50 protein-coding genes (1 of these 50 only partly in view) are annotated in these 57,671 nt (G+C 45.9%); 19 read left to right on the forward strand and 31 right to left on the reverse strand.

What is annotated here, in order from left to right; all coding sequences use genetic code 11:
- The 4 genes from IXB50_RS08555 to IXB50_RS08570 form a co-directional block, all read right to left on the reverse strand.
- A protein-coding gene (locus tag IXB50_RS08555; RefSeq protein WP_215608537.1) for a serine/threonine protein kinase crosses the window boundary here: on the reverse strand, nucleotides 1-853 show its 5' portion. Its footprint begins 569 nt before the window's first position; only the first 853 of its 1,422 coding nucleotides appear in the window; the start codon lies at nucleotides 851-853; the stop codon falls past the left edge of the window.
- A 173-nt stretch (nucleotides 854-1,026) separates the two neighbouring features.
- A complete protein-coding gene (locus IXB50_RS08560; protein WP_215608538.1) occupies nucleotides 1,027-1,473 on the reverse strand; it encodes a hypothetical protein in 447 nt (148 codons plus the stop codon).
- Nucleotides 1,474-1,652: 179 nt separating this feature from the next.
- Nucleotides 1,653-2,807 carry an anhydro-N-acetylmuramic acid kinase gene (locus IXB50_RS08565; protein WP_215608539.1) on the reverse strand — a complete coding sequence of 385 codons (1,155 nt, stop codon included), beginning with the start codon at nucleotides 2,805-2,807 and terminating at the stop codon, nucleotides 1,653-1,655.
- 59 nt (nucleotides 2,808-2,866) lie between these two features.
- The gene (locus IXB50_RS08570; RefSeq protein WP_215608540.1) at nucleotides 2,867-3,571 is read right to left on the reverse strand and encodes a potassium channel family protein; all 705 of its coding nucleotides are present in this window, start codon (nucleotides 3,569-3,571) and stop codon (nucleotides 2,867-2,869) included.
- Nucleotides 3,572-3,911: 340 nt separating this feature from the next.
- Between IXB50_RS08570 and IXB50_RS08575 the strand changes: the two genes are divergently transcribed.
- The 3 genes from IXB50_RS08575 to IXB50_RS08585 all read left to right on the forward strand — a co-directional run bounded on the left by IXB50_RS08575 (nucleotide 3,912) and on the right by IXB50_RS08585 (nucleotide 7,513).
- Complete coding sequence (locus tag IXB50_RS08575) at nucleotides 3,912-5,075, forward strand: GuaB3 family IMP dehydrogenase-related protein (protein WP_215608541.1); 1,164 nt, start codon at nucleotides 3,912-3,914, stop codon at nucleotides 5,073-5,075.
- 649 nt (nucleotides 5,076-5,724) lie between these two features.
- Nucleotides 5,725-6,045, forward strand: a complete 321-nt coding sequence (trxA, locus tag IXB50_RS08580) for a thioredoxin (RefSeq protein WP_215608542.1) — start codon at nucleotides 5,725-5,727, stop codon at nucleotides 6,043-6,045.
- A gap of 403 nt (nucleotides 6,046-6,448) precedes the next feature.
- Nucleotides 6,449-7,513, forward strand: coding sequence for an LOG family protein (locus IXB50_RS08585; RefSeq protein ID WP_215608543.1), 1,065 nt, complete (start codon nucleotides 6,449-6,451; stop codon nucleotides 7,511-7,513).
- An 82-nt stretch (nucleotides 7,514-7,595) separates the two neighbouring features.
- Here the strand turns inward: IXB50_RS08585 and IXB50_RS08590 are convergent, their stop codons facing one another.
- The 8 genes from IXB50_RS08590 to prfB all read right to left on the reverse strand — a co-directional run bounded on the left by IXB50_RS08590 (nucleotide 7,596) and on the right by prfB (nucleotide 15,006).
- Nucleotides 7,596-9,116, reverse strand: coding sequence for an N-acetylmuramoyl-L-alanine amidase (locus tag IXB50_RS08590; protein ID WP_246564278.1), 1,521 nt, complete (start codon nucleotides 9,114-9,116; stop codon nucleotides 7,596-7,598).
- A gap of 342 nt (nucleotides 9,117-9,458) precedes the next feature.
- Nucleotides 9,459-10,793 carry an aminopeptidase P N-terminal domain-containing protein gene (locus IXB50_RS08595; protein WP_215608587.1) on the reverse strand — a complete coding sequence of 445 codons (1,335 nt, stop codon included), beginning with the start codon at nucleotides 10,791-10,793 and terminating at the stop codon, nucleotides 9,459-9,461.
- A 35-nt stretch (nucleotides 10,794-10,828) separates the two neighbouring features.
- On the reverse strand, nucleotides 10,829-11,587 hold the full coding sequence (locus IXB50_RS08600) for an MBL fold metallo-hydrolase (protein WP_215608545.1): 759 nt from the start codon (nucleotides 11,585-11,587) through the stop codon (nucleotides 10,829-10,831).
- Nucleotides 11,588-11,714: 127 nt separating this feature from the next.
- Entirely contained in the window at nucleotides 11,715-12,332 is a 618-nt protein-coding gene (locus tag IXB50_RS08605) for an anthranilate synthase component II (protein WP_215608546.1), read from the reverse strand.
- A 28-nt stretch (nucleotides 12,333-12,360) separates the two neighbouring features.
- Nucleotides 12,361-12,804, reverse strand: coding sequence for a diacylglycerol kinase family protein (locus tag IXB50_RS08610; protein WP_215608547.1), 444 nt, complete (start codon nucleotides 12,802-12,804; stop codon nucleotides 12,361-12,363).
- A gap of 263 nt (nucleotides 12,805-13,067) precedes the next feature.
- A complete protein-coding gene (gene ybeY, locus IXB50_RS08615; protein ID WP_215608548.1) occupies nucleotides 13,068-13,586 on the reverse strand; it encodes an rRNA maturation RNase YbeY in 519 nt (172 codons plus the stop codon).
- Complete coding sequence (locus tag IXB50_RS08620; protein WP_215608549.1) at nucleotides 13,583-13,759, reverse strand: DUF3285 domain-containing protein; 177 nt, start codon at nucleotides 13,757-13,759, stop codon at nucleotides 13,583-13,585. The genes ybeY and IXB50_RS08620 overlap by 4 nt, the downstream gene beginning before the upstream one ends.
- A 121-nt stretch (nucleotides 13,760-13,880) precedes the next feature.
- A protein-coding gene (gene prfB / locus IXB50_RS08625) for a peptide chain release factor 2 (protein ID WP_215608550.1) occupies nucleotides 13,881-15,006 on the reverse strand; the annotation gives its coding sequence in 2 pieces (ribosomal slippage) (nucleotides 13,881-14,930 and nucleotides 14,932-15,006; 1,125 coding nt in all).
- An 88-nt stretch (nucleotides 15,007-15,094) separates the two neighbouring features.
- Here prfB and IXB50_RS08630 point away from each other — a divergent pair.
- From IXB50_RS08630 to smpB, 3 genes are all read left to right on the forward strand, one after another.
- The gene (locus IXB50_RS08630) at nucleotides 15,095-15,721 is read left to right on the forward strand and encodes a TenA family protein (protein ID WP_215608551.1); all 627 of its coding nucleotides are present in this window, start codon (nucleotides 15,095-15,097) and stop codon (nucleotides 15,719-15,721) included.
- A gap of 353 nt (nucleotides 15,722-16,074) precedes the next feature.
- The gene (locus tag IXB50_RS08635; protein ID WP_215608552.1) at nucleotides 16,075-16,341 is read left to right on the forward strand and encodes a YciI family protein; all 267 of its coding nucleotides are present in this window, start codon (nucleotides 16,075-16,077) and stop codon (nucleotides 16,339-16,341) included.
- Nucleotides 16,342-16,410: 69 nt separating this feature from the next.
- Nucleotides 16,411-16,896, forward strand: a complete 486-nt coding sequence (gene smpB, locus IXB50_RS08640) for an SsrA-binding protein SmpB (protein ID WP_215608553.1) — start codon at nucleotides 16,411-16,413, stop codon at nucleotides 16,894-16,896.
- Here the strand turns inward: smpB and IXB50_RS08645 are convergent.
- The 6 genes from IXB50_RS08645 to tig all read right to left on the reverse strand — a co-directional run bounded on the left by IXB50_RS08645 (nucleotide 16,893) and on the right by tig (nucleotide 25,047).
- Nucleotides 16,893-18,431: a peptide ligase PGM1-related protein gene (locus tag IXB50_RS08645; RefSeq protein ID WP_326520756.1), complete on the reverse strand. Its 1,539-nt coding sequence runs from the start codon at nucleotides 18,429-18,431 to the stop codon at nucleotides 16,893-16,895. The genes smpB and IXB50_RS08645 overlap by 4 nt on opposite strands.
- 307 nt (nucleotides 18,432-18,738) lie before the next feature.
- Nucleotides 18,739-19,524, reverse strand: a complete 786-nt coding sequence (locus IXB50_RS08650) for an RNA polymerase sigma factor SigF (RefSeq protein WP_215608554.1) — start codon at nucleotides 19,522-19,524, stop codon at nucleotides 18,739-18,741.
- Nucleotides 19,525-20,326: 802 nt separating this feature from the next.
- Nucleotides 20,327-21,172, reverse strand: a complete 846-nt coding sequence (locus IXB50_RS08655) for an alpha/beta fold hydrolase (protein WP_215608555.1) — start codon at nucleotides 21,170-21,172, stop codon at nucleotides 20,327-20,329.
- Nucleotides 21,173-21,319: 147 nt separating this feature from the next.
- A complete protein-coding gene (gene clpX / locus IXB50_RS08660; protein WP_215608556.1) occupies nucleotides 21,320-22,666 on the reverse strand; it encodes an ATP-dependent protease ATP-binding subunit ClpX in 1,347 nt (448 codons plus the stop codon).
- 12 nt (nucleotides 22,667-22,678) lie between these two features.
- Complete coding sequence (clpP, locus tag IXB50_RS08665) at nucleotides 22,679-23,365, reverse strand: ATP-dependent Clp endopeptidase proteolytic subunit ClpP (protein WP_281413256.1); 687 nt, start codon at nucleotides 23,363-23,365, stop codon at nucleotides 22,679-22,681.
- A gap of 305 nt (nucleotides 23,366-23,670) precedes the next feature.
- Entirely contained in the window at nucleotides 23,671-25,047 is a 1,377-nt protein-coding gene (tig, locus tag IXB50_RS08670; protein WP_215608558.1) for a trigger factor, read from the reverse strand.
- Between the two features lie 880 nt (nucleotides 25,048-25,927).
- Here tig and IXB50_RS08675 point away from each other — a divergent pair.
- The 5 genes from IXB50_RS08675 (at nucleotide 25,928) to IXB50_RS08695 (ending at nucleotide 33,248) form a co-directional block, all read left to right on the forward strand.
- On the forward strand, nucleotides 25,928-26,956 hold the full coding sequence (locus IXB50_RS08675) for an aspartate-semialdehyde dehydrogenase (RefSeq protein WP_215608559.1): 1,029 nt from the start codon (nucleotides 25,928-25,930) through the stop codon (nucleotides 26,954-26,956).
- A 205-nt stretch (nucleotides 26,957-27,161) separates the two neighbouring features.
- Nucleotides 27,162-28,064: a 4-hydroxy-tetrahydrodipicolinate synthase gene (gene dapA, locus IXB50_RS08680; RefSeq protein WP_215608560.1), complete on the forward strand. Its 903-nt coding sequence runs from the start codon at nucleotides 27,162-27,164 to the stop codon at nucleotides 28,062-28,064.
- 140 nt (nucleotides 28,065-28,204) lie between these two features.
- A complete protein-coding gene (locus tag IXB50_RS08685; RefSeq protein WP_215608561.1) occupies nucleotides 28,205-30,079 on the forward strand; it encodes a ribonuclease J in 1,875 nt (624 codons plus the stop codon).
- A gap of 579 nt (nucleotides 30,080-30,658) precedes the next feature.
- A complete protein-coding gene (locus IXB50_RS08690; RefSeq protein ID WP_215608562.1) occupies nucleotides 30,659-32,680 on the forward strand; it encodes an Rne/Rng family ribonuclease in 2,022 nt (673 codons plus the stop codon).
- A 4-nt stretch (nucleotides 32,681-32,684) separates the two neighbouring features.
- Nucleotides 32,685-33,248, forward strand: a complete 564-nt coding sequence (locus IXB50_RS08695) for a ribonuclease HII (RefSeq protein ID WP_215608563.1) — start codon at nucleotides 32,685-32,687, stop codon at nucleotides 33,246-33,248.
- Nucleotides 33,249-33,294: 46 nt separating this feature from the next.
- Here the strand turns inward: IXB50_RS08695 and IXB50_RS08700 are convergent, their stop codons facing one another.
- Nucleotides 33,295-33,837, reverse strand: a complete 543-nt coding sequence (locus tag IXB50_RS08700) for a DUF1997 domain-containing protein (RefSeq protein WP_246564280.1) — start codon at nucleotides 33,835-33,837, stop codon at nucleotides 33,295-33,297.
- A 169-nt stretch (nucleotides 33,838-34,006) separates the two neighbouring features.
- On the opposite strand from IXB50_RS08700, the gene pheA reads away from it, so the two are divergent.
- The gene (gene pheA / locus IXB50_RS08705; RefSeq protein ID WP_215608565.1) at nucleotides 34,007-34,852 is read left to right on the forward strand and encodes a prephenate dehydratase; all 846 of its coding nucleotides are present in this window, start codon (nucleotides 34,007-34,009) and stop codon (nucleotides 34,850-34,852) included.
- 23 nt (nucleotides 34,853-34,875) lie between these two features.
- Here the strand turns inward: pheA and IXB50_RS08710 are convergent, their stop codons facing one another.
- The 8 genes from IXB50_RS08710 to IXB50_RS08745 all read right to left on the reverse strand — a co-directional run bounded on the left by IXB50_RS08710 (nucleotide 34,876) and on the right by IXB50_RS08745 (nucleotide 43,633).
- A complete protein-coding gene (locus IXB50_RS08710) occupies nucleotides 34,876-35,532 on the reverse strand; it encodes an LON peptidase substrate-binding domain-containing protein (protein WP_215608566.1) in 657 nt (218 codons plus the stop codon).
- A 327-nt stretch (nucleotides 35,533-35,859) separates the two neighbouring features.
- Complete coding sequence (gene rpsJ, locus IXB50_RS08715; RefSeq protein ID WP_006515830.1) at nucleotides 35,860-36,177, reverse strand: 30S ribosomal protein S10; 318 nt, start codon at nucleotides 36,175-36,177, stop codon at nucleotides 35,860-35,862.
- 117 nt (nucleotides 36,178-36,294) lie between these two features.
- Complete coding sequence (gene tuf / locus IXB50_RS08720; RefSeq protein WP_215608567.1) at nucleotides 36,295-37,524, reverse strand: elongation factor Tu; 1,230 nt, start codon at nucleotides 37,522-37,524, stop codon at nucleotides 36,295-36,297.
- A 24-nt stretch (nucleotides 37,525-37,548) separates the two neighbouring features.
- A complete protein-coding gene (gene fusA / locus IXB50_RS08725) occupies nucleotides 37,549-39,624 on the reverse strand; it encodes an elongation factor G (protein WP_215608568.1) in 2,076 nt (691 codons plus the stop codon).
- A 78-nt stretch (nucleotides 39,625-39,702) separates the two neighbouring features.
- Nucleotides 39,703-40,173: a 30S ribosomal protein S7 gene (gene rpsG, locus IXB50_RS08730; RefSeq protein WP_215608569.1), complete on the reverse strand. Its 471-nt coding sequence runs from the start codon at nucleotides 40,171-40,173 to the stop codon at nucleotides 39,703-39,705.
- A gap of 174 nt (nucleotides 40,174-40,347) precedes the next feature.
- Nucleotides 40,348-40,722: a 30S ribosomal protein S12 gene (gene rpsL / locus IXB50_RS08735; protein ID WP_006515834.1), complete on the reverse strand. Its 375-nt coding sequence runs from the start codon at nucleotides 40,720-40,722 to the stop codon at nucleotides 40,348-40,350.
- 234 nt (nucleotides 40,723-40,956) lie between these two features.
- Entirely contained in the window at nucleotides 40,957-41,385 is a 429-nt protein-coding gene (locus IXB50_RS08740; RefSeq protein WP_215608570.1) for a phosphomannose isomerase type II C-terminal cupin domain, read from the reverse strand.
- 406 nt (nucleotides 41,386-41,791) lie between these two features.
- Entirely contained in the window at nucleotides 41,792-43,633 is a 1,842-nt protein-coding gene (locus IXB50_RS08745) for a phosphodiester glycosidase family protein (protein ID WP_215608571.1), read from the reverse strand.
- A gap of 755 nt (nucleotides 43,634-44,388) precedes the next feature.
- Here IXB50_RS08745 and gltB point away from each other — a divergent pair.
- The 3 genes from gltB to gap all read left to right on the forward strand — a co-directional run bounded on the left by gltB (nucleotide 44,389) and on the right by gap (nucleotide 51,060).
- Nucleotides 44,389-49,035 (forward strand): glutamate synthase large subunit, encoded by a 4,647-nt coding sequence (gene gltB, locus IXB50_RS08750; RefSeq protein WP_215608572.1) that lies wholly within the window; start codon nucleotides 44,389-44,391, stop codon nucleotides 49,033-49,035.
- Nucleotides 49,036-49,189: 154 nt separating this feature from the next.
- Nucleotides 49,190-49,801 (forward strand): DUF1802 family protein, encoded by a 612-nt coding sequence (locus IXB50_RS08755; RefSeq protein ID WP_216867623.1) that lies wholly within the window; start codon nucleotides 49,190-49,192, stop codon nucleotides 49,799-49,801.
- A 194-nt stretch (nucleotides 49,802-49,995) separates the two neighbouring features.
- Complete coding sequence (gap, locus tag IXB50_RS08760; protein ID WP_215608573.1) at nucleotides 49,996-51,060, forward strand: type I glyceraldehyde-3-phosphate dehydrogenase; 1,065 nt, start codon at nucleotides 49,996-49,998, stop codon at nucleotides 51,058-51,060.
- Between the two features lie 136 nt (nucleotides 51,061-51,196).
- Here the strand turns inward: gap and psb32 are convergent, their stop codons facing one another.
- Nucleotides 51,197-51,796 (reverse strand): photosystem II repair protein Psb32, encoded by a 600-nt coding sequence (gene psb32 / locus IXB50_RS08765; protein ID WP_246564282.1) that lies wholly within the window; start codon nucleotides 51,794-51,796, stop codon nucleotides 51,197-51,199.
- Here psb32 and IXB50_RS22045 point away from each other — a divergent pair.
- Entirely contained in the window at nucleotides 51,795-51,968 is a 174-nt protein-coding gene (locus IXB50_RS22045; RefSeq protein WP_246564284.1) for a hypothetical protein, read from the forward strand. The genes psb32 and IXB50_RS22045 overlap by 2 nt on opposite strands.
- A gap of 30 nt (nucleotides 51,969-51,998) precedes the next feature.
- Here the strand turns inward: IXB50_RS22045 and IXB50_RS08770 are convergent, their stop codons facing one another.
- Together IXB50_RS08770 and purN are read right to left on the reverse strand one after the other, a co-directional pair.
- Entirely contained in the window at nucleotides 51,999-52,196 is a 198-nt protein-coding gene (locus IXB50_RS08770) for a hypothetical protein (RefSeq protein WP_215608575.1), read from the reverse strand.
- Between the two features lie 202 nt (nucleotides 52,197-52,398).
- Nucleotides 52,399-53,061: a phosphoribosylglycinamide formyltransferase gene (gene purN / locus IXB50_RS08775; protein ID WP_215608576.1), complete on the reverse strand. Its 663-nt coding sequence runs from the start codon at nucleotides 53,059-53,061 to the stop codon at nucleotides 52,399-52,401.
- Between the two features lie 183 nt (nucleotides 53,062-53,244).
- Between purN and IXB50_RS08780 the strand changes: the two genes are divergently transcribed.
- The 3 genes from IXB50_RS08780 to dprA all read left to right on the forward strand — a co-directional run bounded on the left by IXB50_RS08780 (nucleotide 53,245) and on the right by dprA (nucleotide 56,891).
- Nucleotides 53,245-54,933, forward strand: a complete 1,689-nt coding sequence (locus IXB50_RS08780; protein WP_215608577.1) for a sensor histidine kinase — start codon at nucleotides 53,245-53,247, stop codon at nucleotides 54,931-54,933.
- Nucleotides 54,934-54,976: 43 nt separating this feature from the next.
- Nucleotides 54,977-55,636: a DUF2301 domain-containing membrane protein gene (locus IXB50_RS08785; protein ID WP_407658803.1), complete on the forward strand. Its 660-nt coding sequence runs from the start codon at nucleotides 54,977-54,979 to the stop codon at nucleotides 55,634-55,636.
- A gap of 70 nt (nucleotides 55,637-55,706) precedes the next feature.
- Nucleotides 55,707-56,891 (forward strand): DNA-processing protein DprA, encoded by a 1,185-nt coding sequence (gene dprA / locus IXB50_RS08790; RefSeq protein WP_215608579.1) that lies wholly within the window; start codon nucleotides 55,707-55,709, stop codon nucleotides 56,889-56,891.
- 26 nt (nucleotides 56,892-56,917) lie between these two features.
- On the opposite strand, the gene IXB50_RS08795 is transcribed toward dprA, so the two are convergent.
- A complete protein-coding gene (locus IXB50_RS08795; RefSeq protein ID WP_215608580.1) occupies nucleotides 56,918-57,535 on the reverse strand; it encodes an FHA domain-containing protein in 618 nt (205 codons plus the stop codon).
- Nucleotides 57,536-57,671: the final 136 nt, after the last annotated feature.

Raw genomic sequence — 57,671 nt, forward strand, 5'->3', positions numbered from 1 at the left:
GGAGTTGACTAACGTTACTTGGGCGTTGGGATGGTTCCTTTGCCAAGCAGCTCATAACGGCATCTTTTAGTGACTTAGGTAATGGACCATAAGGTGATAAGTCATCCAAAGGTGTAGGCTCTTGATACCGATGGATATTGTACCAACTGCCAAATGTATTGCTAGTAGGGCGAAAAGGGAGAGAACCTGTCAGCATTTGGTACATCATAATGCCCAAGCTATAGAGGTCAGAACGGTTATCGAGCTCCTGTCCTTCCATTTGTTCTGGAGAGGCATAGGCTAATGTCCCCAGGAAAGTGCTCGTTTCCTCTCGATTATTAGCTTGCATGAGCTTGGCAATACCGAAGTCCAAAATCTTCACCAGGTCGCCGATACTGGCGCTTTGAGTAACCAAGATATTGCTAGGTTTAATGTCTCGATGAATGATCGGAACGACTTGATTGTTGAGAATAATGCCTTTGTGAGCTGCTTCTAAACCGAGACAAATTTGTCGGATAAAGTCGCGAAAACGTCTGACCTGCAGAGGCCTTGGTTGGAGCATCTGGCCTAAATTTTGCCCTTTGAGATATTCCATGACATAGAAGGGAACTTCATCGTCAGTAACGCCATAGTCTGTGACTCTGATCACATGGATACTCTTGTTTCCCAGCTGGGCACAGGTCATAGCCTCGTGCATAAAGCGCTGGTTCATCTGCTCATTGAGTAAGGTTTGGGCGAGAAATTTGACGGCGACAGGAACGCCTCCTAGGAGCATATCTTTAGCCAAATAGACTTTCCCCATGGAGCCTTGACCGATGGAGTCCATGAGCTCATAGCGATTGGCAAGTCTACGACCTAAGTTACTGTCTGGCATTTAAAGCTGCAGTGATGAGCCAATAACCCCAGCGGTTACCAGGGATTACATATGGCTGTTATGTTCAGAAACATTATGGAATCAATGAACCATCTATCCATACGCACCCTTGGGTAAATCCCCAGGGTGAATTAAACGCAACTTCTGTAACTTACTAAAATAGATTGCTTGATCTAACCCTGATGTCGCTCAACGATAGCTTCCATGGTGCTAGATAAATGATGGCCTGCCATAATGCCACCTGAGAAATGATATCGATTGGAATTATGTCGATAGAGGGTTTCAAACCCGGTACGCATATGCCTATCCTTGAGAGCCCAGTAATGCTGAACGATTGAACTGGGTCCGATCCATCCTTCGCCTTCTACGCGTCCAAGCACACTGTGTTGCAACACAAAGGTATATTGACGATTTCCGGTAGCAATTCGTCCTTTGTACTGTAAAGAAATATCGTCGAGCTCTCCGTTAGGAAAAACAAGCTTAGTGACCATAGTGAACCAGTCGTTGCTGTTCCAGGCGACTAGGATTTTGCCTTTGACGGAGATCGGTAGTAGGTCCTTAGACAACCAGCTACCCTGAAGGGTCCAGCGTCCTGGCTCGATCAGAAAACTGTGGTTCACGTATTCTCCCTGATGTTTATATAACGATTTATGTAAATCACTTGTAATAGTTTATTGTTGGCAGACTTGAGTCATGAAATAACAATTCTGTAGCTGTTTCTAGGTAGTTTTCGCTGTTAATTTATTTCCCCTTTCAGAGTAGATGAGATGCCAATGTATTGTGATAGTTTCTGAATGTTTTATTTACTGATCTCTGTGGCAAGGTGATCTTTGACTTTGTGAATATGACCTAGTAGACAGGGGTGGCTAGCTCCCGTGACGGTGAGAAGGTTGCCTGGGTGCTGATGCCAACGCCAATATCCTAGGATGGCAAAGGCGATCGCTTCCTTGAATCTGCTGTCAAGACCGACGTCATCTGTGGTGAGTATCGGAATATCAGGCAATCTAGATTGGAGTTGCGATCGCAAGTATCCATTTTGACTTCCTCCACCGCATAGTAGAACTTCGTCGGGGAGACGGGGTAGCTGACGGTAACTATCGACGATTGTGGCAGCAGTAAAGGCCGTTAGGGTCGCAAGGAAATCGGCCTGGTCTAGGTCAAATGCCTGTGCCTCTTGCCAACATCGCTGACCATAGCTGGCCCCAAATAGTTCCCGACCGGTGGATTTGGGTGGGGGTTGCTTAAAAAATGACTGCTCTAACCATTGGTCTATCAAAGTTTGGCAGGGGTTGCCCTGGGCTGCCCAGTTACCGTCATGGTCATAAGTTAGTGTCCCGTTACTAAAGGCGTGAACTGCCCAGTCAATTAACGCATTGCCAGGGCCTGTATCCCAGCCAATGATGCTTTCTGGTGGACTATCTGCACGATCCCATGGTGGCAGATAGGTGAGGTTACCAATGCCGCCAATGTTTTGTATGCAGCGATGACGTTGGGGATCGCTGAGAAGACTGGCATCAACGGGAGGTACCAGGGGAGCTCCTTGTCCGCCAGCAGCTATATCTGCGGCGCGAAAATCACTAATGGTTGGAGTTTGGGTGAGATGGGCGATCAGTGCGCCTCGCCCCAGTTGCCAGCTGTACCCTAGATTATTATTGGTTGGGGGGCGATGATAAACAGTTTGGCCATGGGATGCGACTACATCCGCCTGTCCTAGATGATTAGCGACGTCGGCAAATGAGATTGCAATTTCATCGTCCAATTCCACAATGTCGGCCATGGTTAGTGGGGCACCATGACATACTGAGAGGATGCGATTACGAAGCCCCGCCGGATAATTGCCAGTATGCGTTGCCAAGAGCTCGATTTGAACGTTATATTCCTTACCCGTGACTTCAACTAAGGCCGCATCAATTCCATCGACGGAAGTGCCGCTCATCAAGCCAATGAATTTCATGCTTTCTGGTCCTTCCAATATTGTGCCATTTGTCTGGTGAGTAAACCCACATAAAAACACTACATAGGCAATTTATCGATGCCTTTATTGGAGCCCACCACTACCATCAGCGTCCCAGCCCTTAGACGGGTGACTGGACTAGGATTGATTTCAAACTTATCCATGGCATTTTCTTTGCTGATGGCCATTAATGTCAGTCCAAAGTGGTTTCGTAGGTCCAATTCAACAATGGTCTTACCATCAAACACTTGAGGGACGACTACTTCAACAATGCTGTGATCAGGGTCGAGTTCAAATCGATCTAGCACTCCTGGGCGTGTTAAGGAACGAGCCAATTCACAGCCCATTTCAAATTCTGGAAACACTACATGATCAGCTCCTACCCGCTGGAGGAGTTTGCCATGGATTTCTGTAGATGCCTTGGCAACCACATTGGCAACACCTGCCTCTTTTACATTGAGAGTGGTGATAATGCTCTCTTGGATATAGTTACCGATGGCTACAATCACCGTATCAAAATCAGGGATGCCCGCTTCCTGTAAAGCCGAAGGCTGAGTAGAGTCCATTTGAACAGCGTGGGCGGCAATTTGATCTGTTAATACCTGAGCCACCCGATTTTCATCAGAATCAATACCCAAGACCTCATAACCCATGCCATGTAGGGTAAGGCAGACGGCACGGCCAAAGCGACCTAAGCCAATGACCGCAAACTGGCGATTGTTAGCCCGCAGATTTCTAAAAAACTTGAGTGAAGATAAATTCACGGCGATTGCCCATAACTCAGTAGTTTGGGAGAGTATCGTGCTGTTAAAAGGCGAACTGTAACTTCCCCGAACCTTATCGTTGAGCATACCCTGATTAGTTCGTCTGCATAGGTCTGTTATGGAATGCATGGATAGACCTTCTGCATAGCCTTATTTAATTTTATCGAGAGTTTTATGGTTTCAATGGTCTATAACTTGCCATGTTACAGACTTAACGTTGCTTACCTCATTCTCCTCAAAACGTGCTCTGCCAAATTCCTAGGCTACCTAACCACAAACGATTGAGAATCGATTTCTTTCTTTGCTAGGCTAACCTAATGATCTTGGGAAGGAGATATCAGTGAACATTCAACTTGGTCGTGGCAAAACAGCAAGACGTGCCTATGGCATTGATGAAATTGCATTGGTGCCTGGACCTAAAACCCTAGATCCCGCATTAGCCGATACCCGTTGGACGCTCGGCAATGTAGAACGTGAAATTCCTATTATTGCTAGTGCAATGGATGGTGTTATTGACGTTCGTATGGCTGTGGAGCTTTCGAAACTGGGTGCTCTTGGCGTTTTAAATCTAGAAGGCATTCAAACTCGTTATGAGGATCCTAATCCAGTTTTGGATCGCATCTCATCCGTGGGAAAAGCAGAGTTTGTGCCTCTAATGCAGGAAATTTATGCACGACCGGTACAACCAGCATTAATTAAGCAACGGATCTCAGATATCAAGTCTCAAGGTGGGATTGCAGCGGTGAGTCTAACGCCTATGGGAGCTGCTAAGTATGGTCAGACAGTTGCCGAAGTTGAAGCTGATCTCGTCTTTATCCAGGCAACCGTCGTATCTACGAATCATTTATCACCTGAGTCTATTTTGTCTCTGGACCTGGCAAACTTCTGTGCTGAAATGCCCATGCCAGTGATTTTGGGTAACTGTGTCACTTACGAGGTTACCTTAGAGTTAATGAAGGCTGGAGCTGCCGGAGTGCTTGTTGGGATTGGCCCTGGAGCTGCCTGTACATCACGTGGTGTATTAGGAGTAGGTGTTCCCCAGGCGACTGCTGTTTCTGATTGTGCGGCCGCTCGGGATGACTATCAGCGAGAAACGGGACGCTATGTGCCTGTGATTGCGGATGGTGGATTAGTCACCGGAGGAGACATTTGTAAATCAATTGCCTCAGGTGCTGATGGTGTGATGATTGGTTCTCCCTTTGCCCGTGCCGCTGAAGCGCCCGGGCGCGGTTTTCACTGGGGCATGGCTACACCTAGTCCAGTGCTACCTAGAGGTACCCGGATTAATGTGGGTACGACAGGGACGCTTGAGCAGATTTTACGAGGACCCGCTCAACTTGACGATGGTACCCACAATCTCCTCGGAGCTCTAAAAACTAGCATGGGTACCCTAGGCGCAAAAGATCTAAAGGATATGCAGAAAGTAGAGGTCGTTATTGCCCCTTCACTATTGACTGAGGGTAAGGTTTACCAGAAAGCTCAGCAGCTAGGAATGGGTAAGTAATTCAGGCACTGCTAGCCCTTGGTATCAGTTGAGCTGTCAAGTATAGACAAGCTCAACTGGTATTTAGCAGTTCATTTCTGAAATTAGCAATGCTATCAGTTGTGTCTAGACCAGTCGACTTTGTTAGAAAAAATAGAGCTATTTTAGATAAGCTTTGAGATTTTTGCGATGTAGAATTTTCAGTCAGAAATTATGTCTGAATAAAACAGTTTCTTCCCGCAACATGATCAATATCACTTAGCCATTATGATGAGTGTCACGATCCTTTATTTTTTCTCGCAGACGCAATAAAACAAAACTTAAAATCCTCGTCATACCTGAGGTGTAGGGGATGGCAAAAGCTGAGACTTGACCTACAATGAGACAGAAAGCGGAGACGGAAGTTTCCGTTCACTCCTCACACCACACTCCGCCTAAACCTAATTGGTTTAGGCGGTTCCTACATGGACAAAAGCTAATGTTTTTAGTTGGCAAAAGCTTCTACTAGGAATAGCCGCTCTATCCCTCAATTAACCTGGGCGCTCTTTGTCGGTCATGGAGTCGACCATAAAACGGTATTCTTAAAGTTGATTTTTCCAATGCTGAGATGAGTCGAACGCCAAAATCAGCTATGGTAAGAATCTGATATTTGACGACAAGGAATATAGGGATGTCAGCCGCACAAGTCACAGATTCGACATTCGAACAAGAAGTTATCAAAAGCGAGCTACCGGTGCTTGTAGACTTCTGGGCCCCATGGTGTGGTCCTTGCCGGATGGTTGCACCCGTGGTGGACGAGATTTCTGAGCAATACGATGGCAAAGTAAAGGTTGTTAAGGTCAATACGGATGATAATCCGAAAGTTGCCAGTCAATATGGTATTCGCAGTATTCCTACCTTAATGATCTTTAAGGATGGTCAACGTGTCGATATGGTCGTTGGTGCTGTGCCAAAGACAACTCTGGCTAATACCCTTGAGAAGTATTTATAAGCATTGATTTTCTGTTGATTTGCTTTTTTCATTAGGGCAAACTAATTAGTTAGTAATGTGTCGAAGTAATCTGTATAAATACTGAGTTTTGAATACTTTTCACGACCTCACAAAAGTTTTGAGGTCGTTTTTTTTGATGATTAAAATGGTTTCAAATTTGTGTCTATCCTTTGTCTATAAAGCATGTGAATAGTAATGCTGTAGTTCAATTGTCGTAATAACAGAAAACCATTATTCGCTTATTACTATTCTTCTTAAGATATAAAAACTTTTTAAGTTTATTAGTCAATTTCTCGTAGCAATAGGAGGTCCCGGTCTCCTATTGTGCCGAGGCATTGCTATACAATTGGGGATCTAAATGCTCTGAGTCAAGCGGTTAAGAATCTTCACCAATTTGTGTTTTATGGTCATCTCAAATACAAAACTACCCACTCATTTACAAGAGAAGATTTCTGAAATTGTCACCCAGTTGCCTTCTATGGAACATGGGGCTGTCATTCAACAGATTTTAGAAACTCTGGTGAGAATGATTGGACGAGAGGCTGATCGCTTAGATTGGAAGATTTTGAACAATACATTGCAGGATATGGAGCTCGGGTTCCAAGGCTTTTATCCTCATCGTCATACTCGTAAAATTGCGATTTTTGGTTCCGCCCGTACCCCTGCTGAACATCCTGATTATCAGTTAGCTAAGATGTTTGCTCAACGAGCGGCGAAACAGGGCTTTATGATTATGACTGGTGCAGGTCCTGGCATCATGCAAGCGGGGAATGAAGGGGCGGGGGTAGAACATTCATTTGGTTTAAATATTCAATTACCGTTTGAGCAAGGGTCTAATCCGATTATGGAAAACGACCCCAAGTTGCTCACATTCAAATATTTCTTTACACGCAAACTATTTTTTTTGCGAGAGTGTGATGCCTTAGCAGTTTTTCCAGGTGGTTTTGGTACTCAAGATGAGGCGTTTGAATCGTTGACGCTAGTTCAAACAGGTAAAGCTGAGCCTATGCCGATTGTGCTAATTGATCATCCTGGTGGTAATTATTGGCAAGGTTGGGATACTTATGTGCGTGATCACCTTATGGCTAATCGTCTGATTAGTTCCGATGATCCCAGCCTTTATGTGATGACAGACAATATTGATGATGCCTGGGATGAAATTACAAATTATTACCGAGTGTTTCACTCTAGTCGATATGTAGGCGATCGTTTGATCTTACGTTTGAATTCTTGCCTGCGCTCTGGAGCTTTAGAGGAGTTAAATCATTCCTTTGGCGATATTGTGGCGGCGGGAAAAATTGAGATGATGGATGCGTTACCAGAGGAGCGGGCGGACGAAACATTAGGGCTACCTCGGCTAGTATTTCAGTTTAACCATCGTGATTTTGGGCGTTTGCAGCAGCTTATTCGTAGGCTTAACTCTTTGGGCGAGCCCTGTGAGGCTACAGAACATCCAGAGCATAAGTAAGAGCCCTTTACAGAGCTATAAAGCATAAGGGAAAGCAAATTATAGAGAGTTGGAGTTGGATGCTGGACCCTTCGCTAAAGGGCTAAAATTCGTTTTGAATATGAGTGAGGATGCCTCGTGCGATCGCATTTGCCATTCGACTGCGCCATTCAGGATCGCGCAGGTTATGGATATCCTCGGCCCCAGTAACAAATCCGACCTCAACCAAAATAGCAGGCATAGAGGTGCGACGAATGACGTAGAACCTTGCCTGACGTACCCGTCGGTCAGGCATGCCCATGGCTCGCAATACAGTGTCATGTACCGTACGGGCAAAACGAGAGCCAGCGTTGGAATAATAATAGGTTTCTAAGCCATTGACGTCAGGTCGACTTAGATTAATAGCATTGGCGTGGATGCTAACAAATAAATCGGCATCGGCGCGTTCTGCCACTCGGACGCGTGGGTCAAGATCAAGTTCAATATCTCGATTACGGGTCATGACCACCTCGACACCCTGCTCTCTTAGGATGGCTGCAACTTGTTGTGAAATTGGCAGGATCACCTGTTTTTCTTGCAGCCCTCCAATGCCAACAGCCCCAGGATCCCGTCCTCCATGGCCAGGATCAATCGCCACAACAATTCTCCTTTGATTTACCCGAGGTAGTTCATCAGGAAATGTATTTCTCGATGGGCGAGGAGAGACCTGCTCGGGCGAGGTATCGCGGGATGGGCGATTTGCAACTGAATCAGAAGGCACTGGCATATTATCCCTAGGTGCACTGTCTGGAATATCTCGAATAGCAACTCCATCCGGGAGGACAGCAATTCCCCGAAAACTACTGCTAATCTCAGTTGAAATCGTTCGCCAATCAGGACTATCTTCTCCCAATGTCATAGTGATCAATACCGCCGAATTACTTTGGGATATATCCCAACTTTCGATGCTGTAGCGATTGTTAGGTAATGAGTTGGCCGTGAGCCCAGGTGCAATGGAGCTATCGCGAAGTTCTAATGTGATGGTGCGTTCCGGATCGCGGCGGCGAGGGCGGGAGCGGCTAAGACGTACCTCGGGTGCTTTCCCTGTTACTCGAATGAAAAAGCCATCGGCTGTAGCGACGATACTCCGTATTTGTGTATTGTCTGTCGATGTTTCAGGTGTATCTGCCGTTTGCACCTGATTAGCTGTTTGGGTAGGGGACGGTGATTGCCTTGGACGAGGGGCAGCGTTATTCCGTGTTAATTCAGGTAGCTGTACAAACCAGCGGCGGCTAGTTTCGCCTCGTACTTGCACTTGTTGTGGGTCTAGTGTGTAGCCTGGAGCCAACTCAATCACGATGCGGGCTGTTTGGGCATCAAGTTGGCCAACTCGAACTTCCTGTAGACCTTCTTGTAAACGCTGTCGAGTATTTGAACTGGTGACCTGGGTCTCAGGTAGGTCAATGACCAAACGTGTTGGGTTGAAAATCAGCTGTGCTTTGGGACGTACCTGAGTATCGGTCGTAAATGTCAGCCGACTTTCTTGTTGGTCAAAGCGCCAGAACTGAAGGTTAGCGGCATCTGCTGGCAAGGCAATCAGAACTGCCCCCAGAATGCCAACAACGCCAGATGTCAGGATAGACATCCTTTGAATGACTACTTGACTAGAAAGTAAAGGATTCCAATGCACAGCTTCAGTACGTTTCAATAGTATTGATCCCACAGCTATCAACATGTTGGATGAAGTCCAGGGTCAACGTCGCAAGACAAGGGTAGCCGCATTTGCACAATGTTTAAGATATTGAACATCAAATTGTGCGATTTGTGGGAATCCCCTTTCTTTGATTCATCCAACTATGGTGCTTTCAGACAAGAATCAATAGAGATGTCCGTAACTAATAATGGGGCAGACTGCTCCGCCGTTAGCATGCCCTTATCAAGAAGATTTAATACAGGGCAGTTGCTTTTTCAACATTGCTATTTGTGATCAGGACCTATTCAGGACTGGCCCATGGGCTTCCATTGCATCCATACTTTTGGGTACAGCTGCGGTGAGAATATCGTGGCCAGTGGGGGTTACGAGTACATCGTCTTCGATCCGAATGCCAATTCCCCGCCAGCGGCTATCCACCATGGGTTGTCCTTCTACGGGCTCGTAGTCTGGAGCAATGTAGATGCCGGGTTCAACTGTAACTACGTTACCTGAAGCAAAGGGTTGCCAGGTTTTATCTGGATTACGCAATGTGCCACTGTCATGGACATCTAGTCCCAAAAAGTGACCAGTGCCATGCATAAAAAAGGCCTTATGTTTTTTTTCTTCGATCAGCGTATCTACATTGCCTGCGAGCAGTCCTAGCTCCACCAGCCCCTCAGTAATAGTGCGTGTGGCAGCATCGTGAAAATCATTAAAAGGGCGACCAGGCTGAACGGCCTCAATGGCTTTGAGTTGGGCCTCTAGGACCAGTTCATAAAGAATACGTTGCTCAGAGGTAAAACGTTCGCCTACGGGAAATGTGCGGGTGATATCGGCGTTGTAATAACCATAGGCACAGCCAGCATCGATTAATAGTAGATCGCCCATTTGCATTTGACGGTCGTTTTCGATGTAGTGCAATATGCAGGCGTTGATGCCGGAGGCAACGATGGATGGGTAAGCTGGTCCAAGAGCGCCTTCCAGCCTAAAAATATGTTCTATTTCTGCCTGGATTTCATATTCGTAGCGACCGGGGTGAGTGATCGCCATGGCATGGTTGTGAGCCTTGGCAGATATGGCGACAGCTTTACGCATTTGCTCTAGTTCGCTAGCAGTTTTAAGGCGGCGAAACTGTTGCATGAGTAATCGTCCATCTTCGATAGCAATCGGCCCGCGACCACGTTTGGGATATTTTCTTAATATCCTTTGCCATAGGGCTAAGATGTGCTGATCTAGACTGCCGTCGTCGCCAAAGTGATAGTAGAGCCGGTCAGCATTTTCCACATATTGAGGTAGCTTTTCGGCAAGTTCTTCCAGGGGATAGGCTTCCTGGGCACCGTATTTCTCTTTGACTAGATCCACCCCTGTACGACGGCCTGACCAGGTTTCTTTGTCTTTGTCTTTGGGCCTTACGAATAGTACAAACTGATGTTCTTCGTGATGGGGAGCTAGGATTGCGATCGCACCCGGTTCATTAAACCCTGTGAGATAGAAAAAATCGCTGTTTTGGCGAAATGGATATTCCACGTCGTTATGCATCACGGCCGTTGGTGCACTTCCAAAAATAGCCGTCCCCTGGCCGATGACGTTCATCACGGCCTGTCGCCGCTGTTGATATTCTGGATTCATGGACATGTGAGGTGGGGTGATCAGAGTTAATCCGTTTAGGAGAGAACCTTAATCCGCATGCCGTTAGCTGGGAGGCTACTACCCTGCAGTGTGAGTGTGCTACCTACGCGATCAATAGGAGTACCTGCCATCAGTCCTAAAAATTCATCGACAGCTTCCAGCTCACAGCTACTACTGGCGGCATTGGTTCGATACTGAGTGGGAATAACTACTTTGGGTTGTAGACTTTTGACTGTAGCAACTGCTTCTGCAGGGTTATATGCCTTGGGACCACCGCCTACTGGGACCAGTAATACATCAGGACGACCAATCAGAATCTTATCCTCTAGGTCAATTGGAGCGGCTGCTCCGCCTAGATGAACAACGTTAATACCAGCCTGAGTCCATAGCCAGGCTGTATTGATGCCAAATCGTCTCCCCCCTTCACGATCGTGAGGCATCCCAACACCTTGGACACTGAGGCCATTAATTTCATAGGCACCTGGTTCATCCAGCAAATTGACCGAAGCTGCCTCAGGAATAAAGCCTTCATCCAATAGTCGGCTACTGACTAAGATCAAATCCGTGCCGCTTAATGAAGGTGCCCTGTAACCCTGAGTGCATCCTCGGGGATCAAAGGGATTTGTCAAAATGGTTTTACCACTGCCAGCAAACTTAAAACACATGTGTCCTAGAGATGTAATCCTCAAGGTCCCAGTTTGAGCTTGATAGGCTTGCCAATTAGAGGCAATTCCCAGACCAAGGGTGCTAATAAATGCTGCACTGGCATTCTGAAGTAATTGCCGCCGTTTCATAGTTGTCCTCACATCCCATTTGTATCAAACTGTCCATGACTTGTTATAGTGCCATAGCCTTGGGGCACTCGCTAAATCAGATGGACAGTTTTCTGGGGTTGAGATAATTCTAAATTGTTCGAAACCTTTAGCTAGCTAGTAATGCTGGTACTTGGGTGGGAATGGTACTCAAAAAGTTCTGTAGCAGCTGTTTTCCCGATTGGGTCAACACGCTTTCGGGATGAAACTGTACGCCTTGAATATGAGGATACTGACGGTGGCGCAACCCCATAATCGTTCCGTCATCGAGCCAAGCAGTAATTTCTAAGCATTCAGGACAGCTATCTCGTTCTACCACCAGACTGTGGTAGCGGGTTGCAACCAATGGATTATCTAATCCTGAAAACACCCCCTGATGGGTGTGGATAACTGGTGACGTTTTGCCGTGCATCAGTTCAGCAGCAGCTGTAACGGTGCCACCAAATACTTGACCAATGCTTTGATGACCTAGACAAACACCTAATATTGGGATTGTAGGACCCAGTTCTTTAATCAGTTCTAAAGAAATACCGGCATCGTCAGGAGTTCCCGGTCCAGGGGAAATTAAGATTCCATCGGGTGCTTGAGTGCGAATCTGTTCCAGGGTAATTTGATCATTGCGAAACACTTGTATTTCAGCTGCAATAGCCAGTGTCTGACCCAATTCCCCTAGGTACTGCACCAGGTTATAAGTAAAACTGTCGTAATTATCAATGACTAAAATCATTGCTTGTTCAAAGCTCAGTTAGCTCAGCTTAAGCGATCTCTGGATATAACAGCACTAGCAAAAGGGGTAAGTAAATGAAGGCGGCTACGAGTAAAGCCGCTATGGCAGATATTAAGACAGCGCCAGCAGCACAGTCTTTAGCAATTTTGGCAAGTTCGTGATAAGTCTGGCCAACCGTTAAATCCACCACAGACTCTAGAGCGGTATTCATAAGTTCCATGACTAAGACAATGCTAATGGTGATGGCAACAATGGCTGCCTCAATTAGCTGAATGTGCAGCAATATGCCAAGGATGAGCGCTACTAAGCCAATTGCTAAATGAATACGGAAATTTCGCTGAGTTCTGACGGCATAGACAATGCCTGCCCACGCATAGCGAAAACTCGTAAATAAATTAGGTGCAACCTGCCAAGCAGTTTTGCTTTCCTTTTTGCTTTTGGATGCAGTTTGAAGGTTAGATGAAATAGACATGCACGAACCCTAGAGTTAATGTTGTATGTCAGTCAGTACGGTAGTACAAAACTGTAATTCAATCGCGATTAACCAAAATAGAGTTTTGGTTAATCGCATAGTCCATCAAGAAGACACCTACTCACTTCGGACCTAATTAATCGAAGCCTGAAACTACTCAATAGGTTCCCGAAAGAATTATCATTCTGCAGACTATGTTAACCTTCATCAAAATCTGTAATCGTATATTACCTATCCAGATTCAGGGATTAACATTTTTTTCGCTAAACCGTTAAGTTGATTCGTTTTAACAGACGTATCTGCTTCTCTAGCATAAGTTTCAGGCTGACATCGTCGGGATGGTCCCATCCTAATAGATGTAAGAGACCATGGGTGGCAAGCCAGGCTAATTCTTGGGTAAGAGAGTAGTTGGCATCATGGCGCTGTCGCTGGGCGGTTTCGACCGAGATGATCACGTCACCTAAGGGTACGGGGGAACTTGCATAAATAGTCTGAACCCCTGGCATTTTAGTTTCTTGAGCCGCAAAAGCTAAAACGTCAGTGGCCTTATCTTGGTGACGATAGGTTGCATTTAATTGTTGAATGGTGGTGTCGTCGGTGAGTAGAAGGCTAGCTTCATACTGACCAATTGGTGATGTTGTTGGGTGTAGATCGATCAGCCATGTACTAAACCAAGTTTGCCACGTAAGTGTGGTTGGCAATTCCGATGGCGCGGCTATTTGCAAAAGCTCTGTGGTTTCTACCCAAAGCTCAATTTCCGGTCTTGACGTCAATGGGGTCATCGAGTCAAGTAAGCCAGACCAATGAGTAGTCCTAAAAGGCCAATGGTTGTCAGAAAAAAGTGAAATAAAGATTTACCACCTTTTTTCACCATGTTGCGCATGGCTAACTTGACATAGCTAGGTGTGACCTCATCAGGCTTTGGATCAGCAGAAGGTTGCGATGTCTGGGACATAGGGATTGTCTAATCAGGTTTATACGATGGTCAAAGAATGGTCTTTAATATTGAGCGAGAGCTCGAACAAGAGGCCTTAGTATATTAAGTAATGTATCAGTTCTTGATGAGATGAGGTTGGTTAAACGTTTGTTGATTGTGTGATTTGATTTTCTTGTTGGAGCAATGCTTCGATAAACGGATCAAGATCGCCATTCATGACATCTTCAACGGCTGTGGTTTCAACATTTGTGCGTAGGTCCTTCACCATTTGGTAAGGGTGAAAGACGTAGTTACGAATTTGATTTCCCCAAGCGGCCTCTACCATATCGCCACGAATATCAGCAACAGCCTGGGCCTGTTGTTCTTGGGCGATAACTAGGAGCTTAGCTTTGAGCAGAGCCATGGCTTTTTCTCGGTTTTGTAGTTGCGATCTCTCCTGAGTACAACGCACTGACAATCCGGTTGGTAAGTGAGTGATCCGGACAGCAGTCTCCACCTTATTCACATTCTGACCACCGGCACCGCCAGAACGAGATGTCTTAATTTCTAGGTCTTTATCAGGAATGTCTAGCTCAATAGTGTCATCCAGGACTGGCATGACTTCAATCCCAGCAAAGCTAGTCTGACGTTTACCATTGGCGTTAAATGGAGAAATCCTTACCAGTCGGTGGGTACCCTTTTCCGCCTTAAGATAGCCATAGGCATAGCGCCCATCAATTTCTAAGGTGGCCGACTTCAAGCCAGCTTCATCACCCTTCGATTCTTCTACAAGCTTGACATTGTAGCTGTGCTGCTCGCACCAGCGGGTATACATGCGTAGTAGCATTTCTGCCCAGTCCTGAGCATCTGTCCCCCCTGCTCCGGCATTGATCGTAACTACGGCACTATTTTTGTCGTAAGGACCAGATAGCAGTTGCTGTAGCTCCCACTGATCGAGAGCTTTAGCAAGGGTCTGAGCTGTTTCTTGAGCTTCGGTCAAGAGTGCTGGATCAGATTCGACCTCTAATAGTTCTACGATGGTTTGAATATCACCTAGCTGGGTGGTCCAGGTATTGAGCTGTTCCAGATAAGATTTATATTCGTTCAGGGTTTGCAGGGTTTTTTGCGCTTGTTCCTGATTGTCCCAAAAGTCTGGTTGGGCCGCTACCTGCTCTAGATCATCGATCTTTGCTTGAATGGCAGGCAGGTCAAAGATACTCCTGAGCTTTGCCCAGGCGATTGGTCAGTAGATCGCTTTCGCGTTTAAGGTCGGACAGATCTAGCATTGGGCAATTGGCTGTCAGTAAAGTAGTTCGTAGCTTACTAATTCTATAATGTCACTCGCAACCCGATTTGACTGTTGACCTATACCCTATGTCCCTTTCTTCTAAACTTTGGCAGGAGCATTTAGACCTTGCCAATGAGAGTCTTGCCCATCCATTTGTCCAAGGCATTGCAGATGGTACCTTACCCAAAGAGATATTTGCTTATTATGTGGGACAGGATGCTTTTTTTTTAGAGGCGTTTGCCCGAGCCTACAGTGTTGCGGCTGCTAAATCCCCAACATGGCAAAGTTTTAATGTATTTCACGATTTGGCTGCAGGGGTTATAGCAGAGCTGAATCTACACCAGAACTATGCACAAACCTGGAATGTTGATCTGAGCCAGGTGCAACCAGGGGCCGCTACACTGCAGTATACGGAATTTTTACTGGCAACAGCTTGGAGTCAGGCTATTGATGTGACGGCGGTAGCCATGGCTCCTTGTATGCGTCTTTATGCCTATTTGGGACAGCGGCTGGCTCATGGAGAGAGCCCAAAGCATACTTACAAGGACTGGATTTCCACTTACAGCAGTGATGAGTTTGAGCCCTTAGTCGCTCAATTAGAATCCATTGTGGATGACTATGCTGAAGATAGTGAGCTGATTCAGTCTACATATCGCTATGCCATGGAATGTGAGCGAGACTTTTTCGAGGCTGCATGGCGATCTCAGGGCTAGGTTAGCTGCGACCGTTTGAGAAGGTTTGTCTTAGTGGGTTTGGCTTATGAGATGGCCACACCTGCCCTGCCCTCGGCAAATTTCCTTAATTCCTCAGTCAACTGATCCACATTGCGCTCGTTAGACCATTCAAATGGAGTCCGCAGCGTGATGTGAGGCGTTGAGTTAAACGCTTTGTGAGAGTCATAGTGCTCTTCAAAATATCTTTTGATTTCGTGACGAGTGCTTGAATCTCCGGTGGTGGTACCAGAGCGATGAAGAATCGCTGCGAATTCATAGGTTTTGAATTAATCTTTCTACAATATATATTTGTAGGGCTGTTGCTGAAGGTCGTTATCTTAAAAGGTTAGTCTATGGTCTGGTTTGTCAAAATTGAGCGTGGCATTGTCAATAAATCCACGTTTGATCAGTTTGTTCCTGCCCATGTTGCTTACGTCAACGACCTCATTGCTAAAGGACATCAGGCTAAAACTGGCTATTGGGCCGAGCGCGGTGGTGGTATGTTGCTGTTTCAGGCATCATCCTTAGCTGAAGCTGAAGCGATTATTCAGGCTGATCCACTGATCCAAAATGGCTGTGTGGATTATGAGTTACATGAATGGCATGTAGTGGTGGAATAGCCCGCTACAATGGCAAGCCTAGGTACAAGCTTCTTCGCAATTTCTGTAGTTTTCAAGACTTAGGTCAGCATGGCGAAAACCAACAAAAAATCCCAGTCCAGTGACGGTTTTAAGGTCATGGCTGATAATCGTCAGGCTAGGTTTACCTATGAAATTTTGGACAGCTATGAAGCTGGAATTGCCCTCAAAGGTACTGAGGTAAAATCCATTCGGGCTGGCAAGGTTAATTTGCGGGATGGCTATGCCCAGGTAAAAAATGGTGAGGTGTGGCTGTTAAATGTCCACATTTCGCCCCACAATATGACTAATCAGGCCTACAACCACGATCCACGTCGTCCTCGACGGTTGCTTTTGCATAAGGCCGAAATTCGGAAGCTCATTGGCAAAGTGGAAGAAAAGGGGCTTACTTTGGTCCCTCTGAAGCTGTACCTAAAAAAAGGCCGTGTCAAGGTCAACATTGCTGTTGGACGTGGTAAAAAGCTGCATGATAAGCGTGAATCCTTAAAGAAAAAGCAGGAAAAACGAGATATTGCTCGTATGCTGAAAAATAGTTAGCTTGTTTCTCTGTCTAAAGCGGTCACGACCTGTTCGTATATTTGCTCGGCTTCTTCGGGAGTATTACCGATACAGGTGAGGCCTAATTTCCCATATTCCGAAAGGCAACCCATTAAGTGAAAAGCTGCTCCTGTACCGGCAATAGAGTTAAAGTGCAACTGCTCCACCATAATGATGTCCATCAGATCATTGGGGAGCAATCCTCGATATTGATCTTTTTGTAAATTGTCGGAAGCTCTATAGAATTTGGGTTGTCCCTGTGGTGTATAAAACTGTCCATCTTCTAGGTTGTAGTTGCCGTTGGTTAAGAGCTGCAGAGCCATAAATGGATGGGTGGTACCTCCTTTACGCAAGTTGATTTCGATTGCGTTTAATTCCCAATATCGTTGCTTTGTTTGTACGGCAATAAAATCGACGCTGTATCGCTCCAACGCTCCACGCTGGGCTAGAACTTCTCCTACCCGACGACCTATTGTCTGTAGTTCCATGCGATAGGCTTCGTCGGCAGGAAATCGACAGCCTAAAAAGATTTGTCCGTCTGGGCCACCGAGAATTTGGTCGTGGGTAGATAGGATTTCTACGTCACCAAAGGGAGTGATATGGCCTTGAACGCTGGGGGACCGTTTGATATCTCCTTCAATGAAAGCCTCTGCGATCGCACCCAGCTCCTCAATTTTGCGACTAAAATGCCCCCAAGTTTCATTCATGTACTGAAATCGCATATGTTTGAAGGCGTCTAGTACAGAACTAACTCGTTTTTCGTGGTGTACTTTGCCAGGTGCAACAGTAGCCAACTCATCCAACATCAGTAGGGCATTGCCTTCTCCGGAAAATCCCTCGTTGAGTTTAATGACAATGCGTTTTAAGTGTGGTTGTCGTTCCCAAAGCTGGGCGGTTGCGATCGCTAGATCTTTAACGCAATAGGTAAGGCTACTTCCCTCTGGATGAGGGACATCACAGGCCGCAAAAATTTCTCGACTGCCAGCTTTAGTCCCTAGCTCTAGCAATGTTGGAGATACCGCCATGAGTGGGATATTGAGCGTTAGCGCTAGTTGCTTCTCCCAATCCGTAGAGTTAAAACACACCATGTAGGCTTCTTGGGGAGAAAGGCAATGACGAATTCGTTCGATTAAACGAGGACGATTCAGGACTTTCTCGGTCAAAGGTCGTTGTGACCCATCATAAGTAGAAAATAATCGCAACCGGTTCTCGGCATGAGAGCTAGGGATACCAGGTAGTAGCTCCAGATAGTAGTCCACAATGCTTGGATGCAATGGTTGAGATGTCACATATATCAATGACGTATTAGGGTTACGTAAATGAAGTAATGAAAACAGTAAGCGTTCTTCATAATGATGTACCCCCTCTACCTTGCGTAATTCCTCTTGATCAAGGCTGAGCGAAGGCACAACCAGAATTTGTCTAGGTTCACGGTCAAAGCAGTTAATCGGTTGCCAGCAAGTGGTCAGTTGAGTCTGAAGCTGGCAAAACCTTGATTCATCTGAGACTATCCAGTTGGCCGATGCAGATGCCACAACAATTCCTTAACCAAGGTAACTGGTTATTGATTTTATTACATCAGATCAAAGCGCAAGGCTTATTCCTCCCATAATTTTGTTCAATTTATTTGAATATAGGTACTCGCTAAAAATCTGATTTTCTGAGATTAATTAGATTCATAAGCACGCTAAGAAATCAAAATATGGTCTATAAAAATAGCAGCGACGTAGAGTAGTTCTCACGTCGCTGTTTATGAGCTAATAAAGGTTTGATGTTACAGCTAAAACTATAGCTATCTTCAAATTTTATTAGCCTGTCAAATTCAGAAAAAATCTAGATGCTTTAGGGATCTGTTTGTAACGCTTGGGGTTGTAAATAGGCAATCATTTGGTCGACACCCCTTTGAATACGGCGAGTCACTGTCATTGGGCTAACTCCAATTCGTTCAGCTACCTCCTTGCGTGAAAGTCCCTTAAAAAACACAAATTCTATAGCTGAACGTGTCTTTTCTTCTAGTTGACTCAGTGCTCGTTGTAGCTGTTGCCGATCCTCTTCCAGAGCTTGTAAGAGCTGATAGTGCATATCAGGTAGGGTGTCTCCGAGCGTGATGGTTGAGTCCGTCTGATGGCAGACAGTGGCATCCAAACTTAAGGGCATGCGGTTCTTATTAGCCATTTTGACCTGACGCCATTCCTTGACAGAAATACTAAGAGCTTCAGCCATTTCATGGTCAGACGGCTGACGACCGTAGTGGCGTAGCAAATCGGCCTGCATTTTCTGGCTAGCCTTTTGCAAATCTTGCCAACGTCGAGGAATTTTAACAGTAGAGCCCCTATCTCGAAGAAAGTGGAGCATTTCGCCGCGAATATAGGGGACAGCAAAGGAACTAAATGCACAGCCTTGGCTTGGATCAAATCGCTCAATGGCTCGGATCAAACCAAGATAACCAATTTGTTCAAGATCTTCGTAAGGTTCAGCGCATTGGTGACTGACGCGGTGCGCTATCTTTCTTACTAAACCTGCATTTAAGCGGACTAAATCATTGCGCAGCTTGATCGATGGCTGTTGTTTATATGCCATCAGCATCTCCATCCCGCGAGAGCGAAGCGATGAGGTTTGAGTAGCCATAGTGTGCTAAATATCCTGTGTCAGGGCGTTAAATCGTGATTTAAGTACATTGTCGGGATGTTGACTTAAGCCCACCATCGTTGGATTACGGGACTCGGTCTATAAATTTTCCGAGAGACTCCGTATATTTACTCTGGCTGTTTAAATAAACACTTTATTTCAGATCGCTCAAATGTATATGGCAAGATACATTGATGACATCTAATCAGTGGATTTCCTGAATGAATTCAGATTAATAAAAAAGTATACTTCTGTGCTTTTTTATGCGTAGAAAATCATTTCTAGAAGTAGATTAAAAGTAAGAAAATATTTTGAAAGCAGTTTCTGCAAGTTTGCATGAGCTCATGTAAGGGTTAACTAGCCCAATTGCTTTACATGCCTTTGAACCCCAAAAACTAGCTATTATTTGAAATTAAGTCTACTATTTAACTTCTTACTCTATAAGCATTCCCATCAAGGTTTATAAATATAACTTTTGCTTGCTAAAGATATTTTTCCTAAAATATTAAATAATTTCTTAGCCGTTTTTTACTAAAAGCCTTTGACTTGCCAGGCACCCTACATCTTGTCCATAAGCAATGACAGGGTTCTTAGGAAACCCTTGAAAGTTCCTTGAATTTGTCTCATTCAAGCTTGTAATATGAAACCCTGGCTGATAGCACCCGGTATCGAAGAGCGTCCACAAGGGAGTACCCCTACAAGATTGTTCATTTTTAATCGAGGTTAAGGACTGCGGATTTGGTATAAGATGCTTTGAACCTTGATAGGTAAGACATTGGAGTTACTTTACAAGTCTTGGATCCTAGTCCAATCTTTCGCGATGTAAGAAGCCTTGGATTATGGATAAATAAGTAGTTGCATCTTCCAACATAGGAAAATGACCAGTTTCTGGTACCTCAACATACTCAATGCAAGTATTCAAAGAGGCTGCTTGACGCCCTAGCTCGGCAGGAGTAATTTTGTCGTATTGTCCAGATATCATCAATGTAGGTATGTTAATACTGGAAAAAGCTGTAGGCATTGTATCTGTAGCATGCTTGCTTACTGATGCCTTCAGGGTGCCCATGGCCGTAGCTGTATCAGCCTGTAGGAAATCGTTCAGAAATACTTTTTTGTCAGCGTAGGGAATTTGCCCCTTTAAAAAGCGCGACATAAATATTTGGGGAGCCAGTGGAATATGGGCTAGCCAAGATGGTCGAAATGCGACGACATAGCTACCAAATCGCTGAAAGGCTTCAAAGGCATGTTTGTCATATTCAAAGGAGCCATTGCAGGTCAAAATCGCTTTGTTGACCCGTTGGGAAAAGCAATTGAGAAAATAAAGTGCGACTGAGGCTCCCATTGAATGGGCAATCAGAAATACATCTTCTAACTTTAAGGCGTTCAATAAACATTCAAGATCGTCGGCGAAACTCTCAAGCATGCCTAGCTCAGGGGGCATGTTTGGAGTAGCTTTTGATCGACCAAACCCTCGTAGGTCATACAGCAGACAATCAAAGTCATGTTTCATAACTTTAGCTGTACTTTCCCAGTAACGTGCTGACCCACCCCAGCCATGAAGAAATACTAATGTTGGGCGATGTCCCGGAGGTCCATCACAAATCCATTCGTAATAGTGATCAACACCGTTAAGTGTTATGTAGGCCATGGAACCCTGAAACCTTAACAACTTCCCAATTAGGATGTCACCTAGTGAGCATAAACCCTTATAATCAACGGTTTTAATTAAACCTTGTCCACATCCAGGATGAGGATTTGCTTTAAGAGAAGCTATAGATTTTGATTGGGATGTGGTTTAAGCAGACTCCGGTTTTGGCAATGAAGACGGATGCATCAAAAGTTCAGCTGTAGAACGCTTTTCTACCATTTCACGAGTAATTTGAAAGCGCTTCATATCTTTTCTAGAAGGCAACTCATACATGAGATCGAGCATAATTTCCTCAATGATACTACGCAATGCTCGAGCACCAGTTTTACGCCGATATCCTTCCTGAGCAATCGCCCGAATAGCATCTGGCTTGAAGTCAAGACTTACATTATCCATGAGCATTAACTTCTGGAATTGCTTAACCAGGGCATTTTTGGGCTCTGTCAAAATAGCCATTAAGGCTTCTTCATCGAGGGGATTTAGAACGGATATTGCTGGAATTCGACCGATAAATTCAGGGATCATCCCAAACTTGACGATATCGTCAGCTTCCAGGTTTATCAGGATGTCAGCTGAACGCTTGTCTCGATTAAACTGCGTTTGAGGCTCACCTGAACCTTGTACAAAGCCCATTGATTTCTTGCCAATGCGCTGTTCAATAATTTTCTCTAGACCGACAAACGCACCACCGCAGATAAATAAAATATTACTAGTGTCGATTTGAATGCAGTCTTGATAAGGATGCTTACGACCACCTTGGGGAGGGACATTGGCAACGGTGCCTTCTAACATCTTTAGCAATGCTTGCTGGACACCTTCACCAGAAACATCTCGTGTGATGGACGGATTCTCACTTTTACGAGCAATTTTATCAATCTCATCGATGTAAATAATGCCTCGTTGAGCTTCTTCTACATCGAGATCGGCTACTTGTAATAGTCTGAGTAGAATATTTTCTACATCTTCTCCCACATATCCGGCTTCAGTTAGTGTGGTTGCATCGGCTACAGCAAAGGGGACATCCAAGATCTTGGCTAAGGTTTGAGCTAGTAAAGTTTTACCTGAGCCAGTTGGGCCAATCAATAAAATGTTGGATTTTTGTAGCTCTACGCTATCTTCTCCAGGATCACCCCCTGATTGAACGTAGCTTAATCGCTTGTAATGGTTATAAACCGCTACCGATAGGACTTTCTTCGCCTCGTTTTGACCGATAACGTGTTCGTCTAGATAGGCTTTAATATCCCGAGGTTTGGGGATTTGATTTAGGGAAATATGGGATGGAGATTTGCGACCACGTTCAGGTGGGTGTTCGCGTCGTGGTGCGGGGGGAGTAACTGCAGAACTAGAGTCAAATAGCTCTTCGTCTAAAATTTCGTTGCAAAGGTCAACACACTCGTCACAGATATAAACTCCTGGACCAGCAATTAGCTTTCGCACCTGTTCCTGAGACTTACCGCAGAAGGAACATTTAAGATGGGAGTCATACTTAGACATATTTGCCCTAACCTAGTGCGTTAACGTCAAATTGGTAGCAGCATCGCGCGAGACTACGGTGTCAATCAAACCATAGTCAGCAGCTTCAGCAGCAGACATGAAAAAATCTCGCTCGGTGTCTTCTGCGATCTTGTCCAAAGGCTGCCCAGTATGGTCAGCCAATAACTCGTTTAATCGCTGCTTTAAGTACAGGATTTCTTGAGCCTGAATTTCGATATCAACTGCTTGACCTTGAGCACCACCCAAGGGCTGATGAATCATGATTCGGGAGCTTGGCAAGGCCATACGCTTTCCCTTAGCTCCGCCTGATAGCAAAAATGCTCCCATGCTGGCAGCTAATCCAAAGCAGATAGTGACGACATCTGGACGAATTTGCTGCATCGTATCGTAGATTGCCATACCTGCTGTGATGGAGCCACCTGGAGAATTTATATAGATTTGGACATCTTTCTCAGGGTCTTCCGCATCCAGGTACAGTAGTTGGGCAACAATTGAGTCGGCCAGGGTATCGTCAACACCACTACCAAGAAAAACGATACGCTCTCTTAGCAATCGTGAGTAGATGTCAAACGCTCGTTCGCCCCGACCAGACTGTTCAAGTACTACTGGCAGCATATTAGTTGCTTCGTCAGTTCCAGCAGCAGACAATGAATGACCAGACAAATCTGGCACTGTCTTACTGCGGTAGAGATGAAACATTGATGAATACATATATGACTTAACGGCGTATAGATATATTATGCCCTATCCCTTTCCTGGTCTGTCGATAAAGGGATAGCCCCCATACTGTAGCGAAAACCGACCAATTTCAACAGTAACTAGAAGGAGATTTTTAAAATCTTCGGATTACCTGGGAGTACGCATATTAATGTAATCCCCTGTCTCGTTGGCCACGTCTGCTTCTAGGAAGCTTTTATCTCTAAAAGAATTTGATCAATCTTAGCTAAAGATGAAACTATGGTTCAGTTGCCTGCCCTATGACTGGACAGGCAATTGAAACTTACTTATTCTGCTTCGTTGTCAGCGATAGCGGCTAAAGTTTCCGATTCCTCTTCCTGACTGAGGCTGCCTTCAGGAACCAACTGAACAGTTGCATTCTCAGCTAGCCACGTTAGGATTTGTTCCTTTAATAAATCTTCGTTGACAACTTGCTTGAGACGGTCTTGGTCAATATTTGCAGGATTGTCCACTTCCTCCATCATTTCCTTCATCCGGGCTGATACAGCTTCCTGCTCGACACTGATGGATTCTTGCTTTGCTACTTCTCCTAACGCTAACGTGCGACGCAGACGCTCAGTTGCCTCAGGTTTTGCGTTTTCACGCATGTTTTCGACCAACTCCTTGGTCAAAAATTTATTGATGTCAATACCCTGATTAGAGAGCTGCATCACCGTTTGGGTGACGATATGGTCGACTTCTCGCTGTAATAATGTCTTAGGAATTTCTACTTCTAAGTGGGTGATCAACTCATCTAATAAGGCCTTTTCCGTATTGGCTTGAGTGATGTCTTTGGCTTCCTTTTGAAAGCGCTCTTCCAGTGACTGTTTTAATTCTTCTAAGGTCTCGAATTCACTGATTTCTTGGGCAAGATCATCATCAAGATCTGGGAGTTCGCGTTCTTTGAGGTCGTTAAGAGTGATGCTAAAGATAGCTGGCTTGCCAGCTAGATCTGCCTGGGGATATTCGTCAGGAAATGAAACTTCTACATCCTTAGTTTGTCCAAGTTCCATTCCAACAATGCCTTCGACAAATCCTGGGATAAATCGTCCTTCTTTGATCTCAACTTGAAATTCACTGGCGCTGCCGCCTTCAAATTCCTCTGGTTCTTTGTCGTTTTCAACTATTTTGCCAACGAAGTCAACGACAGCAACATCTTCCTCCTGTGCTGGTCTATCTTCAACAGGAACTAAGCTAGCTAGGTTTTGCTGATAGCTTTCTAGGGTTTCGGTGATTCGCTCAGCTTTATAGGTAGCTTCTTCGGCTTTGACCGATAAGTTTTTATATTGCTTGAGTTCAGCTTGGGGAGGAACGTCTACTGATGCTGAAATAGTTAACGACTTACCCGGTTCAAACTCCTCAATTAAGCTTTCAAAGCCAGACCGTAACTGATAGTTACCCAAAGCTTCAATTTTTTCTTGGGCAATAGCTTTATCAATGACTGTCTGTACAAGCTCTTCAAGGGCCGCAGCCTTGAGTCTGGTTGCTCCCAATTGCTGCACCAAGATTTGACGCGGTACTTTACCTTTGCGGAACCCAGGAATATTTGTCGTCTTCATATACTTGCGCAGCGTTTGCTCATAGGTCTGCTTAGATATGTCTGCGGGAACTTCAATTTCTAAGCCAACCTGGCTATCGGGCAATTTTTCCTGGATAACTTTCATTGGAGATTTCTGTTCTAGTTATTGTTGCGCAGTGTTTGTAATCAAATCGACTGATGTAAAGTTTTAATCTATTTTTTGGAATAGGTTACGTTGCTTCAGTCGAATGGTGTCGTGATTTAAGGACTAAGACAGTCTTTCCTTAGAAATCATTAAGTGTATGAGGAATACGTAACACAATGCTTGGTGCATTAGCTGCAAGTGCAATTAGCTATATTACCTGATTATTCCTATCTAGGACTGTAGTAGAGTCATTGATGTGTATTTAAGAAGTTAGCTTCTTCTCTAGAACCTAAATTTAGGTCGAAGCAGAAAATGAAGGGCAATTGGTTCTGGCTCACTGTTCCGGAGACTTAACCTGATGAATGTAGTACTATGTCAGATATGACCAAATACTTTGTTAAAGTTTCACCTGCTAAAAGCCTTGTACAGCAACATGATTAACTGCTTTTAGTAACTGATTGAAACTTTTGAAGCTAATGTTAGGTCGGTTGTTCCTAATTGAGCATTACATTTGTCGCAAACTTTATTGATGTTTGCTAAGTGGCAAAAGCACTGGTTACCCTAGATTGTATTGGTATATCCCTAGTGTTTATAGTTAGATAGTTAAATCTAAATCGCTACAAAGGATTTTTAGTTTGGGCTGTGTCTCTTGTTAATCCCTTAGCTCTTATGGATTTATTGGACCTCCTCAAAGAAAAAATGATTTACATCCGAGACCTACTTAGAACCACTTATATAGCAAGCTCATGGAGTAATTTAAGTATTTAATGGTTTCTATTGATATAGGTCACTCGCTCAAAATCGTTAACCGTAGGTGGGTGGGCTTAGTTTTTAACTAATGTTCATAATGAAGTTTTGAATAATTAGGAGGTTATATCTTTTGCCTGAAGCGTATCGTGTAGCAATTATGGGTGCTACAGGTGCCGTCGGTACCGAACTTCTAGAACTTTTGGAAGAGCGTAACTTCCCTATTAAGGATCTCATTCTATTGGCTTCACCACGTTCTGTAGGAAAGGAGCTGATGTTTAAGGGGCAGTCCATTAATGTCAAGGCTATCAGCGATGCAAATTTTGCTGATATTGATCTAGTTCTTGCTTCAGCTGGGGGGGGCATATCTAAAGAGTGGGCACCTAGGGCAGCAGCAGCAGGTGCTGTGGTGGTTGATAATTCCAGTGCCTTTCGGATGGATCCGTCTGTTCCACTTGTTGTGCCGGAAGTTAACCCTGAAGCTGCTCTGAGTCATACAGGTATCATTGCTAATCCAAATTGCACAACTATTTTGATGAGTGTGGCCCTTTGGCCATTGCATCAGTGTCAGCCGATTAGGCGCATTATTGTAGCTACTTATCAGTCTGCTAGTGGTGCTGGTGCGCGTGCAATGGAGGAGGTCAAACAACAAGCTCAGGCAATCTTGCAGGGTAAGGAGCCATCTACTAATGCTTTTCCCTACCCGTTAGCGTTTAATTTGTTTCCTCATAATTCTCCTTTGAATGAGCACGGGTATTGCCAGGAGGAGATGAAAATGGTGAATGAAACCCGCAAGATTTTTGGGGTTTCTGACCTGCGTGTAAGTGCTACCTGTGTTCGGGTACCCGTTTTGCGCGCTCATTCAGAAGCTATTAATCTTGAATTTTCTCAGCCATTTGAAGTAGATAAAGCACTGAAACTTTTGCAGGCGGCGGCAGGTGTCAAAGTTGTCGAGGATTGGCAGGCAAACTACTTTCCCATGCCTATTGAGGCTAGTGGCCAGGATGATGTCCTGGTTGGTCGAGTTCGCCGTGATTTGTCCCATGAATGCGGGTTAGAACTTTGGCTTAGTGGCGATCAAATTCGTAAGGGAGCAGCGCTTAATGCTGTGCAAATTGCGGAATTGTTAATCAGTAAGCAAGCCCTAAAGATAAAAGCTTAGGCCTTAAGCTTTGGTGGTTTTCCGTTGCGTTCATTTTGGGACGATTTTGAACCGGTAGGATGCTTTTTAATTGCTGATTGATAATGTGATCTATTGATACGACTCATGGGGCTAGTCCATGAAATTTATCTATTGGTTAATTCTTTGAGGGCAGGATTTGAAAGGCTTTTTAACATGGTTTTGATGTAGCGAGGATGGATAGAACGTGACATATTTTGGACGAGTACTCACGGCAATGATTACCCCTTTTGATCAGACAGGAGCCGTCGATTATGAGTCTGCACGACATTTGGCCTCTCATTTGGTCAGTCATGGTACAGATACCATCGTAGTGTGTGGAACTACCGGGGAGTCACCTACCCTTAGCTGGTCGGAGGAATATGAGCTATTCAAAGTAGTCAAAGCTGCTGTTAGCGATCGGGGTAAGGTTATTGCTGGGACAGGATCAAATAGTACTCAGGAAGCGATTGCAGCAACTCAAAAAGCGGCTGAGTTAGGCTTAGATGGCACTCTGCAAGTAGTGCCTTATTACAATAAGCCGCCTCAAGCTGGGTTGCTGCAGCATTTTAGTGCGATCGCAAAAGCTGTCCCTGATCTATGCATCATGCTTTACAACGTTCCAGGCCGTACTGGACGAAATTTAGAAGCACCTACCGTAGCCAAACTGGCAGAGATTCCAAATATTATCGCGATCAAGGAAGCCAGTGGAGATTTAGATCAGGTGAGTGAAATCTGCCGTTTGACACCAACCGATTTTGCAATTTATTCAGGTGATGACTCCTTAACATTGCCGATGCTTTCGGTGGGAGCTGTGGGAGTAGTCAGTGTTGCTAGCCATTTGGTAGGTGACGCGCTTCAGCAAATGATTCGATCGTATGAGAAAGGTCAGGTGCGTGCTGCTAGGGATATGCATCTTCAGCTACTACCCCTTTGTAAAGCTCTATTTGCAACGACCAATCCAATTTTGATTAAAGCGGCAATGCAACTTCAAGGATGGTCTGTTGGTTCCTGTCGTCTACCTCTAAGTGAGGCTCCTGTTGGCATTGTGGACGAACTCAAGACTCTGATGAGTGAGCTAGAGCTACTACTTCCGGCAGCCATTGTATGAGTAGGCTCCTCATAGAGAAATTGACTCTAGCCAAAATATTTATCTTCAAGGACTTATGCACGTCCCATAGTTAGCTTTTTTCGACAGCAACTTTCCTTTAAACGTTTTTACGCAATTTTTGATCTTTCATTAAGGAACCTATGCGCCAACGATCTAGAACTAGCCAACGCTCCAGAACTATTACTACTAAAGATGATCACCAGAATGGCAGCCAACGAACTCGCAATACTGCTCCAAAATCGGCGGCTAAACCTATTAAGCAAGTAAATAAAGAAACCCTTAAAATAATTCCCTTGGGTGGCTTACATGAGATTGGCAAAAATACTTGTGTCTTTGAAATTAATGACGAAATTATCTTAGTAGATGCGGGTTTAGCCTTTCCATCCGATGAGATGCATGGCGTCAATATTGTGCTTCCAGATGTTACTTACCTGAGGGAAAACCATAAAAAAATAAAGGGTATGATCGTTACCCATGGTCATGAGGATCATATTGGAGGTATTGCCTTTCACCTTAAGCAGTTCGACATTCCTGTTATATACGGACCTCGACTTGCCATGGCGCTACTGGCTGACAAGTTAGAAGAAGCAGGTGTATCTGACCGCACAGAACTACGAACGGTAAGACCTCGCGACGTCGTTAAGCTTGGACAATCATTTGAGGTTGAATATATTCGTAACACTCACTCTATGGCTGATAGCTTTACCGTAGCTATTCGTACTCCAGCGGGTGCGGTTATTTTCACGGGCGACTTTAAGGTTGACCATACCCCTGTGGATGGTGAGTATTTCGATTTTGCTCGGTTAGCTGCCTATGGAGAAGAAGGCGTACTGTGTTTAATTAGTGACTCTACTAATGCTGAGGTGCCGGGACATACTCCTTCTGAACGCTCTGTGTTCCCAAATTTGGATCGGGCCTTTAGCGAAGCCTCAGGACGTCTGATGGTTACTACATTTGCGTCTTCTGTGCATCGAGTCAATATGCTATTGGAGCTTGCCCAAAAGCATGATCGCTCAGTTTTTGTAGTGGGTCGCTCCATGCTAAATGTGATTGCCCATGCTCGTAATCTTGGTTATATCAAGTGCCCAGACGATTTGTTTAAGCCTTTAAACACGCTTAATAGCTGCCCTGATGAGAAGGCTATGATCTTAACGACTGGGTCGCAGGGAGAGCCAATGGCTGCCCTTACCCGTATTTCCAATGGATCCCATCGTCAGATTAAGGTCCGTTCTGGGGATACGATTATTTTTTCAGCCAATCCAATACCCGGTAATACGATTGCAGTTGTTAACACGATTGATAGACTGATGGCTCAGGGGGCAAATGTAATCTACGGTAAGCGTCGAGGATTGCATGTATCTGGTCATGGAGCTCAAGAAGACCAAAAGCTTATGTTGGCATTGACTCGCCCGAAGTACTTTCTACCCGTTCATGGTGAGCATCGTATGCTAGTCAAGCATGCAGAAACAGCTCAAAGTATGGGTGTACCAGCCGAGAATATGGTGGTTATTCAGAATGGCGACATGGTGGCCGTTGATGATGATCAAGGTATTCGTATTGCTGGTAAAGTTTCATCCGGGATTGAGCTGGTAGATTCGTCTCGCAATGGCATTGTTGGCCGTACGGTGCTCAAAGAGCGTCAACAGCTTGCTGAAGATGGCATCATCACAGTGTCAACTACTGTGGCTAGTAACGGCAAGTTGCTAGCTCCACCTACTGTTCACTTACGGGGTGTGGTTACTAAGCATTCTCAAGCTGATTGGGATACGAAAATCAATCAGGTAGTGGCCTCTGGATTACGAAGTCGTTGGAATGAGGTCATTGATACCTCTGGCAAGCAAACAACTGTTCGATGGGATGGGTTGCGATCTCGTCTTGAAGAAGAAGTGCGCCATTGTGTAAGACGTGAGTTACCCAAGCGTTATCCTTTGATTGTGTTTCTTTTACAGCCCATTGAAGCTGAGGGATCGCTGCAACCGACAGAGTTACCTAAAAAACGTGCTGTAGCTGTCTAATGGAGAATGATGAGCTTGGATTTAGGGAGGTTGGTTTTTGACTAAGACTTTCATTTCCTCGATCCAAAGTTCATCTAATCTCTTCTTATTGCTCTTTGTATAAGTTTATGAAAATATATCCTTCGAGAATTTTAAAATAAAAAGATCAAAAACCTGGTCATATGTACATGCTCAAGCTATAATCCATTGCAACTGAAGCTGCCGTAGGATAACTACAGAGTTTGTTAGCTGCAGCTCAACCAACGGCGAGTACTGACCAGTTCCGCTTCTGTCAGAACACTTGCGATTGCAACGTACTAGCGACGCTTACGGTCTGTCTTGAGGCCACAGTACTCTTAATCGGATTTATCTAAACGTCACTTCTAGCTGCTAAGCAGTGAAGTTTTTGGATTCCTGCGGTTTTCTCTGTAGCCTGCCCATGGCCTCAATAGAGCCCAGTTGACTTTTAATTAAGTGTCAAAGGGTTTAGGTGCGAGCGGCTGTCTTAGATTTAAAGGATTAAAGGATTAATCGTTGAGCTTATCGTATGTCGGCCCCGGTAATTATTGGGCTGAATACATAGGTTTTTGAGGAAATTGGATGCCTAAGCAGATCATTATTGCGGAGCAGCATCGAACTGCCGCCGTTTTTTCGGAAGATCAAATTCAAGAATTGATTGTGGCTACCGGTAGCCACCAAGTGGGTGATATTTATGTAGGTACTGTTGAGAACGTTTTGTCAGGCATTGACGCTGCTTTTATCAATATTGGTGATAGTGAGCGTAATGGTTTTATGCATGTGTCCGATTTGGGGCCGCTAAAGTTAAAGCGAGCCCCAGGGCCTATCACTGAACTAGTTGCACCTAAGCAAAAAGTGCTAGTGCAGATTATGAAAGAGCCTACGGGTAATAAGGGGCCTCGTTTGACCGGTAAAATTACCTTGCCAGGGCGTTATCTAGTGCTAATGCCCTACGGAAGAGGTGTTAACCTTTCTCGACGGATTCGTAATGAGGCTGAGCGCCATCGATTGCGAGCCTTAGGTATTTTAACTAAGCCACCTGGTATGGGGCTGCTGGTGCGTACTGAAGCCGAAGGCGTGTCCGAAGAGGCCATTATTGAGGACTTAGAAGCATTACAGAAACGCTGGAAGATGGTTCAGGAAGAGGCTATGGCTACTCGTCCTCCTGCTTTGCTGAATCGTGATGATGACTTCATCCAGCGCGTTTTGCGAGATGTTTACAATGCTGATGTGAATCGCATTGTGACTGATTCTGATATCGGTATGCAGCGTGTAAAGCAGCATTTATCAAGCTGGAGTGGTGGACGTTTGCCAGCTGGTGTTTTGGTGGATCATCATCGTGCTGAGTCTCCGCCGATTCTGGAGTACTTTCGTGTTAATGCTGCGATTCGTGAAGCTTTAAAGCCACGGGTAGATTTGCCGTCGGGAGGGTACATCATTATTGAGCCTACCGAAGCCCTTACGGTTGTTGATGTGAACTCCGGTTCGTTTACTCGTTCAGCGACAGCTCGGGAGACAGTGCTTTGGACAAACTGTGAGGCTGCTGTAGAGATTGCTCGGCAATTGCGTCTGCGAAATGTGGCTGGTGTGATCGTGGTTGATTTCATTGACATGGAGTCTCGGCGCGATCAGATGCAAGTTCTAGAACATTTTGGTAAAGCATTGCAGGCTGATAAAGCACGTCCCCAAATTTCTCAGCTATCTGAGTTGGGGCTAGTTGAACTAACTCGAAAGCGTCAAGGGCAGAACATATACGAGTTATTTGGTTGTCCTTGTCATGCCTGTGGCGGTTTAGGGCACCTTGTTCAGTTGCCTGGAGAAGCACCTGTCGAGGTTCAACAGTCGGCTGTGACAAGTCGTGTCGTTTCCCTGCCTAGTGCTCGAATAGCTCGCCAGGATCGTTCAGATAGTCTGGAGCCAGATCAAAATCTGAAGTCCCTTGACTTGATGAACCACCCTGATTATCAAGATAAGGCTAATGGACGTAACCGTCGCCGACGTCGCCGTGGTAATGAAGGCCCCAGTACTCGTAGTGGTCGACCAGCAGCACCACCACCCAAGTTGGCTAATAATAATGGTGGCAGTATTAGTCCAATAATTGGCTCTGCGCCGATTTTGGCTCCTGATAGTCCACGAGAAGAGATATCTTCAGAGTCTTCTGTTCCATCGGCTCGTGGTAAGCGTTCCCGTAGTAGAGGTCGTAAGTCAGAAGTTCCTCCGCAGTTGGTTACGGTAGCTTTAACACCTGATGAACAGAGAATTTATGCAGAGATGGGAGTATCTCCGCTAGTTCGGAGTCAAGAAGATGTTAAAGATACGAAGAATGTAGTCGTTTCTGTAGTTTTGCCTGGTGAAGTTCCTATCTCTGTTGAACCGGAATCTGATAATTTTGGCGGTTCTCTAGAGTTAGAGCGAGATATTGAGGCAGATCGTTCTGATATAGCAACGGTTGGTAATGTAAGTAGGTCTGATGAGGCTGAGATTGCTACGCTAGATGTTACTAGTGATCAGCAGGATTTGTCAGAGTCGGCTGAATCCTCTGAATCGGAAGCTCCTGTCACTCGTCGTCGTCGTCGTCGTCGTTCGTCTGCTACGGCAGGCTAATCAAATGGTAACGGCGGGTGTGGATGAAGTTGGGCGTGGCGCTTTGTTTGGTCCTGTTGTTGCTGCTGCCGTCATCTTACGGCCTCAGGATGAAACTTGGTTGCGGCAGCAGGGTGTTACAGATAGTAAAACTATCACTCCAAAAAAGCGTCAAAGCTTGGTCCCAATTATTCTATCGGTTGTTGTTGATGCTCAAGTTGGGTGGGTTTCTGCTCGTACGATCGACCAAATTAATATTTTGCAGGCCTCATTACAGGCAATGCGAAATGCTATTAGGCGTCTGTCTCCTCAACCAACCCAATGTTTAGTAGATGGCAATCAGCCTATTCCTAGGTTGGGTATTAAGCAACAGACAGTGATTAAGGGAGACCAAATGTTGGTGGAGATCGCCGCCGCCAGTATCCTAGCGAAGGTTTGGCGCGATACCCTAATCATCCGTTTAGCGCGTCGTTACCCAGGATATGACCTGGCATCCAACAAAGGCTACGGTAGCCCCAAACATCTGGCTGGACTACAGATACTAGGGCCTACTCGTTACCATCGCCGTTCTTTTAAGAGCTGCCAATAGCCATTGCTATTGAACTGATAGACGGGTTAATTATGCTTATCTTGCTTTATCGCAGTTTCGACGATGCCATTATCCCACTTGTCCATCCACGATACTCATGAATGAGCCGACGCTGTAAACGTTGCTTAATTGTAATTAAAATACCATTAACAATAGCGTTACCAGTGGACTCTAATAGATGCTTTGGTGTGAGTCTAAATGCCGAGGGTAGATCGATAGAAATGTCTAACTGAGCATTGCCTGAAACCCCGGAATTGTCATCGCGAGCAGCTAGCCAACCCTGAAGTTTGAATGAAAATCGGCGATTAAGCGCAGACTGATTTCGTAACTGACAAGAGTCTGAATAAATAATGACTTCGTTGCGGTCATTCGGATAGATTTGAACATCTGCAACAGGTTCTAAAGTAAGCATCAAGAACTTGATCGGTCGCATACTAAATTGGAAAGTATGAGGACCCAAAACTTTTATCTGGCTTGGATCTGCAAGAGCATAAACCAATCTCTCGGTATCACTTAAATATTGATGAATGGGTATAGGAGCATCAGATATGGTAATTTCCACAGACTGTGACGCATGCAAATGAACCATTCAGCCAATTTCACCCCAGCACCATATCTAAAATACCCCATGGTTATAGCGACATTTAGACAGGTCTTTCTTGCCGCTATAACCTCAAATGATGGGTTAGCCAAAAGCTATTAAGCTAACTCTAACACCTTTATTTCGGCGGTCACGGATGACCTCTATATATTTCTAGATGACTTCTATTGCTCACTTAGGTCCCTTAGGTAGCTACTCCGAACTAGCCGCCACTAACTATGCCCATTGGCTAATGGCAAATCACGGTGCAGTATCTAACCTTAAGCCTTACAACACTATTGCTAAAGCTATTCAAGCAGCTGCTACTGGAGAAACTGATGCGGCTGTTGTTCCCATCGAGAATTCCATCGGTGGTAGTGTACGTGACACTTTAGATATGCTGTGGGAACTAGATACACTAAAAATTCAAAATAATCTGGTGATACCCATTCATCATGCCCTCTTATCACACGCAACTTGTTTGCGTGACATTCAGACAGTTTACTCTCATCCTCAAGCGCTTACACAATGTCAAAAGTGGCTGGCTGCTAATCTACCGAATGCTGTTCAAATTGCTACCAGTTCTACGACTGAGGCCCTACCTCGATTGTCTAACGATGCAACATCAGCAGCGATTTCTCCCATGTGGGCAGCCAAGCTTTATAACATCTCGGTTCTAGCAGACCCTATTAACGATAACCCTGATAATGCCACCAGGTTTTGGGTATTAGGGCGCAATCAGACTAAACAGGGCAGCCATACTTCCCTGGCTTTTAGGCTGCCAGACAATGCTCCTGGAGCCCTTCTCAAGCCTTTACAGCTGTTTGCAACTCAAGGAATTAATATGAGTCGCATAGAATCACGCCCTACCAAACTTGCATTGGGGGATTATCGATTTTTTATTGATATTGAAGCAAGTTTGGATGACCCTAATACCCAAGCCGCACTTCAACTTCTCAGAAACTGTACCAAAACCCTAAAAATCTTTGGTAGCTACAAGCAAATTCAAGTCCAGGTTTTATAGCTGCATCATAAAGGTTCATGTCTTTATGAAGGGCTATCCTCGGGGAGGATATCTTTAAGTGCTGTGCGGGCAGCTAAGTGATTACGAGTAGATGTTAGAATATCTGCCTCACGTTCCAACCGCTGGGCCGTATTTTGCATTTCTAAAAGCTGCTGCTGTTCACGGGCCACCCCATGTAATGTACTAGCAATCCAATATGAAAGTTCCAGAGGTAGCTCTGGGACACTCTCAGGAAACTCAATTTCCTGACTCGTTAATTTTGAAGAAAGATGAACAACATCCCGTAATAACTGGTCTACTTGAGAGGCTAGAGGCGATAGATCCTTTTCGGCAGCTTCATCCTCAATCCATTCGACTAAACCTACTCTATAAGGTTTTTCGCGAACGTAGTCCAAAACTCGGAACCGCTGTTGTCCCATAGTTAGTATTTTAATACGATCGTCGGGTAGTCGCTGAAAATGAACGACTTCCGCACAACATCCAACCTTTGAAATTTGACCACTATCAGGATCGATCATCAGAACACCAAAACGTCTATCCGACTGTAGGATCGTATTCATCATGATGCGATAGCGAAACTCAAATATGTGGAGTGGTAAATGCCTACCGGGAAAGAGAACTAACTCAGGTAATGGGAACAAAGGTAGTTCTCGGACAGCGACTGATGAAACAGAATCCATTAGGTTGGGTAGGAAATACTATGTAGCTATCACCCCGAAAGGACAGTAGCCGATGAGCGAGCCTGAAGGTGCAGCAAGATTATTCTAACCTATCCATCAATTTCAAACATTATTGAGGCCAGATCCCAATAATATAAAGGCCTGAGCTCCCCCAAACAAAGGCTACTCAGGCTTTGTATTTACTATGAACTTGACTAAACCGATAGTTCAGAAAGTCTTTCTAGGACTAGAGAACGATTATTTCAGCCTAGCTAGAACATTTAGAATTCGCCCATGTCTAGAACAAAAGCCTTATCTCAGGCAAAACTACAAGTACTCAATTAGATATTAAAGTTTGACTTCAATATCTACACCAGCAGGTAGGTCTAGCTTCATCAATGCATCGATCGTTTTAGAAGTTGGCTGATAGATATCGATAATGCGGCGATGTGTACGAGTTTCAAAATGTTCTCGAGAATCTTTATTGACGTGGGGAGAACGTAGCACACAGTAAATTTTGCGTTTAGTTGGTAGGGGAATCGGTCCAATTGCAGTGGCGTTAGTCCGATTTGCCGTATCAACAATTTTTTCGCAAGAGGTGTCTAAAAGACGACGGTCAAATGCTTTCAATCGAATACGTATCTTTTGCTGCTGAATAGTAGCCATTACGACTTAAGTATCCTTCAATTATCAAGGTTCATAGGTCTAAAGACCTGGATAACGAAGAAGGCATTAATATCACACCTTCTTCGTATTAAGTTAAAACAGATTACTAAGTAAGAATTACTCGGTAATCTTGGCAACGACGCCTGCACCTACAGTACGGCCACCCTCACGAATAGCAAAGCGCATGCCTTCTTCAACTGCTACAGGGTTAATCAATTCCACATTCATTTTGATGCGGTCACCAGGCATAATCATCTCAGCCGCACTACCATCGTCAGCGGTAAAGCTAGTGATAGATCCTGTTACGTCAGTAGTCCGTACATAGAACTGAGGCTTGTAGCCAGGGAAGAAAGGTGTATGGCGTCCACCTTCTTCCTTCGTCAGTACATATACTTCTGCTTCAAACTTATTATGAGGAGTAATACTCTTGGGCTTAGCAAGCACCATACCACGAAGAATATCTTCTTTTTGAATACCACGTAGAAGTACACCTACGTTATCCCCGGCCAAACCCTCATCTAGGGTTTTCTGGAACATCTCAACACCAGTTACAGTGCTCTCGACGGTATCACGGATACCAACAATTTCGATGGTTTCACCGACCGTTACCTTACCACGCTCAATCCGGCCAGTAGCAACAGTGCCACGACCAGTAATTGAGAAGACGTCCTCAACGGCCATCAAGAAAGGTTTGTCGACATCACGTTCAGGCGTGGGGATATAGGAATCAACCTCATCCATCAAAGCATGGATTTTATCAACCCACTCATCTTCACCACGACCGATATCACCTTTTTCCGTTAATGCATTGACAGCTAATAGGGCAGAACCTGCAACGATGGGAATATCGTCACCGGGGAAATCATAGGAACTGAGGAGTTCACGAACCTCAAGCTCAACTAGCTCAAGCAATTCCTCGTCATCTACTTGGTCTTGCTTGTTCAAGAAAACAACAATGTGAGGTACGCCCACCTGCTTGGCGAGCAGAATGTGCTCACGAGTCTGGGGCATAGGACCATCTGCTGCAGAGCAAACGAGGATGGCACCATCCATCTGAGCTGCGCCAGTAATCATGTTCTTCACATAGTCTGCGTGTCCGGGGCAGTCTACATGGGCATAGTGACGGGTCTCAGTCTGGTACTCTACGTGAGCAGTGTTGATGGTGATACCCCGTGCCTTTTCCTCAGGAGCTGCATCAATATCCTCGTAGTTACGAGCTTTAGCACCACCAGCTGCTGCCAGAGCCATGGTGATAGCTGCTGTTAGAGTGGTCTTACCATGGTCAACGTGGCCAATGGTGCCGATGTTAACGTGGGGCTTACTTCTATCAAACTTTTCGCGTGCCATTTATTTCCTCTGTCCCTAAATTACTTATGCGTTCCCTTTGTTTCTAGCGATAATCGCTTCGGCCACATTGCGCGGAACATCCGCGTAGCGACTAAACTCCATAGAGAATATGCCTCGACCCTGGGTCTTTGAACGGATATCAGTGGCATAGCCAAACATTTCAGCCAGAGGTACGTTTGCACTTACCTTGGCAATTCCATCCTCAGACCCCATACCCTCAATCTGGCCTCGACGAGAGTTAAGGTCTCCCATAATGTCACCGAGAAACTCCTCAGGAGCTTCAACCTCGATTTTCATCATAGGCTCCAGTAAGACTGGAGAGGCCTTTGTGACTGCGTCTTGAATAGCTATTGATCCAGCGATCTTAAAAGCCATTTCAGACGAGTCCACATCGTGGTAAGAACCATCCACCATTGTGACTTTAATGTCGATCACGGGGTACCCAGCTAGGATACCAGATTCGCACTTTTCTTTCATGCCAGCTTCAGCGGGGCCAATATATTCTTTGGGCACCGTGCCGCCAACAATCTTAGATACGAATTCAAATCCGGAGCCTTCCTCCCCTGGTTCAACTTCAATCACAACATGGCCGAACTGGCCCTTGCCCCCACTTTGGCGCACAAATTTACCTTCAGCGGTAATTGCCTGGCGAATGGTTTCGCGATAGGCGACCTGGGGTGCGCCAATGTTTGCTTCTACCTTGAATTCTCGCTTCATGCGATCCACGAGAATGTCTAGATGAAGCTCCCCCATTCCTGCAATCACGGTCTGGTTTGTTTCAGGATTTGTGGACACCCTAAATGTGGGATCTTCCTCAGACAATGATTGCAAAGCTTTGGCCAGTTTTTCCATATCCTGCTTGGTTTTGGGTTCCACAGCAACGGATATGACGGGTTCTGGTACGAATAAGGACTCTAACACAATCGGACTGTCTGTTGTACAGATTGTGTCACCCGTTGTTGTGTGTTTAAGTCCTAATACGGCTCCTAAATCTCCCGAACGTAGTTCATCAACCTCAATGCGGTCATCCGCCTTGAGGACGATTAAACGAGAAATTCGCTCCTTCCTATCTTTGGTAGCGTTGTAAACATAGCTGCCTTTGGCCAATACACCTGAATACATGCGAATGAAGGTGAGTCGCCCATAGGGATCTGACATAATCTTGAACGCCAAAGCCGCCAGCGGTCCGTCGTCTTCAGGAGGTCGTTCACCAGTATCTCCATTCGGTAATGAACCTTGGATGGCTGGTATATCTAGGGGGGATGGCAGATGGTCAACTACTGCATCTAATAAAAGCTGAACACCTTTATTCTTAAATGCTGAACCACATAGCATAGGTACTAAGCTACCGCTAGTCACACCTTTGCGTACTGCATGCATGATTTCTTGGTTGCTGGGCTCCTCACCTTCGAGATACTTCTCCATCAGAGCATCATCGGTTTCAGCTACAGCTTCAATCAAAAGAGCCCTATATTCTTCGGCTTGTGCTTGAAGTTCTTTCGGAATATCGACTTCCTCGATATCTGTACCCAAGTCATTGGTATAGATGTGAGCTTGCATCTTTACCAAATCTATTACCCCCTGGAACTGATCTTCAGTCCCAATGGGTATCTGGATAGGAACAGCATGAGCTTTGAGTCGCTCACGTACCTGCTCATAAACCCGGAAGAAATTAGCTCCGGTCCGATCCATCTTATTGACAAAGGCAATGCGTGGAACGTTATAGCGATCAGCCTGCCGCCATACCGTTTCTGACTGTGGCTGTACACCACCCACTGAATCAAAAACAACGATCACACCATCTAGAACACGCATTGAGCGTTCTACTTCAATAGTGAAGTCAACGTGTCCAGGGGTGTCGATGATATTGATCTGATGATCGCGCCAGCTAGTACTGATGGCAGCAGCAGTGATAGTGATACCACGCTCCTGCTCCTGTTCCATCCAATCAGTAACGGCATTGCCATCGTGCACCTCTCCAATCTTGTGAACAACACCAGAGTAGAAGAGGATCCGTTCGGTTGTTGTGGTTTTACCTGCATCAACGTGAGCAGCAATCCCAATATTTCTAACTTTATCTAATGGAGAGGTACGTGCCATGACTGCAACTTCCAAACGACATATTTGACAGTCGTATCTCTATACAAGGGTCAATGAGGCTAAATGGTTCCCAAACATTTAGTATCGATAATGAGCGAAAGCTTTATTAGCCTCTGCCATACGATGGGTCTCTTCGCGCTTGCGAACAGCTCCACCAGTTTCATTAGCTGCATCCATCAGCTCATTGGCAAGCTTGATGGCCATGCTTTTACCAGCTCGCTGACGAGCAAATTGAGAAATCCATCGTAGGGAAAGAGCGGTTCCCCGATCAGCTCGCACTTCCATCGGAACTTGGTAAGTGGCTCCACCAACACGACGTGCTTTGACTTCAACTAAAGGTGTAGTGTTGCGGACGGCTTGTTCAAACACCTCTAAAGGTTCATTGCCAGTGCGTTCTTCAATGAGTTTGAAGGCTCCGTAAACGATTCGCAGGGATAAGGATTTTTTCCCGCTAACCATGATGCGTCGAACCATCATGCTAACTAATCGGCTGCTATATACGGAATCAGGTGGAACAACGCGTTTCTGAGCGCTCGAACGACGAGACATAGTAATCCTTTGGTAACGAATTAGTAAGTTGAGTGCTAAGTAGCGACTTTTTTAGTCGACTACAGCTGGTCTAGCTAGAGAGTTTTGTGGCGTATACACTAGCAGACGCACTGCAACTACACGAAAGTAAAGACCACACCTGCCTAACCCTCGTAGTGCGCTGCCGCAGAACCGTTACTCCTTAGGGCGCTTAGCTCCATACTTGGAACGACCTTGACGACGATCTTTCACCCCAGCGGTGTCAAGGGTGCCACGAATAATGTGGTATCTGACACCAGGAAGATCCTTGACACGACCGCCTCGAATCATGACAACGGAGTGCTCTTGTAAGTTATGGCCAATACCTGGAATGTAGGCGGTTACCTCAAATCCAGACGTAAGTCTAACCCTGGCTACCTTACGCAATGCCGAATTAGGTTTCTTAGGCGTTGTAGTGTAGACACGAGTACATACTCCTCGACGCTGAGGGCAACTCTTCAGCGCTGGGGACTTTGTCTTTTTTTGAGCGTTACTCCGCTCACTCCGAATGAGCTGTTGAATAGTTGGCATATTGAGAAAGGCTAATGCCTATTGCTTCGAAGTTTTCACAAGACCCCATCCTATCGATTCTGAGGCTTTATTGTCAATGATTTTTTTTGCACCTCACTAGAGCGATGCTTGCAGAGGATGTAATGTATGTAATTAAGAACTAGCCTAGGCAGATGTAATACTACCTAGGCTAAGCAATCTCAATGAAGTCATTTTCTTAGGATGACTGGCCGTATTTTCGTGTTTAGATGGAGGCTACTTTTTTTCTGTGCGAGCGTAGTCATCTTGGAAGCGAATAATATCGTCTTCACCTAAGTATTCGCCGTTTTGTACTTCAATGAGTACTAGGGGGATGACGCCTGAATTTTCTAGGCGATGAGCAGTGCAAGCCGGTACGTAGGTGGACTGATTAGTGCAGAGGAGAGTTTCCTTGTCTCCACAAATAACTTTGGCTGTACCAGATACTACGATCCAGTGCTCGCTGCGATGGTGGTGCATTTGTAGGCTGAGGCGATGACCGGGTTTAACCTCAATACGTTTAATTTTGTAGCCTTTGCCTTCTTCGAGGACAGTGAAAGAGCCCCAGGGGCGTGTGTCATTCATGGGAGAGGTGGTTTTGATGGCGGTTAAGCTCTCTTTGTTTTCCTGCGTAGAAGACTTAGGACGATCTTGAGTTTGGACCATGATAATAGTTCCTGTTTGGATGAGTACAGATGTCGATAGCGGCTACGATTGAGTCACAAATGACTCTGTAGCATTGCCAAAGCCAAGGAGCACTTAATTCTGTGGAAGCTGAGCAGTAGGTTAATGTCAACGCTGGTGATAGTCAGCGCAAATTTTGAATAACGGTTTAATTGCCGTAATAAAAGGAGCTACAAGGGATTTAGTTAGTTGCTTATCTAGAGCCATCAAGCTCAACAACGAGCCATGCGCTCCAGTGAAGCAAGTTAGGTAATGCTATTTAATTCAGGTCCAATCATAACAGTGGAAATTGGATAAACGTCAGGAGTAGGGCTACCGAAACGGTTAAATAAACGGAGTCTTCAATTTAGGGGTATTACCTTAAAGGTTGCTTCAATCACGGATAATTTTACGGACGATCTAAGGTCGGAGGAGTTAAGAAAATTCCCAGCGCATTATTGATGCGAGCAGCTGTGTGTGGATGACGGTTGATGAGTTGACCCCCCAGATAAAGGCTAGATGAGCTGCCCCCATCTAGGTTAAGGGCTTCTGTACAGTCGAGTCCTTCCATGATTTTGGCGGTTTCTACTAATGTGGGGCCTCGTCCACCAATCCGATCTTGAATGGTGATGAGTTTGATTTGACCGTTGGAGGTGACCCCCAAAATACTTCGAGGGGCTTTACCTTCGATAAAGTTCCTACTGAACCCCTCAAGCTGGCCGTCTAGAACAATCTTGCCTTGGGTGATTAACAAGGGACCGGCACCAATGGTATGGGGAAATTGTTCAAAACTAGAGGGTTGAGACTGTTGGGTGAGGGTAGCATTTGTGCCTGGCAAAAAGGCAGGGGCAGCAGATTTAAAGGCCCTGAGAACTAATAGATATCCCCCTGGTGGAATGGGAATAGTCTCCTGGCCAGCTGTATTCAGGTTGTACCGTTGGATGACCTGCTTATTTTGAACAGCAATGACAATTTCATTGTCAATTAAGGTGGTGTATTGGCTGCCCCAGGCTTCTGTATAGCGAGCGATGCCAGCTTTGACGTAGCCACTATTTAGAGTATCTATAGGATAGGTTTGGTCATTGGCGGTGACAGTGGTGTTAAGGCTCAACCGGTCCATGACGATGTTGCCTTGGTTATCCCAGCCGACAGCGCCACGACTTAGAATGGGGCCGGAAATCCATCGGTTGTTATAACGTAGAGCCCCCAACGGCAACTGATTGTTGCGATTGAAAAAGCCCCCGTTGAGTAAAGCTGTGGTTTGCCACTGTTCTGCGATGTCTGCAGGTGGTTTAATGCCGGGGGCCTGGTTGGGGAATGCCCATAGGGGGAGTAGGGTAACGTTGTCAGAATCTTTGATGTCCAGACTTAGGCTATAAACGGGAAAGCGTTGGTTGTTGAGTGCAAAGTAACGCTGTTGGAACTGGATGCCGTCAGCCCAGAGGATTTCTTTTGGTTTGAGGGCATCGGGACGAATATCAATGACTAGACGATAGGGCTCAGCGATGCTCCATATGTGGGGATGGAGATGGTCTGCGACTGTGATTGTCAGGGTAGTGCGCTGATTACTAGAGGTGATATTGATTTTTTTTAGGCTATTGGTGGGTGTCAGTTTAAAGTTAGAAATCGCATCTTTACCTATGCCAGCATCAACTGTAACTGTAATGCTATTGCCTGCTGGACTGACTTGCCATGCAGCGGCCTGACTGAGATCCAATACCAGCCGATTCCCCCAAGTTTGGCGACCCTGACGGATCGCATTAATTTGACTGGCTGGCAGTTGCAAATCCAGTACTGAGCCTTGGGGATTGACCTGCCAGCCATGCTGACGGATCAGGGGGGCAATGTCTAGATAGCGATTGTTTTGGTAGTGCCATGCCGATAAAGTCAACATGCCTGGATTTTGGGGCATAAACCAGGCGACAGGTTGCTTTGTTGGATTACGGGTGCTGCCAAGATCGATACCCAATTGACTTGCGATCGCACCATCCGTAATCCCAATTAAATCCCGACGCTGCTGCCATGTCCCGTTTACCAACCGTCCATTGACTCTCAACTGTCGACCACTGGCAGTAGGCTCTGCTGCTTGTACGACTGCCAGTTGGCCAATAGATGATGTGATTACATTGGTAAGTGCCGGCTCCGGATTAAGCTGTGTCCCCCCAAGCACAAAACCACAGACACACAGCATCAAGACAAGATATTTCAGGGATGATCTCAGATAAAGCGATCGAAGACCTGGCATTGACATAGGCAATGAGGCGAATGAATTAAAGTGAATCAGCAATAGACTTCCAGATACCAACTAGATCACAGTTCTAATTGATATCAAGTCTGAAGCCACATTAAGGGTACTCCCTCTCTCAAATGCTAACCCTATGATTGAAGGAATGATATATCAGGCAAAACCACAAAAATACCAATGATTTATGGGAGGGTGCTTGTCAGAATTGATGAATCATCTCCATTAGATGAGAGATTTTGCACATAAATATTTTGGGATCATTTGTCTAAGTTCAGATTGGGCAAGCCTTTGACTCTTCTTGACTAATTCGGTGTACGTGCTCAATAATATCGATCCTCAGTGTTTTCCAGTAATTTTCATTCACAGTTTGTCGGCTTCCATGAAGGATGGCTAAATTTGATTTACTTTTAAATAGTTAAAGATAGTGTGATCATCGTCATAGTAGCTGAGGTATTGTTCGTACTTTCAATCAACTGTCTATTGTTGGGAGCTTGCTCCTCTGGCAATTCCAAGGCAACTGTTGGGGGTATCAATCTATACACATCAATTTTGCCTAGCGAGGTTGACTGATGAAATGGAGTTTTCAGCAGCGCTGTGGAGTTATGGTGTACCAACTCTAGAAAACCCCATTGTGCTCGTTGATCTCCCTAGGTTTAAGTCCGAGGGAAAATTCTTTAATTGCTATCGATAGTATCTGCCGATAATGTCATCCGATAGTTGGGCGCTCAATCTTAATTTCTTTTTTCTTTTTGCAACGGCTCATGGTTAATAAGCGTTTGGACAATCTTCGATCGAATCAGCAATCTCAGTGGTTGAATCCATTGGGACCTAAATCACTGGTGGAGGAACGAGATGCCTGTGGTGTAGGGTTTATTGCTGATCAGCAGGGGCGTTCTAGCCATCGCTTAGTTGCTGATGCCTTGCATGCCCTCGACTGTATGGAGCACCGAGGCGGTTGCTGCGCTGATCAAGATTCTGGGGATGGCGCTGGCATTATGACCGCGATCCCCTGGAAAATTTTGCAGAGTTGGGCTGGTGAGCAGGTGTTAACACCGGGCAATGTTGGGGTGGGGATGACGTTTTTGCCTCGTCATGGTGAATCAGTTGATGTTGCTAAACAGCAATTTGCCCAAGTGGCGGCGACGGCTGGTATGACTGTTCTGGGTTGGCGTCCTGTGCCAGTGGCTTCTGATGCCTTGGGGACCTTGGCCCGAGAATTTGAACCCCAGATTGAGCAGGTGCTTGTGGAATCTAAGGTCTCAGGGGATGCGCTGGAGCGACAGCTATTTTTACTGCGCCGTGCTTGGATGCGGGCGTTAGAAGCGGTACAGGTTTCAGAGGAACTGAGGGCTGCGTTGCAGGATATTTATGTTTGTTCCTTGTCGAGCCGTACCCTGGTTTATAAAGGCATGGTGCGTAGCGAAGTGCTGGGACAGTTTTATCTGGATTTACAAAATAGCGATTATGAAAGCGCCTTTGCGGTCTATCACCGTCGCTTTAGCACTAACACCCTGCCCAAGTGGCCCTTGGCCCATCCGATGCGTTTACTAGGCCACAACGGTGAAATCAATACCTTGATTGGCAATATCAATTGGATGACGGCACGTGAAGCAGATTTAGCCAGCCCTGTATGGGGAGAACGCATTGAGCAGCTCAAGCCAATTGTGAATGCTGACAATAGCGATTCGGCTAATTTAGACAATGTAATGGAGCTGTTGGTGCGTTCAGGGCGTACCCCTGCCCAGGCGCTGATGATGATGGTGCCTGAAGCCTACCTCAACCAGCCTGAGCTGCTGAACTATCCTGAAATTACCGATTTTTATGAGTACTACAGCGGTGTGCAGGAGGCTTGGGATGGTCCTGCCTTAGTGGTCTTTAGTGATGGTAAGCAGGTAGGGGCCACCCTGGACCGTAATGGCCTGCGTCCAGCTCGCTATGCTATTACTCGTAGCGGTTATCTTGTCGTATCCTCCGAGGCTGGTGTCGTTGATCTACCTACAGAAGAGTTGGTGGAGAAGGGGCGATTGGGGCCTGGTCAGATGATTGCCATTGACTTTGAGACTCATGAAATCTTGAAGAATTGGGATATCAAAAAGCGTGTAGCTCAAACCCAGCCCTATGGCGAATGGCTACGGAACCATCGTCAGGATGTATCTCCTCAATTATTCCGAGAGCAGCCACAGCTGGATGGAAAAGTATTACTGAGCCAGCAAACGGCCTTTGGTTATAGTGCTGAAGATCTGGATATGATCATTCAGGATATGGCTGCCCAGGGGAAAGAGTCCACTTACTGTATGGGTAATGATGCTCCCCTGGCGGTGCTCTCAGGTAAATCTCATCTGCTCTATAACTACTTCAAACAGCGATTTGCCCAAGTGACGAATCCGCCTATTGATCCCCTGCGGGAACGGTTGGTGATGTCGCTACAAATGCAGTTAGGTAAACGTCACAGTCTATTGAATGAGCATCCAAGTCAGCTGATTAAGTTGGATTCTCCAGTGATTAATGATAATGAGTTAGCGCTTATTCGTCAGGGTAATTTGCAGACGGCTAGTATTTCTACCTTGTATACCGTTGAAGATGGCCCCAATGGTTTGACTAAAGCCCTTAATGCTATTTGTGACCAGGCAGATGAGGCCGTGAAGATAGGTGCTGAGATTCTAATTCTGAGCGATCGCATCGATACGGGTGGTAATCCAGCGACTGTGTCTGCGATGCAGACCTATATCCCACCTCTGCTAGCGGTGGGTGCCGTTCACCATCATCTAATTAGTACAGGCCTACGGATGCGGGCTTCGCTTTTGGTGGATACCGCCCAGTGTTGGAGTACCCACCATTTTGCTTGCCTAATTGGCTATGGTGCCAGTGCGGTCTGTCCCTATCTGGCGCTGGAGAGTGTACGTCATTGGTGGGCAACCAACAGAACTCAGAAGTTGATGGAAACTGGCAAATTGCCAGTGAATACCTTAAATGGAGCCCAGGCTAACTACCGTAAGGCTGTGGAAGCTGGGTTACTTAAGATTCTTTCGAAGATGGGAATTTCGCTATTGTCCAGCTATCAGGGGGCACAGATTTTTGAGGCAATTGGTATTGGCCCAGAACTCCTGAACGTTGGCTTTAAAGGGAGTATTTCTCGCCTAGGGGGGGTAACTGTGGAGGAATTGGCTCAGGAAACGATGCGTTTTCACAGCAAGGCGTTTCCTGAGTTAACAGGCAAACGTCTTGAGCATCTGGGTTTTATTCAGCCGCGACCCAGAGGTGAATATCACAGTAATAGTCCACAAATGACGAAACTGCTCCATAAGGCATTGAAGGCAAATGAGTATGCTCATTACGAGGTGTATAAAGAACATCTCAAGGGCAGCCCGGTGGCAGCTTTGCGGGATTTGCTGGATTTCAGGAGCGATCGTGCTCCTATTGCGGTGGATGAAATCGAACCAGTAGAAGCGATTATGCGTCGTTTCTGTACGGGGGGAATGTCGCTTGGGGCGCTGTCACGAGAGGCCCATGAAACACTAGCGATCGCAATGAACCGGATCGGAGGTAAGTCTAACTCTGGTGAAGGAGGTGAAGACACAGTACGCTTCCAACCCATCAGCGACGTGGACGATCAGGGGCTGTCTGCCACTCTGCCTCACCTCAAGGGCCTAAAACCAGGGGATACGGCTTGTTCAGCTATTAAACAAGTAGCTTCAGGTCGCTTTGGTGTCACACCTGAGTATTTGATGAGTGCAAGGCAAATTGAAATCAAGCTGGCTCAGGGCGCTAAACCCGGTGAGGGTGGCCAGTTGCCGGGACGTAAGGTCAGTGATTACATTGCCTCGCTGCGTCGTTCTAAGCCTGGTGTAACTCTGATTTCACCACCACCTCACCACGATATCTATTCAATTGAAGACTTGGCCCAGCTTATTTTTGATCTACATCAGATCAATCCTGCGGCAGGGGTATCTGTGAAGCTTGTGTCTGAAATTGGTATCGGCACGATTGCTGCTGGTGTGGCCAAGGCTAATGCCGATATCATCCAAGTCTCTGGCCATGACGGTGGTACTGGCGCATCGCCCCTCAGCTCTATCAAGCATGCTGGAGTCCCTTGGGAACTAGGGCTCACTGAAGTCCATCGAGTGCTGATGGAAAATCAGCTGCGAAACCGGGTGCTCTTGCGTGTAGACGGAGGCTTGAAGACTGGTTGGGATGTCTTGATGGGAGCTCTGATGGGGGCAGAAGAATATGGTTTTGGCACCATTGCGATGATTGCCGAAGGCTGTATCATGGCTCGTGTTTGTCACACCAATAGCTGTCCCGTTGGGGTAGCCACTCAACGGGAGGAACTGCGGAAACGCTTTAGTGGTATTCCAGAGCATGTGGTAAATTTTTTCCACTTTGTGGCTGATGAAGTTCGTTCCCTGTTGGCTCATCTGGGGTACCGTTCCTTAAATGAGGTGATTGGTCGGGCGGATTTGCTAGTGCCTCGGGCTGAGGCTAGTCTGGCCAAGACCCAGGGGTTGACGTTGGATATTATTACTCAGCTGCCGGATACGCGGAGCGATCGCAGCTGGCTAGAACATGGTGACATCAACACCAACGGCCCTGTGCTTGATGACATCATGCTGGCGGATGCCGAGATTCAGCAAACCATCACCAATCAGGGAGAGCTTAGTAAAACCTTTGATGTCATTAATACCGACCGCTCTGTTGGTGCCCGAGTCTCTGGTGCGATCGCTAAGCAATATGGCAATAGCGGGTTTGCGGGCACTTTAAATCTCACCTTTAATGGCAGTGTTGGTCAGAGCTTTGGTGCTTTTAACCTACCTGGCATGAACCTGCGGTTAGTCGGTGAGGCCAATGATTATGTTGGAAAAGGAATGCACGGTGGTGAGCTGGTCATTACCCCCTTTGCAGGGATTCAGTACGACCCATCTGAGAACGTGATTGTTGGCAATACTTGTCTCTATGGTGCGACCGGCGGTACTCTTTATGCTGTTGGTCAGGCTGGTGAGCGGTTTGCTGTACGTAACTCCAAAGGTCAGGCCGTGATTGAGGGGGCCGGTGATCACTGTTGCGAATATATGACGGGCGGTGTTGTTGTTTGCCTGGGCGGTGTGGGGCGCAATGTTGGTGCTGGTATGACCGGTGGTTTGGGCTATTTTCTAGATGAAAAGGGTGACTTCCCCACCCGAGTGAATCCTGAGATTGTTAAGGTGCAGCGAGTGATCACGACAGCAGGAGCTCAGCAACTGAAAGATATGCTCAGCAACCATGTTGATCGGACTGGTAGTACTAAAGCCGCACGGATTCTGGCTGCTTGGGATAACTATCTGCCTAAGTTCTGGCAGGTAGTTCCTCCTTCTGAAGCCGATCGCCCTGAGACACTTGACAGTGCTGAAACCGTTGCCACACCAGTTGGGTAAGCCGTAACGGCCTGTTAACATAATGTTTAGCCGCTTCCCATAGTGCTGGGAGGCGGCTAATACTTTTAAACCTTGTCTATGCCATTACTATCTCTTTTCTAGAGAAGCCGATCTGATACTACTGAGATGTGGTTTAGGATGTGGGCACTGTGTTTTGGTACAGCTTGTGTTGCAGCATGCTCTTAAGGAATGGTCTATTGCTGTGGATGCTCTCACCCAAGGACGAACCATTCTTCTGTTCCGTAAAGGGGGTATTCGCGAGGTCGGACAACAGTTTATCGTGCCCCATCAGCGAGTGTGGCTGTATCCTACTTATGAGCATCAAAAGCCTCATCTATTAAAGCCGCAATGGGCGGCGAAAGTCATGCCGGTAGATTCTGGTAGATATCCCACCCAAGTGACCTTACTAGCTTGGGCCGAGATTTCTCATGTCTGGACTGTGAAAACTTTAGACAAAATAGAAGCACTGTTACCTTTCCATATCTGGAATGAGCAATTTGTCACGGAACGTTTTTGCTGGAAACCCAGTCAACCGCTGCATATACTGTTGTTGCGAGTACATTGCTTGGCAATACCCATACAGATTGACTGGCAGTCTGTTTATGGAGGGTGTCGGTCTTGGCTAACCTTTGAAGCCCCCTTGGATGAAACACCATCTACCCCCGCTTTAGATAAACAGACATGGGCAACAACTGTGCAACAAATACATGAGCAAATCGCTACATTGACCTCTTCTGAATTATTGCAAGCCAATGAAATAATTTGAGTCATTTCATTGCAAATGATCTCGATTTAGTTACCTTTGCCTATGTTTTGAAACCCTAATTTATATACATGGCTGTAACTCTAAAGGAAAACCGATGATCCCCGTGCACTGCTCTTAATTAGCCATAAACAAGTACAAGCTGCTCGCTTAGTGAGGCAGTGATTGTGTACACCATCTATGAGCAATAATTTGTCATGGCCGTGCTGAAAGTTGGCATCAATGGGTTTGGCCGTATTGGTCGTTTGATACTGCGGGCTGCTATCAACAACTCGAATGTTGAGTTTGTTGGTATTAACGATTTGGTATCCCCTGAAAATCTTGCTTATCTACTTAAATATGATTCCACCCATGGTCAGTTCCCCGGCCATGTTGAAGCTCGGGATAATGGAATTGTCGTCAGTGGTAGATTTATTCCCTGTTTTTCTATAGCTAATCCAGCTGAGTTGCCTTGGGGCAGTCTTGGTGTTGACTATGTTGTTGAAGCGACTGGGCGGTTTACTACCCATGATCAAGCGTCAAATCACCTTAAAGCTGGTGCAAAGCGTGTAGTGATTTCTGCACCGACCAAGAGTCCTGATCAAGTGCCTACGCTGTTAGTCGGCGTTAACCATAAGACCTTTAACCCCCAGAAAGATCAAATTGTTTCCAATGCTAGTTGCACCACTAACTGTCTAGCACCTGTGGCTAAAGTCATTCAAGAGCATTTCGGTTTTGCAGAAGGTCTGATGACCACTGTGCACGCTGCAACAGCGACTCAGGCTACCGTTGATAGTCCCAATAAGAAGAGTTTGCGGAGTGGCCGTGGTGCAGCTCAGAACATTATTCCGGCATCTACAGGAGCAGCCAAGGCCGTTACCCTGGTATTACCTGAACTAACAGGGAAGTTGACTGGTATGGCACTAAGGGTTCCTACTCCTGATGTGTCAGTGGTTGATCTAACCGTTCGTACAGAAAAATCGACTAACTATCGTGAAATTTGTGATGCGATGAAAGCGGCATCCAAAAATGGATTGCGTGGGGTTTTGGGGTATACCGAAGATCCCGTTGTGTCGACTGACTTTGTCGGCGATCCTCGTTCCAGCATTTTTGATGCGGGTGCTGGGATTGAACTCAATCCTAATTTCTTCAAGCTGCTGACTTGGTATGACAATGAGTGGGGCTACTCAAACCGTGTGGTTGATTTGATGTTGCATATGGCCCTATCTGAAGGGCTGCTACAGGGTGTAACCAGTGATGCTCTGGAAGCCGTTTATGCTTAGGTTTGAATGTTGAGTAAAGCCTTGCTTTTCTCGGCTCGCTGAGCATTCTAAATTTTGAACTGAAATCAAAAAGCGACCCACAAACTGGGCCGCTTTTTAATGGTATTTAGTTTATCTGAGTGATGAAGCAGCTGTGTTAACCACCTGCAGATATATACCAGTAGTAGGTGACCATGGGGATGACGGTTGCCAAAATCAATAGCACGACGACGACCCAAGTGGAGAAAGTGCGGTTTTCTTCGGTTTCTTCGGCAGTAGCGAAAGTGCCTTCGACATTAATAGTTTCTTCGATCAGGGGCGGACCAGGATCCGGCTCACCCGCTAGTACGGAGGCTAGACGTATTGTGGCATCACTAAATGCTCGGTTGTAACTGTTGCTTTTGAGTAGGGGCGCTTTCATGGTTTCCTGAGTGATGCTTTCAGCGATCTCTTCAGGAAGCAGGGCGGCGGTTTCTTCTCCGGATGTAAGACCGATGTTGTTGGTGACATCATCTAGGACTACGACTGTCTGATTAGCGCCTGCTTCGGCGGTGGGAAACCAGCGCTTAAATAGCTGCTCAGAAAAGCTTTGGGCCGTTTCGCCGTAATCTAGGCGATGGATAGTCACATAGCGGACTTCTTGACCGGTGGCTTCTGCTAGTTTTTTGAGATCTTTGTTGAGATTACTCTCGTTCAGTCGAGTGATTTGCTTCGCGTCATCTAGGACCCAGTTATCTGCGTTAGGAGCGATGGGCATGGCGTATACCCCAGTGGCATTGGCAGGAGTGGTAGTAGTAAGGTTGATGACCAGTGCGATCGCAACCACAACAATCCAGCGGCAACGATGGAATATCGAACTCAGGAGCATGATGTTTCAAGAAGCAGCAGCAAAGCGGCATGAAGCCACCCATAATCACTACTATAAATGACCATATGACTCAACCGATAGCCGCGTGTCCCTAGACTGTAACGATGCAACCATCGCTAATGGCCCTATCTAAAATCTCTAGCTGTCGCTTTTCCGTTGCTGTTAGCTCAGACTTGGCCCGATAGCTTTCAATGGCAATTGCTACCCCAGGAGACAATTCTTTGTTGAGTAGAGCGGTCCGCACCAAAACTTCTAGATCTGCACCAATTAGTTGAGTTGTATTAAACATGGCAGCAAAGGCAATCGAGCAACTAGTGGGTAACTATTTATACATTCGCTGCTTGTTGTCTCACTTCCGGATTAAAAGCAACCTAAGTCACACATATTTCCAGAGATAAGGTCACTTAAAAAATTGACCTTCCTACCCGATGAATGTTTTGGCCTAGTGGCTGATTCTTTGTGGCGCTTTGGATATCAGGTTTGCGGAATACTTACTGTTGTTTTTGAGCATAGCGATGGGCTGCCAGGGCAATGGCGACTGGATAAATGCAATGTTCCTGGACTTGAATTCTGGACTGAAGACTCTTCTCAGTATCGTTTGCAATAACAGGAACGGCTGCCTGCATAATGATCGGGCCGCTATCGATTTCGAGTTCGACATGGTGAACAGTGCAGCCTGCTATGGCTACACCAGCATCCAGAGCTTGTTGTACGGCATGCAGTCCGGGAAAGCTAGGCAATAAGCTGGGATGAATATTGAGTAAACGCCCGGTGAATGCATTAATCAGGTGTAGAGTGACCCGCCGCATCCAGCCTGCCATGATCACCCAGTCAACATCGTGTTCTATCAGTGTCTTCACAATCGCTTCGTCAAGAGCGGTGCGGGATTCAAACTCACGATGATTCAAGAGAGCTGTGGGGACTCCCCACTGAATGGCCCGTTCGATTACTTGAGCTCCAGAGTTATTGCAGATAAGGACGTTAACCTTTGCCCTGAGCTCTGAGCGTTCGATAGCAGTCATAATCGCCTCAAAGTTGCTGCCACTACCAGAGGCTAATACTCCTAGCTTGAGCGGCGGGTAAGCTAAGTTCTGCCAATCGATGTTGGGGGAGATGACGGAGTCGGTGGTGCAGATGGTGGGAGCAGGACCCATGGGTTTAACAAGAAACAAACTCTAGAATTTTACAGGCGTCTGCGCAAGGTTCATTTCATCTGCTGCTGTCTGCGTATAATTACGGATTTAATTGAATAAGATCATGCATTATGATACATGGCTGGCTATTTTCAGAAAATCCAGGGCATATTTAGGTAAGCACTTATCTGCCACGCTTGCCAAATGAGTTTATCTATCGCGCCAAGTGTCGATACCCAAGATTCGATTGGGTTAATGGCCAATATCCTAAATGCGGTGGCATATCCCGTCTATGCTAAAGGGCGAGATCATCGGTGGTTGTTTGCGAATACTGCCTGTTGTCAGTTGCTCGATGTATCGCCAGAAGAACTAAGGGGATGCTTGGATCATGACGTGTTGGCAGTGATTGATACGGAATTATTGAGATCGCAAGATGACAGTTTTTTTAGTGCAGGAACTATTGCGGAGCAACCCGTTACCATTCGTACTCGTAATGGACTGCGTCAGTTTTTAGGACGGCGCTCCCTATTGCAAACCAATAGTGGCTCTATCCTGATTAATACTTTGCAGGACGTGAGCGAGTTGACTCAAGTTCGCCAGGTCAATTATGATTTGCGTCAAAAGCTGGATGAGCGTAATAGTGCCCTGGATCAGCTTACAGAGTTTGAAGCAACTCTCAAACGGATTACTGACCGGGTGCGTGATGGTCTGGACGAAAAACAAATTCTACAAACAGCGGTACAGGAACTCACCGAAGCGCTAAATGTCAGGGGGTCCAATACCTCTCTCTATGACTTAGAGCAGGGTACTTCTACCATCTATTACGAATACACTACGCTACCATCTGACCGTGGGCGTGTTTCTCAGATGGAGGCATTCCCTGAAGTTTATCACCAGTTACTGGAAGGGCAGTACTTTCAGTTTTGTTCTATTGCGCCTAACCCAGTGCGGGGGTTGGTGTCGATGTTAGCCTGTTCCATTTTTGATGATCGGGGTGTGCTCGGGGACCTATGGCTGATTAACGACAAAGAACATGGCTTTAGCGAATATGAAATCCGTCTAGTACAGCAGGTCGCTAACCAATGTGCCATTGCAATTCGTCAAGCCCGTCTCTATCAAGAGTCCCAGACCCAAGTACGCGAATTAGAACAAGTCAATAACCTCAAGGATGACTTTTTGAGCACGGTGTCCCATGAACTGCGTACACCGGTTACCAGCATGCGGGTGGCGCTGCAGCTTTTAGGAGTAACCCTGACTCAGGAACTAGGGCTAGAGCAAGACCTGACCAAGCCCAATGCTGAGCAAGGTCGCATCGCTCGTTACTATCGCATTCTTAAAGAAGAATGTGAGCGCGAGATCAGTTTAATTAACGATTTGCTAGATTTGCAGCGATTAGATGTCGGTAACCATGAACTGGCTCTACAACCCATTCAGCTAAGTGAATGGTTACCAGCTTTGGTGAGTAGTTTTCAAGAGCGAGCCACTAGTCGTCAGCAAAAATTGGATGTGACTATTACTGAGGGATTACCTGTTTTGAGATCGGACTTATCAAGTCTTGATCGAATTTGGGCAGAGCTTTTGAATAATGCTTGCAAATATACACCACCGGGTGGGGAAATTGCCCTCTCTGTAGGGCAAGTGACTCCTAATATCCTGAAGTTTGATCTGGTCAATACAGGTGTGGAAATTCCTCAAGATAAACTTCCGCGTATTTTTGATAAGTTTTACCGAGTACCTAGTTCAGATCCATGGAAACAAGGGGGGACGGGATTGGGATTAGCCTTGGTGCAGAAGCTAGTACACCATATTGATGGTGTTATTAAGGTTACGAGTGGAGATGACCGGACGTGTTTTACGATTGAGTTACCGCTGTCGATAACGCCCCAGGGCTAAAAGCAGCTGACCATTGATTGAGTTAGTCCATACTAGGAGGTTCATCGTGGTAGCAACAGAAGTAAGTTCAGAAACCTATGAAGGGCAATTTGGTCCTTTTGTGATTACTCCAAACGATCGACGAGAAGTTGTGATTTACCGTATTGGTCTGGGAGTGGCTGCGTTTAGTTTTGCCTTAGCCGTGACGCTATTGCTCTTAGGTGGTGTTACCGCTGGGCTATTGTGGTTAGCCTCTGGTTTGTATTTTTTGATGTGGGTAGGATTGGGCGTGAGTCTCTGGTTTATTCACATTTACTTACGTCCGTTGCATCAGGCATTACAAGTTTTCTGGCTGGTGGGAGGGCTGGCTAGTATCGGACTTGCGATCTCATTTCCTGCTCCCCTGGTTCTAACAGCCTATCAGCAGCCTCTATCGATGCTAGGTATTGGTTTTACCTTTGCTGCGCTGACCGGAATCTTTTTCAAAGAAGCGTTTTGTTTTAATCGTTTAGAAACCAAGATTCTGACGTTGTTGGTACCTGCCATGCTTCTGACTCATTTAGTTGGTGCATTGCCAGTGATGCTGGGACGGGATCTGCTTATCGTTTGGGCTGTTTTATTTTCAGTGTTTGCATTTCGTAAGCTAGTGCAGCCGATTCCCCCTGATATTGGTGATAAAAGTGTCTTTGAGTATCTCAAGCAGCAGCGTCAGGTCAATGCTTAGTGCTTGTGTTTATATTTTTTTTGCAAGTCATTTGGGCACTCTAGAACCGTTGGACTAACAGGCATAACGGTTGGAACAGGCATATTGGCTAGCTTGGGCAAAAATTAAAGATGTGGGGCCAGTGCTGATCAAGCGACTGTATGAGCATTTCGGTGCTTTATCACTTGCTTGGCAGGCTGCCCCCGCTGAGCTACTTGCGGTTGATGGAATTGGTTTGGTGACGGCGGATCAGATTAGGGCGTCGCGATCGCATATCAACCCTGAACATTTGCTAGACCAGCACACAGCTCAATTCCCAAACTTTTGGACCCCTGCGGATCCGAACTATCCCAAGCTGCTATGGGAAATTCCGGATCCGCCTCCTATTTTGTATCACCGAGGTCCGTTCCGTCCCAACCAGTCGACTGCAATAACTGTGGGCATTGTCGGTACGCGCCGTCCCAGTCCCTACGGTCGACGTTGGACCCAGCGGCTGAGTCGTCGCCTTAGCCAGAAGCAGATTACTGTTGTTTCAGGAATGGCCATTGGGATTGACACCTATGCTCATCAAAGTTGTTTAGAGAGCGATGGGCAGACCATTGCCGTATTAGGTACCGGTGTAGATGTCGTTTATCCACGCAGTAACGAGCATCTTTATAAGCGCATTTTAGAAACCGGCCTGATTTTGAGCGAATATCCTGATGGGGTACCACCGGATCGAGCTCATTTTCCCAGGCGTAATCGCATTATTGCCGGTTTGAGCCATGCAACTTTGGTAACGGAGGCTCCCGAACGTTCGGGAGCTTTAATCACGGCTTATTTAGCTAATGACTATGGTCGTCATGTATATGCCCTTCCAGATGGTTTAGATAACCCTACGGCCCGAGGTTGTCTGGTTTTGGTGAATACCGGTGCGACTATTGTGATGGGGGAGGACCAGCTGGTCCAAGAGCTACTCAATATTGGTGTAGCCCATCAATTTACGAATAACAAAGCTGAGGAGCCAGCCAACTATGATGAGGGTATCTCCTCAGAGAAACAACAGGAACCTCCTGAAAAGGAGACTCTAGAGGCTATGTCTGAACTTGTGTCAGAGGTAGAGTTAGATCAGGCTTTACAGCCTATTTTTCAAGTGATTCCTGATTGCCCTATCAGTTTGGATAACTTAGTAAAAACCACCCAGCTAGACACAAGTGTCCTACTGAGTGGCTTATTACAGTTAGAGCTTGCAGGTGTGATTGTCCAACTCCCTGGTGGCCAATATCGACGCACATAGGTTTTAGAATCCTGCAAACTGCTTTTTTAATTCAAGGTTTCTTCCATTTCCATACCTGTGTAGGTGATGTCATAGCCTGTATAGGCGATGTTACGGTCATCTAGGGGGTCTGCGAAGGGATCAAAGTTATCCACAAAGAATTCCACTACTAGGTTCCCTAGTTCAATCATGTCGCCATCTCTTAGCGGTTTTCGTTTTTGAGGAGCAAGGCGACGGCGGTTTAGGTAAGTGCCTGCCTGACTGCCAACATCAGCAATAAAAAATCCGGCTTCGGGGGTATGACGAATAACTGCATGACAAGGGTCAACAGTTGAATTTCTCATGGGTAGGGCACAGGTCATGGATTGTCCCAAGAGCCAACATGCCCCTGCGCTAGTGAGATTTAAGGTTTCAGAATTGCCCGTGTTAGAGACTAAAAATACTGAAGAATTGGCAATGACGGCCTGGATGTAAAAAGGAGTTACTTGACAGCGGTTTTTAACTGTCAATATAGATTCGACGATTGTATTAGCAGTGTCAAAATCGTTATTAACGTTATTAATCAATGCATCCCAAGGTAGTGATAAAGCCTCAATGCTGGGTGCATTGATAGGCATATTTTTCACGGCTTGGCTGCTGGAATGGGAGGCTCTAAGCGTGGACATGGACAATGACTAAACAACTTAACAGCAATAGGCTATAAGGTGCGGTCGATTGTCACCCTAATTCAGTAGATTCACATGCAAGTGGCTCAAACGTTTGAGGCTGTTCAATTGTTTGAGGCTGCTCAAATTTTTGAGC

This window comes from Leptothoe spongobia TAU-MAC 1115 (assembly GCF_018739885.1).
GTDB classification, from domain to species: Bacteria; Cyanobacteriota; Cyanobacteriia; order Phormidesmidales; family Phormidesmidaceae; genus Leptothoe; species Leptothoe spongobia.

Coding starts and splice junctions, on each gene's coding strand:
- IXB50_RS08565 (WP_215608539.1), bottom strand. CDS start 2,807: ATGAAATTCATTGGCTTGATGAGCGGCACTTCCGTCGATGGAATTGAT.
- trxA (WP_215608542.1), top strand. CDS start 5,725: ATGTCAGCCGCACAAGTCACAGATTCGACATTCGAACAAGAAGTTATC.
- IXB50_RS08585 (WP_215608543.1), top strand. CDS start 6,449: ATGGTCATCTCAAATACAAAACTACCCACTCATTTACAAGAGAAGATT.
- IXB50_RS08590 (WP_246564278.1), bottom strand. CDS start 9,116: ATGTCTATCCTGACATCTGGCGTTGTTGGCATTCTGGGGGCAGTTCTG.
- IXB50_RS08595 (WP_215608587.1), bottom strand. CDS start 10,793: ATGAATCCAGAATATCAACAGCGGCGACAGGCCGTGATGAACGTCATC.
- IXB50_RS08600 (WP_215608545.1), bottom strand. CDS start 11,587: ATGAAACGGCGGCAATTACTTCAGAATGCCAGTGCAGCATTTATTAGC.
- IXB50_RS08605 (WP_215608546.1), bottom strand. CDS start 12,332: ATGATTTTAGTCATTGATAATTACGACAGTTTTACTTATAACCTGGTG.
- IXB50_RS08610 (WP_215608547.1), bottom strand. CDS start 12,804: ATGTCTATTTCATCTAACCTTCAAACTGCATCCAAAAGCAAAAAGGAA.
- ybeY (WP_215608548.1), bottom strand. CDS start 13,586: ATGACCCCATTGACGTCAAGACCGGAAATTGAGCTTTGGGTAGAAACC.
- IXB50_RS08620 (WP_215608549.1), bottom strand. CDS start 13,759: ATGTCCCAGACATCGCAACCTTCTGCTGATCCAAAGCCTGATGAGGTC.
- IXB50_RS08630 (WP_215608551.1), top strand. CDS start 15,095: ATGTCCCTTTCTTCTAAACTTTGGCAGGAGCATTTAGACCTTGCCAAT.
- IXB50_RS08635 (WP_215608552.1), top strand. CDS start 16,075: ATGGTCTGGTTTGTCAAAATTGAGCGTGGCATTGTCAATAAATCCACG.
- smpB (WP_215608553.1), top strand. CDS start 16,411: ATGGCGAAAACCAACAAAAAATCCCAGTCCAGTGACGGTTTTAAGGTC.
- IXB50_RS08650 (WP_215608554.1), bottom strand. CDS start 19,524: ATGGCTACTCAAACCTCATCGCTTCGCTCTCGCGGGATGGAGATGCTG.
- IXB50_RS08655 (WP_215608555.1), bottom strand. CDS start 21,172: ATGGCCTACATAACACTTAACGGTGTTGATCACTATTACGAATGGATT.
- clpX (WP_215608556.1), bottom strand. CDS start 22,666: ATGTCTAAGTATGACTCCCATCTTAAATGTTCCTTCTGCGGTAAGTCT.
- clpP (WP_281413256.1), bottom strand. CDS start 23,365: ATGTTTCATCTCTACCGCAGTAAGACAGTGCCAGATTTGTCTGGTCAT.
- tig (WP_215608558.1), bottom strand. CDS start 25,047: ATGAAAGTTATCCAGGAAAAATTGCCCGATAGCCAGGTTGGCTTAGAA.
- IXB50_RS08685 (WP_215608561.1), top strand. CDS start 28,205: ATGCGCCAACGATCTAGAACTAGCCAACGCTCCAGAACTATTACTACT.
- IXB50_RS08690 (WP_215608562.1), top strand. CDS start 30,659: ATGCCTAAGCAGATCATTATTGCGGAGCAGCATCGAACTGCCGCCGTT.
- IXB50_RS08695 (WP_215608563.1), top strand. CDS start 32,685: ATGGTAACGGCGGGTGTGGATGAAGTTGGGCGTGGCGCTTTGTTTGGT.
- IXB50_RS08700 (WP_246564280.1), bottom strand. CDS start 33,837: ATGGTTCATTTGCATGCGTCACAGTCTGTGGAAATTACCATATCTGAT.
- pheA (WP_215608565.1), top strand. CDS start 34,007: ATGACTTCTATTGCTCACTTAGGTCCCTTAGGTAGCTACTCCGAACTA.
- IXB50_RS08710 (WP_215608566.1), bottom strand. CDS start 35,532: ATGGATTCTGTTTCATCAGTCGCTGTCCGAGAACTACCTTTGTTCCCA.
- rpsJ (WP_006515830.1), bottom strand. CDS start 36,177: ATGGCTACTATTCAGCAGCAAAAGATACGTATTCGATTGAAAGCATTT.
- tuf (WP_215608567.1), bottom strand. CDS start 37,524: ATGGCACGCGAAAAGTTTGATAGAAGTAAGCCCCACGTTAACATCGGC.
- fusA (WP_215608568.1), bottom strand. CDS start 39,624: ATGGCACGTACCTCTCCATTAGATAAAGTTAGAAATATTGGGATTGCT.
- rpsG (WP_215608569.1), bottom strand. CDS start 40,173: ATGTCTCGTCGTTCGAGCGCTCAGAAACGCGTTGTTCCACCTGATTCC.
- rpsL (WP_006515834.1), bottom strand. CDS start 40,722: ATGCCAACTATTCAACAGCTCATTCGGAGTGAGCGGAGTAACGCTCAA.
- IXB50_RS08740 (WP_215608570.1), bottom strand. CDS start 41,385: ATGGTCCAAACTCAAGATCGTCCTAAGTCTTCTACGCAGGAAAACAAA.
- IXB50_RS08745 (WP_215608571.1), bottom strand. CDS start 43,633: ATGTCAATGCCAGGTCTTCGATCGCTTTATCTGAGATCATCCCTGAAA.
- gltB (WP_215608572.1), top strand. CDS start 44,389: ATGGTTAATAAGCGTTTGGACAATCTTCGATCGAATCAGCAATCTCAG.
- gap (WP_215608573.1), top strand. CDS start 49,996: ATGGCCGTGCTGAAAGTTGGCATCAATGGGTTTGGCCGTATTGGTCGT.
- IXB50_RS22045 (WP_246564284.1), top strand. CDS start 51,795: ATGGCGTATACCCCAGTGGCATTGGCAGGAGTGGTAGTAGTAAGGTTG.
- psb32 (WP_246564282.1), bottom strand. CDS start 51,796: ATGCCCATCGCTCCTAACGCAGATAACTGGGTCCTAGATGACGCGAAG.
- IXB50_RS08770 (WP_215608575.1), bottom strand. CDS start 52,196: ATGTTTAATACAACTCAACTAATTGGTGCAGATCTAGAAGTTTTGGTG.
- purN (WP_215608576.1), bottom strand. CDS start 53,061: ATGGGTCCTGCTCCCACCATCTGCACCACCGACTCCGTCATCTCCCCC.
- IXB50_RS08780 (WP_215608577.1), top strand. CDS start 53,245: ATGAGTTTATCTATCGCGCCAAGTGTCGATACCCAAGATTCGATTGGG.
- IXB50_RS08795 (WP_215608580.1), bottom strand. CDS start 57,535: ATGTCCACGCTTAGAGCCTCCCATTCCAGCAGCCAAGCCGTGAAAAAT.